The 57,671-nt window shown below is 40.2% G+C and carries 51 protein-coding genes (2 of these 51 cut by a window edge); 22 read left to right on the forward strand and 29 right to left on the reverse strand.

The window, feature by feature from the left end; all coding sequences use genetic code 11:
* On the reverse strand, positions 1-185 hold the 5' portion of the coding sequence (locus tag LV85_RS07015) for a DcaP family trimeric outer membrane transporter (protein WP_211318389.1). Its footprint begins 1,027 nt before the window's first position; 185 of the gene's 1,212 nt are visible here — the first part of the coding sequence; the start codon lies at positions 183-185; its stop codon lies beyond the left edge, outside the window.
* Between the two features lie 79 nt (positions 186-264).
* A complete protein-coding gene (locus LV85_RS07020; RefSeq protein WP_111317570.1) occupies positions 265-3,054 on the reverse strand; it encodes a glycoside hydrolase family 2 TIM barrel-domain containing protein in 2,790 nt (929 codons plus the stop codon).
* A gap of 187 nt (positions 3,055-3,241) precedes the next feature.
* On the opposite strand from LV85_RS07020, the gene LV85_RS07025 reads away from it, so the two are divergent.
* A complete protein-coding gene (locus LV85_RS07025; protein WP_111317572.1) occupies positions 3,242-4,972 on the forward strand; it encodes a phospho-sugar mutase in 1,731 nt (576 codons plus the stop codon).
* Between the two features lie 48 nt (positions 4,973-5,020).
* Here LV85_RS07025 and LV85_RS07030 read toward each other — a convergent pair whose 3' ends face one another.
* The 3 genes from LV85_RS07030 to LV85_RS07040 are packed head-to-tail and all read right to left on the reverse strand — an operon-like array spanning position 5,021 to position 8,122.
* A complete protein-coding gene (locus LV85_RS07030) occupies positions 5,021-5,986 on the reverse strand; it encodes an L-histidine N(alpha)-methyltransferase (RefSeq protein ID WP_111317574.1) in 966 nt (321 codons plus the stop codon).
* Between the two features lie 3 nt (positions 5,987-5,989).
* The gene (gene egtB / locus LV85_RS07035; RefSeq protein ID WP_111317576.1) at positions 5,990-7,135 is read right to left on the reverse strand and encodes an ergothioneine biosynthesis protein EgtB; all 1,146 of its coding nucleotides are present in this window, start codon (positions 7,133-7,135) and stop codon (positions 5,990-5,992) included.
* Between the two features lie 42 nt (positions 7,136-7,177).
* Positions 7,178-8,122, reverse strand: coding sequence for a succinylglutamate desuccinylase/aspartoacylase family protein (locus LV85_RS07040; RefSeq protein ID WP_111317578.1), 945 nt, complete (start codon positions 8,120-8,122; stop codon positions 7,178-7,180).
* Positions 8,123-8,197: 75 nt separating this feature from the next.
* On the opposite strand from LV85_RS07040, the gene murB reads away from it, so the two are divergent.
* On the forward strand, positions 8,198-9,211 hold the full coding sequence (gene murB / locus LV85_RS07045; protein ID WP_111317580.1) for a UDP-N-acetylmuramate dehydrogenase: 1,014 nt from the start codon (positions 8,198-8,200) through the stop codon (positions 9,209-9,211).
* Here murB and LV85_RS07050 read toward each other — a convergent pair.
* A complete protein-coding gene (locus LV85_RS07050) occupies positions 9,208-9,690 on the reverse strand; it encodes a deoxycytidylate deaminase (protein WP_111317582.1) in 483 nt (160 codons plus the stop codon). The two genes, murB and LV85_RS07050, sit on opposite strands and share 4 nt — an antisense overlap.
* A gap of 138 nt (positions 9,691-9,828) precedes the next feature.
* Here LV85_RS07050 and LV85_RS07055 point away from each other — a divergent pair, with 138 nt between their 5' ends.
* The 4 genes from LV85_RS07055 (at position 9,829) to LV85_RS07065 (ending at position 12,133) form a co-directional block, all read left to right on the forward strand.
* Positions 9,829-10,407: a DUF4136 domain-containing protein gene (locus tag LV85_RS07055; protein ID WP_170125605.1), complete on the forward strand. Its 579-nt coding sequence runs from the start codon at positions 9,829-9,831 to the stop codon at positions 10,405-10,407.
* Positions 10,408-10,618: 211 nt separating this feature from the next.
* Positions 10,619-10,975, forward strand: coding sequence for a response regulator (locus tag LV85_RS07060; RefSeq protein ID WP_111317584.1), 357 nt, complete (start codon positions 10,619-10,621; stop codon positions 10,973-10,975).
* Positions 10,976-11,238: 263 nt separating this feature from the next.
* The gene (locus LV85_RS22155) at positions 11,239-11,415 is read left to right on the forward strand and encodes a hypothetical protein (protein WP_170125606.1); all 177 of its coding nucleotides are present in this window, start codon (positions 11,239-11,241) and stop codon (positions 11,413-11,415) included.
* Positions 11,416-11,692: 277 nt separating this feature from the next.
* Positions 11,693-12,133: a DUF6526 family protein gene (locus LV85_RS07065; protein ID WP_111317888.1), complete on the forward strand. Its 441-nt coding sequence runs from the start codon at positions 11,693-11,695 to the stop codon at positions 12,131-12,133.
* Positions 12,134-12,144: 11 nt separating this feature from the next.
* Here LV85_RS07065 and LV85_RS07070 read toward each other — a convergent pair whose 3' ends face one another.
* From LV85_RS07070 to LV85_RS07080, 3 genes are all read right to left on the reverse strand, one after another.
* A complete protein-coding gene (locus tag LV85_RS07070) occupies positions 12,145-13,248 on the reverse strand; it encodes a glycerate kinase family protein (protein ID WP_111317586.1) in 1,104 nt (367 codons plus the stop codon).
* A gap of 1 nt (position 13,249) precedes the next feature.
* Positions 13,250-14,599, reverse strand: a complete 1,350-nt coding sequence (locus tag LV85_RS07075; RefSeq protein ID WP_111317588.1) for an alanine/glycine:cation symporter family protein — start codon at positions 14,597-14,599, stop codon at positions 13,250-13,252.
* 153 nt (positions 14,600-14,752) lie between these two features.
* Positions 14,753-16,351, reverse strand: a complete 1,599-nt coding sequence (locus LV85_RS07080) for a family 20 glycosylhydrolase (RefSeq protein ID WP_111317590.1) — start codon at positions 16,349-16,351, stop codon at positions 14,753-14,755.
* A 246-nt stretch (positions 16,352-16,597) separates the two neighbouring features.
* On the opposite strand from LV85_RS07080, the gene LV85_RS07085 reads away from it, so the two are divergent.
* Positions 16,598-18,055, forward strand: coding sequence for a Gfo/Idh/MocA family protein (locus LV85_RS07085; RefSeq protein WP_111317592.1), 1,458 nt, complete (start codon positions 16,598-16,600; stop codon positions 18,053-18,055).
* A gap of 154 nt (positions 18,056-18,209) precedes the next feature.
* On the opposite strand, the gene LV85_RS07090 is transcribed toward LV85_RS07085, so the two are convergent.
* The 6 genes from LV85_RS07090 to LV85_RS07115 all read right to left on the reverse strand — a co-directional run bounded on the left by LV85_RS07090 (position 18,210) and on the right by LV85_RS07115 (position 23,864).
* Entirely contained in the window at positions 18,210-19,835 is a 1,626-nt protein-coding gene (locus LV85_RS07090) for an OmpA family protein (protein WP_111317594.1), read from the reverse strand.
* 3 nt (positions 19,836-19,838) lie between these two features.
* Complete coding sequence (locus tag LV85_RS07095; RefSeq protein ID WP_111317596.1) at positions 19,839-20,810, reverse strand: deoxyhypusine synthase family protein; 972 nt, start codon at positions 20,808-20,810, stop codon at positions 19,839-19,841.
* A 96-nt stretch (positions 20,811-20,906) separates the two neighbouring features.
* On the reverse strand, positions 20,907-21,506 hold the full coding sequence (locus LV85_RS07100) for an OmpH family outer membrane protein (protein ID WP_170125607.1): 600 nt from the start codon (positions 21,504-21,506) through the stop codon (positions 20,907-20,909).
* Between the two features lie 97 nt (positions 21,507-21,603).
* A complete protein-coding gene (locus LV85_RS07105) occupies positions 21,604-22,506 on the reverse strand; it encodes a histone deacetylase family protein (RefSeq protein ID WP_111317598.1) in 903 nt (300 codons plus the stop codon).
* Positions 22,507-22,560: 54 nt separating this feature from the next.
* Positions 22,561-23,124, reverse strand: a complete 564-nt coding sequence (locus LV85_RS07110) for a hypothetical protein (protein ID WP_111317600.1) — start codon at positions 23,122-23,124, stop codon at positions 22,561-22,563.
* Between the two features lie 371 nt (positions 23,125-23,495).
* Positions 23,496-23,864 (reverse strand): phage holin family protein, encoded by a 369-nt coding sequence (locus tag LV85_RS07115; RefSeq protein WP_245942197.1) that lies wholly within the window; start codon positions 23,862-23,864, stop codon positions 23,496-23,498.
* Positions 23,865-24,005: 141 nt separating this feature from the next.
* Between LV85_RS07115 and LV85_RS07120 the strand changes: the two genes are divergently transcribed.
* Entirely contained in the window at positions 24,006-24,755 is a 750-nt protein-coding gene (locus tag LV85_RS07120; RefSeq protein ID WP_111317602.1) for an acyl-CoA desaturase, read from the forward strand.
* A 164-nt stretch (positions 24,756-24,919) separates the two neighbouring features.
* Positions 24,920-25,249, forward strand: coding sequence for a BlaI/MecI/CopY family transcriptional regulator (locus tag LV85_RS07125; protein WP_111317604.1), 330 nt, complete (start codon positions 24,920-24,922; stop codon positions 25,247-25,249).
* 70 nt (positions 25,250-25,319) lie between these two features.
* Here the strand turns inward: LV85_RS07125 and LV85_RS07130 are convergent, their stop codons facing one another.
* A complete protein-coding gene (locus LV85_RS07130) occupies positions 25,320-28,568 on the reverse strand; it encodes a S41 family peptidase (RefSeq protein WP_111317605.1) in 3,249 nt (1,082 codons plus the stop codon).
* Between the two features lie 173 nt (positions 28,569-28,741).
* On the opposite strand from LV85_RS07130, the gene tyrS reads away from it, so the two are divergent.
* From tyrS to LV85_RS07145, 3 genes are all read left to right on the forward strand, one after another.
* Complete coding sequence (gene tyrS, locus LV85_RS07135) at positions 28,742-30,034, forward strand: tyrosine--tRNA ligase (protein WP_111317606.1); 1,293 nt, start codon at positions 28,742-28,744, stop codon at positions 30,032-30,034.
* Between the two features lie 146 nt (positions 30,035-30,180).
* Entirely contained in the window at positions 30,181-30,876 is a 696-nt protein-coding gene (locus tag LV85_RS07140; protein WP_111317607.1) for a TetR/AcrR family transcriptional regulator, read from the forward strand.
* Positions 30,877-30,879: 3 nt separating this feature from the next.
* Positions 30,880-32,301, forward strand: coding sequence for an amidohydrolase family protein (locus tag LV85_RS07145; protein ID WP_111317609.1), 1,422 nt, complete (start codon positions 30,880-30,882; stop codon positions 32,299-32,301).
* A gap of 212 nt (positions 32,302-32,513) precedes the next feature.
* Here the strand turns inward: LV85_RS07145 and LV85_RS07150 are convergent, their stop codons facing one another.
* A complete protein-coding gene (locus LV85_RS07150) occupies positions 32,514-34,013 on the reverse strand; it encodes a peptide MFS transporter (protein WP_394336113.1) in 1,500 nt (499 codons plus the stop codon).
* A 346-nt stretch (positions 34,014-34,359) separates the two neighbouring features.
* On the opposite strand from LV85_RS07150, the gene pckA reads away from it, so the two are divergent.
* The 3 genes from pckA (at position 34,360) to LV85_RS07165 (ending at position 37,480) form a co-directional block, all read left to right on the forward strand.
* Entirely contained in the window at positions 34,360-35,964 is a 1,605-nt protein-coding gene (gene pckA / locus LV85_RS07155) for a phosphoenolpyruvate carboxykinase (ATP) (protein ID WP_111317611.1), read from the forward strand.
* Positions 35,965-36,210: 246 nt separating this feature from the next.
* Complete coding sequence (locus tag LV85_RS07160; protein ID WP_111317613.1) at positions 36,211-36,648, forward strand: peptidylprolyl isomerase; 438 nt, start codon at positions 36,211-36,213, stop codon at positions 36,646-36,648.
* 226 nt (positions 36,649-36,874) lie between these two features.
* The gene (locus tag LV85_RS07165) at positions 36,875-37,480 is read left to right on the forward strand and encodes a hypothetical protein (protein WP_111317615.1); all 606 of its coding nucleotides are present in this window, start codon (positions 36,875-36,877) and stop codon (positions 37,478-37,480) included.
* Here the strand turns inward: LV85_RS07165 and LV85_RS07170 are convergent.
* From LV85_RS07170 to LV85_RS07195, 6 genes are all read right to left on the reverse strand, one after another.
* The gene (locus LV85_RS07170; protein ID WP_111317618.1) at positions 37,477-38,181 is read right to left on the reverse strand and encodes a TrmH family RNA methyltransferase; all 705 of its coding nucleotides are present in this window, start codon (positions 38,179-38,181) and stop codon (positions 37,477-37,479) included. The two genes, LV85_RS07165 and LV85_RS07170, sit on opposite strands and share 4 nt — an antisense overlap.
* Before the next feature lie 17 nt (positions 38,182-38,198).
* Positions 38,199-40,823, reverse strand: coding sequence for a DNA gyrase/topoisomerase IV subunit A (locus LV85_RS07175; protein WP_111317620.1), 2,625 nt, complete (start codon positions 40,821-40,823; stop codon positions 38,199-38,201).
* Positions 40,824-40,890: 67 nt separating this feature from the next.
* On the reverse strand, positions 40,891-41,148 hold the full coding sequence (locus tag LV85_RS07180; protein WP_111317623.1) for a hypothetical protein: 258 nt from the start codon (positions 41,146-41,148) through the stop codon (positions 40,891-40,893).
* Entirely contained in the window at positions 41,132-41,761 is a 630-nt protein-coding gene (locus tag LV85_RS07185; RefSeq protein ID WP_111317626.1) for a SatD family protein, read from the reverse strand. The genes LV85_RS07180 and LV85_RS07185 overlap by 17 nt, the downstream gene beginning before the upstream one ends.
* A 103-nt stretch (positions 41,762-41,864) precedes the next feature.
* The gene (locus LV85_RS07190) at positions 41,865-43,766 is read right to left on the reverse strand and encodes a DNA topoisomerase IV subunit B (protein ID WP_111317628.1); all 1,902 of its coding nucleotides are present in this window, start codon (positions 43,764-43,766) and stop codon (positions 41,865-41,867) included.
* Positions 43,767-43,789: 23 nt separating this feature from the next.
* On the reverse strand, positions 43,790-44,284 hold the full coding sequence (locus tag LV85_RS07195) for a DNA topoisomerase IV (RefSeq protein WP_111317631.1): 495 nt from the start codon (positions 44,282-44,284) through the stop codon (positions 43,790-43,792).
* 115 nt (positions 44,285-44,399) lie between these two features.
* Between LV85_RS07195 and LV85_RS07200 the strand changes: the two genes are divergently transcribed.
* Positions 44,400-45,632: a sterol desaturase family protein gene (locus LV85_RS07200; RefSeq protein WP_111317634.1), complete on the forward strand. Its 1,233-nt coding sequence runs from the start codon at positions 44,400-44,402 to the stop codon at positions 45,630-45,632.
* Between the two features lie 2 nt (positions 45,633-45,634).
* On the forward strand, positions 45,635-46,021 hold the full coding sequence (locus LV85_RS07205) for a hypothetical protein (RefSeq protein ID WP_111317637.1): 387 nt from the start codon (positions 45,635-45,637) through the stop codon (positions 46,019-46,021).
* Here LV85_RS07205 and LV85_RS07210 read toward each other — a convergent pair.
* Both LV85_RS07210 and LV85_RS07215 read right to left on the reverse strand, forming a co-directional pair.
* The gene (locus LV85_RS07210; RefSeq protein ID WP_111317640.1) at positions 46,002-46,934 is read right to left on the reverse strand and encodes an ROK family protein; all 933 of its coding nucleotides are present in this window, start codon (positions 46,932-46,934) and stop codon (positions 46,002-46,004) included. The two genes, LV85_RS07205 and LV85_RS07210, sit on opposite strands and share 20 nt — an antisense overlap.
* A gap of 46 nt (positions 46,935-46,980) precedes the next feature.
* Complete coding sequence (locus LV85_RS07215) at positions 46,981-47,469, reverse strand: YkgJ family cysteine cluster protein (protein ID WP_111317900.1); 489 nt, start codon at positions 47,467-47,469, stop codon at positions 46,981-46,983.
* Between the two features lie 110 nt (positions 47,470-47,579).
* On the opposite strand from LV85_RS07215, the gene LV85_RS07220 reads away from it, so the two are divergent.
* The gene (locus LV85_RS07220) at positions 47,580-47,954 is read left to right on the forward strand and encodes an arsenate reductase family protein (protein ID WP_111317642.1); all 375 of its coding nucleotides are present in this window, start codon (positions 47,580-47,582) and stop codon (positions 47,952-47,954) included.
* On the opposite strand, the gene LV85_RS07225 is transcribed toward LV85_RS07220, so the two are convergent.
* Entirely contained in the window at positions 47,932-48,768 is an 837-nt protein-coding gene (locus LV85_RS07225) for a CvfB family protein (protein WP_111317903.1), read from the reverse strand. The genes LV85_RS07220 and LV85_RS07225 overlap by 23 nt on opposite strands.
* A 175-nt stretch (positions 48,769-48,943) precedes the next feature.
* Between LV85_RS07225 and LV85_RS07230 the strand changes: the two genes are divergently transcribed.
* Positions 48,944-49,834 (forward strand): 3-hydroxybutyryl-CoA dehydrogenase, encoded by an 891-nt coding sequence (locus LV85_RS07230; protein ID WP_111317645.1) that lies wholly within the window; start codon positions 48,944-48,946, stop codon positions 49,832-49,834.
* Between the two features lie 6 nt (positions 49,835-49,840).
* Positions 49,841-50,458 carry a deoxynucleoside kinase gene (locus LV85_RS07235; protein ID WP_111317648.1) on the forward strand — a complete coding sequence of 206 codons (618 nt, stop codon included), beginning with the start codon at positions 49,841-49,843 and terminating at the stop codon, positions 50,456-50,458.
* A 64-nt stretch (positions 50,459-50,522) separates the two neighbouring features.
* On the opposite strand, the gene LV85_RS07240 is transcribed toward LV85_RS07235, so the two are convergent.
* A complete protein-coding gene (locus tag LV85_RS07240) occupies positions 50,523-51,170 on the reverse strand; it encodes a DUF7255 family protein (RefSeq protein ID WP_111317650.1) in 648 nt (215 codons plus the stop codon).
* A 401-nt stretch (positions 51,171-51,571) separates the two neighbouring features.
* Between LV85_RS07240 and LV85_RS07245 the strand changes: the two genes are divergently transcribed.
* Together LV85_RS07245 and LV85_RS07250 are read left to right on the forward strand one after the other, a co-directional pair.
* On the forward strand, positions 51,572-51,907 hold the full coding sequence (locus LV85_RS07245) for an Hpt domain-containing protein (RefSeq protein WP_111317653.1): 336 nt from the start codon (positions 51,572-51,574) through the stop codon (positions 51,905-51,907).
* Positions 51,908-51,934: 27 nt separating this feature from the next.
* Complete coding sequence (locus tag LV85_RS07250; RefSeq protein ID WP_111317655.1) at positions 51,935-54,301, forward strand: S9 family peptidase; 2,367 nt, start codon at positions 51,935-51,937, stop codon at positions 54,299-54,301.
* Positions 54,302-55,004: 703 nt separating this feature from the next.
* On the opposite strand, the gene LV85_RS07255 is transcribed toward LV85_RS07250, so the two are convergent.
* Positions 55,005-55,235 (reverse strand): acyl carrier protein, encoded by a 231-nt coding sequence (locus LV85_RS07255; protein WP_111317657.1) that lies wholly within the window; start codon positions 55,233-55,235, stop codon positions 55,005-55,007.
* 66 nt (positions 55,236-55,301) lie between these two features.
* A protein-coding gene (locus tag LV85_RS07260) for an efflux RND transporter permease subunit (protein ID WP_111317660.1) crosses the window boundary here: on the reverse strand, positions 55,302-57,671 show its 3' portion. Its footprint extends 789 nt past the window's final position; the window shows 2,370 of its 3,159 coding nt (coding positions 790-3,159); its start codon lies beyond the right edge, outside the window; the stop codon is at positions 55,302-55,304.

The following is a 57,671-nucleotide window of genomic DNA, read 5'->3' on the forward strand; positions in this document are numbered from 1 at the left end:
AATTTTGATGGTCGCATTACATCAAACCATTGAGGATCTAACTGGCCAAAATTGTAGCCAATGTCGGTCATCATATGACCATAAATCTCCAAAGATGGTTTTTCTTCATTCTGTGAAAAAACCAACATCGGTAAACAAAAAAATATCAGTGTAAAAAACTTCTTTTTCATCCTTATTAAAAACATAGAGATTTAAGCTAAGTTAATATTTAATTCCAACCGTATATCTAAAGACTTATAATTCAATAATAACTTGTTTTGCCAATCAATCAAACCTAAACCAGAGTACCATTGGTGATACATGTTCTTCAGCAATAGCATTGCTGGTAGCTGGTGCCATTATTTCCGATCCCTTATGGAATTTGGTACCCATTGGTGGAATTTGATACAGAAAACTCAGATCAGATTGAGGTAAAACCGGTTTAGTCCCTTCAGCAGCATCTTCTGGAAATTCAGGTTTGAACAAGCCTAGACATAAGTTTGGAGTTTCACTTCTGATTTCAATTGATCCTTGCTCTGTTTCCAATAATAAGGCATGGAAATTAGCCAAAAAACCTTTGAACTCAGGATACACCAGATCTTCAAAACTATAACCTGTCATCGTATTATTATAGGATTTTTGCCAAAGCCCAAACTCCACTCCTTTCAGTCTGTTTCCCCAAACTCGATACGGACCTTTCCCGATCCATTTAGCAGTCTTCACTTTTTCCTCAGGATAAGTAAAACCTAAGCCTTGCAACATGGCTACAGAATCTGGCTCAGATGCTATCATTCTTAATTCCCCCGTATCAAAAATGGTCCATGTAAGCGTTTTGGGATAGGAATCATAGCTTGACTGGATTTGAATAGCTCCATCTTTCAATTGCTTCCAAGTCACCTTTTGTGCGGTATAACTTTGGTCTTCAGGCTGTGTTGCTTGATTCAAATTAATAATCCTCCTGCCTACTTTCACGAGTTGGAGATTGCCATATTCCTTACCGAAAACAAAGATTTTATCACCAGCAGAAATATGAATATCTATTGATGATTCCCTTACAGTAATTGGCTTTTTGCCCAAGGATATTCTATCGTAAAAATAATTAGCATTTCCTTCCCGAGGCTTTCGAATTGCTTCTGACCAGGTATAAAGTTCCTCACCATTGATTCCAATAGCAGTTATTTTCAGCACATCTCCTTCAGACCAAGCTGAAGGAAGTTTCAAATCAATCTGAGTGGAATCACCAGGCTTGATTGTGGGCAAGGCAATACTTCCAGAATATAGCTTCCTAGTTTCCTTCCAAGCATCTATTTTCTCTACAGACCATGCTAGTTTACAGCTTCCTAGATCGGAAAAGAGATACTTATTGCTCACCGAAATTTTCCCATCAAAGCTAATACTTGGATCAAAGGCTGCGATTTGAATCGGAGACCAAACTTCCTTAATAGTAAAAAAGCTCCCTTCCTTCTCCCGATAAGGACCAAGTAATCCATCAGGAGCATTGTTTCCATCAGAATCCAACATGCCCTCCAGATCATCGCGCTTTACTGCTTCGTCTGAAAACATCCATAAAAAACCACCAGCAAAAAGAGGATTTGCACTATACTTTTTCCAAAAATCATCCAAGCCAGCACCAAGTCCTCCGTCGTACATACCATGAAGTAATTCTGTGGGCATAAAAACATCTCCGCTCTTATCCAACCTTCCTTCAGGGGAATCATAAGAAGGGTAATGCTTTGTGTCGATACTGTTTCTATTCAGCCAGGGATAGAAAATAGGCCGTTTTTGGATATCAAATTGATGAAAAGCAAACTCATTCTTGAAGTCCCAGCCCCCTTCATTTCCATGATCCCAAGCGATTACTGAAGCGTGGTTAGCATCTTTGAGGACAGTTTCTCGGATCAGTTTTGGCCCCACCACAGTGTCGTATGCATCTTGCCAACCCGTGACTTCATCAAGCACAAAAAGGCCAAGTGAATCAGTTAAGTCTAAAAATCGCTCATCAGGATTGTAATGTGACATGCGAACCGCATTCATATTCATCTCTTTCATCAGCATGATATCCTCCAGATGATTGGCCTCAGTTAGGGCTCTACCTGTAGTTGGATAGAAAGAATGTCGATTCACACCCTTGAGAATGACCTTGACATCGTTGATATATATCCCGTCTTTGGCACGAAGCTCTACGGTTCGGAAGCCAATTTTCTCTGTCTTTTGGTATAAGATTTTGTTGTTTTGAAGAAGAGAAAAGCGAGCATTATATAAAATAGGTTTCTCGGGATTCCATGATTTTATTTTGGGGAAAAGATGAGAGAGCCAGACAGAATCAGATTCCACCTGCTGAGAGAAGTCGCCAAGGACTTCAGCCGTTATTTGATCAAATAATTGAACATGAATCTCTGCCGATCGTGGAGTTTCATTTAGTGTTACTAGGGCTTCGAAATCCCCGTCGCCTTTTGCATTTACAGCTATTCTTGTAAAGTGATTCTCAGGTAATACTTCCAAAAAAACAGGTCTAAAAATCCCACCAAATATCCAAAAGTCAGCTTCACGTTCGGCTTTGTTAATTGACTCATTTGCAGAATGTTTAGAGACTTTTAATTCAAGCAAATTTGTGGAACCATATTCAAGGTAGTTTGAGATATCGTAAGAAAACCTATAAAACCCACCCTGATGGATTGGACCAACAATTTCCCCATTTATCTTTACCTCAGTATCTGTCATCGCCCCATCAAAAACCAGGTTGATAACCTGTTTTTTCCAAGCACGTGGAACTTCAAATTCATGCTTGTAATAGCCTATTTCATCCGATACTTTTCGGTCGGATTTTTTGTAATCTAAACCATAATTAAAACTCCCAAAGCCTTGTAGTTCCCAGTTGGAGGGAACTAGGATTTTTGTCCACTGCTCCTTTTTTCTCCCATCAGAAACCATGAAGTCCCAGTAAACTTGAGAACCAGCATCTTCACCACTTAAATAGACTCTTTTGTATTCATTTTGAGATTGGGCATTGACAGTAGAAAAATAAAATAGAATAAAGCCTAAAAAAGTAATTAGGCGGAAAATATTGGCGGGCATGGATGGTATGTTCTTGAAAATTAAAATTAGGCTAATCCAGTCGATTTTAAAAAGCAGTAAATGATTAATACTAAAGCAGAATTTCACCTCTTAACAATTATTTCGCTTCTACTCAAGATGATTTCAAACTAGGGAATGGCATATTTTGTGATTTTCTATATCTTAGACCTGAAACAATTTTTACCTCATGACAAGCATAGACCCTAACATCCTAGCCAAAGCAGACTCTTGGCTTACTGGCAATATCGACGAAGAATCGAAAGCCCAAATCCGCAGCCTTATTGATCAAAACCCAACTGAATTAACGGACTCATTCTACCAAGATTTAGAATTTGGTACGGGTGGCCTGAGAGGCCTGATGGGTGTAGGAACCAATCGAATGAATGTCTATACCATCGGCATGGCAACTCAGGGACTGGCTAATTATCTACTGCAGTGTTTTCCTGGCGAAACTATCCGCGTAGCGATCACGCACGATTGTAGAATCAACAACACGCTTTTCGCTACGACTACTGCAAATGTTTTGACCGCGAACGGCATTCACGTATTGTACTTCAAAGAAATGCGCCCTACTCCTATGCTTTCCTTTGCTGTGAGGCACTATGAATGCAAAAGTGGCGTAATGATCACGGCTTCCCACAACCCTAAGGAATACAATGGCTATAAGGCTTATTGGGACGATGGTGCGCAGGTTGTCGCTCCACACGATAAAAATATAATCGACGAAGTGAAGAAAATCACTTCATTTGACGACGTGAATTGGGATAAGAATGATGCCCTTTTCCAATATATAGAGGAAGACTTCGACGAGATTTACATGAAGCTTGTCAAAGGTTTGAGCTTAGCCCCTGATGCTATTGCAGCACAGAAGGATATGCCGATTGTTTTTTCTCCGATTCATGGAGCCTCTGGCAAAATGGTTCCTGCTGCCATAAAAGCATTTGGCTTCGACAATGTACATATCGTAAAAGAGCAGGCTGAGCCAGATGGTAATTTTCCAACGGTAATCTATCCTAACCCTGAAGAAGCTGAGGCTTTGACGCTTTCTTTGAAGCTCGGAAAAGAAGTAAATGCAGAATTGGTTTTAGCTTGTGATCCAGATGGAGATCGCTATGCTGCGGCTGTGCCAAATTCTTCCGGAGAATTCGAATTGTTGAATGGTAACCAAACCGGTGCATTGCTTACTTATTACCTGTTGAGTCAATGGAAAAAAGCGGGCAAACTAGATGGCAAGCAATTCATGGTCAACACAATTGTTACGACCGAATTGATTGATAAAATCTGTGAAGGATTTGGGGTAAAATGCTTCTCTGTATTGACTGGATTCAAAAATATCGCTGCTATCATCAAGGATCTCGAAGGCAAGGAAACTTTCATCGGAGGAGGTGAAGAATCTTACGGCTACCTGATAGGAGATTTTGTCCGTGACAAAGACGGAGTAAGTGCCTGCTCTATGGTCGCTGAATTGATAGCCTATTATAAAACACAGGGAAAAACAGTTTTTGATGTGCTGGCTGAGATATACAATCAGTTTGGATTCTATAAGGAGTCTCTTATCTCTGTTACCAAAAAAGGAAAAGACGGTGCGGAGCAAATCCAGGCTTTGATGACTGATTTCCGTCACCATCCACCAGCTGAGATGAATGGAATTGCTGTAGCAAAAATCGTCGATGTGAAAGAAAGCACGGTAAAAGATGTAAAATCCGGCAAGACAGAAAAGCTCGATATGGACAAGTCAAACGTGATGCAGTTCTATCTAGCTGACGGAAGTAAGATCTCTGCTAGACCATCAGGTACTGAACCAAAAATCAAATACTATTTCTCTGTAAATGCGCCGTTGGCTAATGTTTCAGATTACAGAAAAGTGGAAGCTGAATTAGACGAAAGAATAGAAGGATTGAAGCGGTATTTCAGTTAAAAACTTAACTATTAGAAATGAAAAAGCACTGAGAAATCAGTGCTTTTTTTATTTCTTTTCCCACAACACATCTGCAAAATAACCTTCGGAATCAATAAAATTTTCCTTCACTTCAAAACCGCCCAAAGAGGCTAAGTGGCTAATCTCTGATAAGCTATACTTTTTAGAAATTTCAGTGAAAATCGACTCGAAGGCTTCAAACTGAAATGTTTGGTTTAATGCTCCAATAGTCACCTCCTGAGATTTTTGAGAAACTAGATAGCTTCTGCATTCCCCACTCACAGGATTATAGGTAGGCCAATGAACAAATGACTCCCGGTCAAAATCAGCGTCTAGTTCATTATTTATTCTATCTAGCAAATTCATATTAAACTCACGCGTTACACCTTGCTCATCATGATAGGCATCCAAGATAGTCTGAGGGTTCTTTTTTAAGTCAAACCCCAACAAAACCAAATCTCCTTTCTTAGTCCCTACACGCAAATGATCAATGATATTCTTGGCTTCGTCCACTCCGAAATTCCCCAGGTTAGCACCCATAAATAAAATCAGATTTGGTCTGCCATCTTCCCAGACCTGCTTCTTCAGCGAATCTCTATAGGTATCCTGAAGAGGTTTGACTACTAATTCTGGAAGCTCCTTCGCTAGACTTTCCTCCAATTCTTCCAGCACAGAACCTGAGAAATCCACTGGATAATAGGTGAACTCCACTTTCAATTGGGTCAGATATCTCAACAGAATTTTAGTTTTCAAGCCATCTCCTGCACCAAGCTCTACCAAATTAAATGGCTTCCCTTGCGCAAGGATTTCTGCTAAAATTTGTTTGTGTTGACCTTCTAATATTTCATATTCCTTTCGCGTAAGGTAATACTCCGGCAAGGCCATAATCTGCTGAAACAGCTTATCGCCTTTGGCGTCATAGAAATACTTGGATGGTAAAGTTTTCGGGCTTGAATTAAGACCAAGCATAACATCTTGGGTAAAGGTTCCGAAATCCGTATTTTTTGCGTTCATAAATTAAAGGGATTTGGCTAAGCGAATGCCCATAAATTGCCATCTGTATTTTGGATGAAAAAAGTTTCTATAAGTTGGTCTGGAATGTCCTTCAGAAGTTGCTACTGAAGCGCCACGTAACACCATTTGGTTTATCATAAATTTCCCATTGTACTCTCCTATTGCTCCTGGAGCCACCTTAAAGCCCGGATAAGGCAAATAAGCAGAATTTGTCCATTCCCATCGTTTCCCCCATTCAACTTGATTTTGGGCTACTTCCCACTCAAATTCCGTGGGCAGTCTCATGCCTCTCCAAGATGCATAAGCTGAGGCTTCATAGAAATTCACATGAGCGACAGGTGCGTCAAGATCAATTGGTTTTAATCCATTCAATGTGTAATAATACCAAGCTCCATCTTGAAACTCCCAATACAAAGGCGCTTTTACTTGGAGTTCCTTACTCCATCCCCAGCCCTCGTCATGCCAATAAGTGGGATTTTCATATCCACCAGCATTCATAAATTCCAAGTACTCCTGATTTGTAAGCAGCGCTGTAGAAATCGCAAAGTCATTGATGTAAACTTTATGCGGATTCAATTCATTATCGTAGCAAAAACCATTGTCTGTATAGCCAATTTCATAAACTCCAGCATCTACAGACACCCAAGTTGACTTAGGTTCAGGTGAATACTCATTGATATCCATTACACTCGGATTCAAAGGGTTAAACCAAAGACTGTATTTCAAATCCGTTACCAATAATTCCTGATGTTGCTGCTCATGATTCATTCCTAGGATTACCAACTCGTTAATCGCAGGAATGTTTTTTCGAATCAAATTTTGCATCGCCTCATCCACATACGCGCGATAAATCCTCACCTCATCCACAGATGGGCGCGACATGAGACCCCGCTGATTTCTAGCTGTTCTCGCTCCTAGCCTATTATAATAGGAGTTGAAAAGGAAGTTAAATTGGGGATGTTTGACCACATAACTGGGTTCATTTGGTACTAAAATAAATTGCTCAAAGAACCAAGTTGTATGCGCTAAATGCCATTTTGGAGGACTTACTTCTTCTGAAGCCTGTAGGCTAAAATCCTCCGTGATTAGATGGCTACACAGTTTCAAGGAGTGATTTCTTACGCTTAAAAAATCTTCTAATAAATTCATATATCTCTGATAAATAGCATTTAAGATAATTTTCTTGGCCTTTTATTCTTTACCAATATGAATCAAAGCGTCACCAGCATTAATCACCGGATTATTGTTCATTCCGATAATATGGCCATTTGTTGGAGACTTCACAGGGATTTTAATCTGCCCATATGGATCCGAAATTCGTGCCAAGATCTGCCCCTTCCTAACCGATTCTCCTACTTTCACACTGGAATTGAAAATCCCTGAGGCCTTGGCGCGCACCCAATTGCTTTCTTTGAGAAAAATACAATCTTGTGCTGCAGGAGCATCTGCCAACATGCCAAGACTAGCCAACATACGCTTGGTGCCATTGACTCCTTCTTCGATACCATATTCATCGAGACGCATGGATTCGCCTCCCTCAAAGACCATGATATGCTTTCCAGCCTTGAAGGCCTCTTTTCTAAAGGATTTCTCAATGTACTTTGAGTTGACCACATAGTGTGTCCCAAAGGCCCGTGCCAGCTCTACAGCTATCTTATCTTTGTAATCTACCCGTACCTGAGGGAAATTGCCAAGCATGCGACCACCCGTATGGAAATCGATCCCATAATCTATTTGAGGGATAATCTCATTGCTTAGAATATAAGCAATGCTTGCTGCCAAGGATCCTTTTTTACTTCCTGGAAAACTCCGGTTAAGGTCTCTCCCATCTGGAAAAGTTCTGCTATTGGAGAGAAAGCCATAGATATTCACCAATGGGATAAATATCAAAGTGCCTTTGAGCAACTCTAGCCCTTCATCAACCTCCTCCAATAGTCTTTTCGCAGTCACAACTCCATTGATCTCATCTCCATGGACTCCACCAGAAATCAGGACTACTGGACCAGGTTCCTTGGAGGAGCGGATGAAAATAGGAAGGTCAATTAATGTGTGGGTAGGGAGTTTGGCGATGGCAATTTCTATATTCATCGATTGGCCGGGTCTGATCCGTACGCCATTTATGACCAATTCTTTCATGTAATAGGTTCAATTGAAATATTTCATTTTCTATTAGAGCAAAATCTTGCTTATTTCGCAAGGCAGACTTCATATATGAATATACTAGAAAACATCTCCCTCAAGACATACAACACCTTTGGAATTGCTAAAAATGCAAGATTTTTTGTGTCAGTAAATTCTTCCGAGGAACTCAAAGAAGCCTTGTCCTGGGCTAAATCTCAGAATATCAACCCCTTAATATTGGGTGGTGGAAGTAACATCCTTTTGACCCAAGATCAAGAAGCTTTAGTGATCAAAATTGAGATTGAGGGAATTGAAGTTGTGAATGAGGATGAAGATTTCTATTGGATAGAGGTTGGTGCTGGAGTCAATTGGCATAGGTTTGTGCTAAAATCCATCGAAAATAATTGGGCAGGAATTGAAAACCTTTCCCTAATCCCAGGAACGGTGGGTGCCTCTCCAATGCAGAATATTGGTGCTTATGGGGTGGAAATCAAGGACGTATTTTCCAGTCTAAAAGCACTGAACAGAGATACCCTGGAGCTTGAAGAGTTCAATGCTGAACAATGTAATTTTGGCTACAGAGAAAGTGTCTTCAAACATGAATTGAAAGGAAAGTATGTGATTTGTTCTGTGGTTTTTCGACTGAGAAAAGAACCGGAATTTCACACAGAATATGGTGCAATAAAAGAAACGCTGGAAGCTTCTGGAATAAGCAAATTAAGTTTAAAGGCGATTTCTGACGCGGTAATTCAAATCCGTCAATCTAAACTTCCAGATCCTAAGGAAATCGGAAATTCGGGTTCATTTTTCAAAAACCCGACGATACCAACAGAGAAATTTGAGGAATTGAAAAATCAACACCCGACAATCCCAGGCTATCCAAACGAAGAAGGAGTAAAAGTACCTGCGGCTTGGTTGATAGAGCAATGCGGCTGGAAAGGAAAGCGATTCGGGGAAATCGGTGTTCACGCCAAGCAACCACTTGTTCTCGTAAACTATGGTGACGGAGATGGTAATGAGATCAAAAACTTAGCTACCAAAATACAGCAATCCGTACTAGAGAAGTTCGGTATTAGCATTCATCCTGAAGTCAATTTCCTTTAGACCAACTGATCGTTTACTTCTAAGGTTTTTTCGTATTTATCTACCTGCACGCCAAATTTCCTTAAGAACTCCACTCCTTCGTCAGATCCTATCCCCTTGTATTCTGCATAGGAGAATAAGAAAATCACTCTTGAAATACCCATAGAGAAAATTATTCTAGCACAGGCCAAACAGGGAGATAGAGTCACAAAGAGTGTGGAGCCTTCCACTGCTGTATTGTTTTTCACAGCATAAAGAATGGCATTTTGCTCCGCATGAAGCGCAAGCGAACAACTACCCTTGCTATCACGAGCACAACCATTCACTGGAAATTCTACGTCACAATTGTGGGTGCCGGCCGGAGGGCCATTATATCCTATGGAAATAATTCGAGTGTCTTTGGTGAGAACAGCTCCCACATGCTTCTTGATACAATGCGATCGCTTGGCTAAATTAACAGCCAACTCCATGAAAATATCATCAAAATCAGGTCTATTCATAGTTTATACTTTGGGCAAAAGTAGCATTTGATAAGGAAGACAAACAAAATTTCTCGAATAATAGCGGGAAGTTTTTCGTTAAATAGTAAATTCTAACCTTCAAGTACATGCCACGTTTAGGATTGAAAAGCTAAAATAATGAATCGTATACAGCCAAGTCAACTCATCACTACCCTTGTGATTTTGATCACAATGAGCTCATGCAGTGCCATTGAGATTTTTGAGGAGAATAATGAAATGCCCCTTAAAAAACCTTACAAATCATTTGTGATTATTAATCAGGAAGTTGGTATGAGGGGTTTTTCTTCTCAATTCATAGATACCCAAGTGCAAATTCATTTGAAGGAAGCCCTAGAATCTCAAGGATTGATTTATGATAAAACTACGCCTGAGCTTGTCATTCGATATACATCAAACGAAGATCCTAGAAAAAGAGATAGTTACCAAAACAATAATCCATACCCATACTGGGGATATAGAGTTTGGGATCCCTGGATGTACAATCCTTACTTTAACAACCAAAGTAATGTCAAGACAAGTACCTACGAATTGGTACAAGTAATTGTAGATTTCATAGACCAAAAAGAAGATAAGTTATTAATGACCTTAACAGGAGTCACTGAAGTCAGCAATCAAAAAACTAAGAGTAAGAAAGTTTTGAAAACCACCGACAAAATCATAGAATACTTCCTCTATAAAGTCAAGGACAGCCAATAATCCTATACAGCATTTTTTCAGTTGTGCACTGCACATTCCCGGCAGAAATACAAAACTTAGAAATATGAAGTAATTCCGGAGGATTCTACCGATTCCAATATGATTTTATAATAGTTTGTTGTCTTATTTGGCAAAATATTTGTAAAATATTAATTACCTAGTACTTTTGTATTAGTAATACTGCATTTCAACCACTTATTTTTGCATTTCGATGTTAACCATTGTCTTAATTGATGACGACCCTATCAGTACTTTTGTTACTGAAAAACTCATTTCTAGAAATGTGAAAGAACCGTGTCAATTTTATAAGTACCAGAGCGCCAAGGTCGCCTTACAGGAAATAAAGGCTATTAGGCCTAATTACTTGTTTTTAGATCTCAATATGCCGGGAATGACAGGTTGGGATTTTCTTGACAGCCTGAGCTCAGATCAAAACGAAGCGAAAATCTACATTTTGAGTAGTTCTGTGGATGAAAGAGACATCGTCAAAGCAAGTAGATACAGCATGGTAAAGGACTACCTTTCGAAACCCCTGATAAAAAAATACATTCAATCTATTTTTAATTGACCCATTTCAGGGTCTTTTTTTGCCTGAAAAAGCTAATTGAACTTAATAGGATTGTTATCAATCAATCCTCATTAGGATCCATAATTCTTCTTCAAACCAATTTCTCCTTAGTATCGAAATCACAGTTTACTCCCCTGGTAAACAGAGAAATTAACTAGGGACTAATCCCTTTGAAAAAAATAAATCTACAGTATTGTAGGAATTACTTTTTTTACTTTAATTCGTATCGTTCAACAATTAAAAACACCCCTATCTAAACTACTATGGAGGATTTTGACGACGATTATGAAAATGACGATGATTTAAATGATGATGATTTCGATAATGATTTTGAAGACGAGTATGATCTCGACGAAGAAAATGAATTTATCGATGACAACATCGTAGATTTCGATGATGATGACGAAGAAGAGGAATTTGATGACGATATGTTTGATTAACTAGAATCCTTTGGTTAATTGACATTAAGAAATTATCTTCGAGCTATATTTAGAAAATCAACAAACTGATGATGACACTACTTAATGTTTTCACTTCGCCAATTGCTGGAGGAGCCCAAACTTTTCTTGTAATTGTATGTATATTAATCGGTCTTGGAGCCGGTATTACTGCAATAGACACCCGAAGCACTTTCTCAAAAAAGAAAAAAGCTGATCATTAATATCTTATATTTTACAAAGAAGGAGGTTAACGCCTCCTTTTTTTATGCCCAATAAAATGACAAAACCACAGAATTTCGAAAACCACGCTAAGCTATATCCGCTTCATCATTTTGTCATAATGCCTATGACCCTGATATTCTTAGGATGGACAGTCGCAAGAATGGATTTCAGCACCTCAGACACAGTATCAGATAGCTTTTACTTCCTGTTACTAGCATTGATCGTCCTATTGGTTTCTTATCTTCCTAGGATCTATGCGCTCAAAAACCAGAACAGAATCATACGCCTAGAGATGAGACAACGCTATTTCTATCTCACCGGAACGCCTTTTTTCGAAAAAGAAAGTCTTCTGACTTCACCTCAAATCATTGCTTTAAGATTTGCTGGGGATGAGGAATTTTTGGCCTTAATGGATAAGTCCATCAAAGAAACTACCGCTCCAAAAGAAATCAAAAAAAGCATAAAAAACTGGAAGGCGGATCATCACAGAGTATAATTAGCAGCACTTCAAAAGTCCAGAGAAAATTCACTTGCCAGTAAAGCTTGGAGATTTTGTCTGGACTTATTTTTATAATCTTGTGCTGAAAAATCTAAATCGGGCAAGGTCAAAACTTGATCAAACAAGTCTTTTCCAGACTCAGACCCTGAGCTGATTAATGCTATTTTTTTTGATTGATTATGAGCTAATTGCATTAGTTCATAGCAAGCTTTACCTTCAGTGGATTGGTTATCATACTTTCCTTCTCCAGTGATAATGTATTCTGCCCAATTCACCGCAGACTCTAGCTTTACTTTCTCGAAAAAATATGCTGAACCAAATTTGATTTCAGTATCAAAAAATGCCGATAAACCCAAGGCAATTCCTCCCGCTGCCCCAAACCCAGGCTGATCTATAAAAACTTTATTTTGCTTTTCGAAAAGCCTATTGATTACTGATCCACAAAGTGACTCGAATTCTTCAATTTCATTTGGCAAGACACCTTTTTGAGGACCAAAAACAGGAATTGCTCCTTTAGCTCCAAAAAAAGTATTCTTGACATCACAAAGGCAGGAGAATTTAACTTTCGGAATCCTAGGAGATTTCTGTATATGCCGAATCTTAGCAAGATATTTAGGAGCAAACAGTGTTAACTCTCTACCATTTTCATCCAAGAAACTAATCCCTAGCGCAGCCAATATCCCAATCCCCAAATCTACGGTGGCAGTTCCACCAAGTCCGAGTACTATTTCCTCTGCACCATGATCGATTGCCTCCCTCAATAGCAAGCCTGTTCCATAGCTAGAAGCGACATCAGGATTCAATGCTTCATTTCCTAACGAAGCAATTCCTGAAGCTGTAGAGACGTCAATATAGGCTTTACGGGAATACGGGTCCCAGCCAAAGTAACTTGGAACTGGTCTTCCAAAGGGATCAAGTGACCACACTAGCTTTTTCTCTAAGCCCAATATCTCAGTCAAAAGCTCGCAGGTCCCATCTCCTCCATCTGCAATGGGAAGTAGCTTCGTAGTGAATTTTGGAAACTTCTCTTTGACAAAGCCTTGAATGATTTCTCCTGCTTCACGAGCAGTCATAGTGCCTTTGAATGCATTAGGAGAAACCAGGATATTCATGTTATGCTTTTTTCATTCTCTGGAAATAATCTTTCATCGCTACCTTTACCTTCGGCGCTAAGTAGAAAGTCGAAATCATCGTTGGCACAGCCATAATCGCATACATGCCATCTACCAGACTTATCACCACATCAAGAGATGCTACAGCCCCTGCTACAATCGTGATCAAATAGAAATAATTGTAGTAATCTGCTCTTTTGGCACCAAAGAGATAACCAAAACACTTATGACCATAATAGGAGTAGGTAAACATCGTGGACAGTGCAAAAACCAGCACGGCCAACATCAATAGGTATCTCCCAACGTATGGAAGTGCCATATCGAAGGCAGCTAGCGTCAATCGAACACCATCTTTCTCGGTGGATTCCCAAACGCCAGTTAGCATGATTACAAGGGCAGTAAGCGTACAAACTACTACCGTATCAATAAATGGCCCTAGCATCGCAATCAAACCTTCACGAATAGGCTCATTATTTTTGGAAGCACCATGAACCATAGGAGCTGTTCCGATACCTGCTTCATTGGAAAATGCCGCTCTTCTCGCTCCTACTATTATCACCGCTCCTACTGCTCCACCAGCCATGGCTTCACCTGTAAATGCATCAGTAACAATTTTCAAAAGCATATCAGGTACATCTCCTAAATATTTGAATACAATAATCAGTACCGTGACAAAATAAAGGCCTACCATGAAAGGGACCATTTTTGCAGCTACGGCCGCTATTCTTTTGATTCCTCCGAGAATAACGATAGCAACAAGTACCATCATCGTAATCCCTATTATCCATCTTGTTTTATCTCCTTCATCCAAACCAGCTGGTTCGAGGATAACGGTTCTGAGTACAGCAGTCAATTGATTGGCTTGGAAAATTGCCAGCAATCCTAAAATACCTGCTCCACAAAAAATCACTGATAGAAATTTCCATTTTTTGCCCATGCCTTCCTCGATGACATACATGGGACCTCCTTGAACATGACCTTCTGAATCTTTCCCACGATACATAATGGCAAGGCTACAGGTATAAAACTTGGTAGCCATCCCGACAAAAGCCGAAACCCACATCCAGAAAATCGCTCCTGGACCTCCCATATTGATTGCTATGGCGACTCCACTAATATTCCCAAGACCAACTGTCGCTGCTATAGCCGCAGACAAAGCTTGAAATGAAGTGATATCTCCGGGTGCCAAACCAGTATCATATTTGCCTCTTAGGAGCCCTATTGCATGGCCTATTTTGCGAAAGGGAACAAAGCCTGAGTGTACCAACAACAGCAATCCACCTCCCATTAAGATGATAAGCATAGGAGTTCCCCAAATCCAGTTAGCAAAGGATATAATGTATTCGCCCATTAAAGTTTTCTAGTTATAGCAATCAAGTCACTTGATCAGATGTTTCTAAATTAATATCCATATTAGGTTCATTTTAATGAAATTCAAAGAATATGAATTTCTAAACAGCAAAAAACCCGATCGTAACCGGGCTTTTCATTTGTTTGTATAGGATTACCAATTGACTTTTGGAGATCTATAAAAACCTATTCCATTGATATCCCAGCGTTTACCCTGCTGAGCAATTCTCTTTTGGAAATCTTCCCAATTTCTACGCTCACTGGATGACCAAGCGACTTCAGCAAGTGCTGCCAATCTAGGAAAAGCCATGTATTCTATATCTGCACGGTTGGTTATGGTTTCAGTCCAAAGCGGTGCCTCAACGCCCAAAATATCAGATTTATTAATGCCATCTGCATAGGTAGCTGGATCCCAGTTGTACGAATCATCAAGCTCAATATAGGCTGCCCAATGAAGACCAAGCCTCGAGGTAGAGTCATATTGCATATCTAAGTACGCACGTTTAGCAGGCGACATTAGAATTTGATTCCCCTGCTCTTTAGCCATTATTGCATTTTCTTCCTTTGCCCAAAATTGAGCAACAGATCCAGGAGCTAGTTTAGCCGTTGCGATCTCATCCCAGCCCATGCTCTTTTTACCATGCTTAGTTACAATTCCCTGTACTCTTTCCACAAAATAGATGTAATCATCCTTTTCCGTCACATGTGATTCATCTCCGCCGATATGGATATATGGGCCAGGAGTAAGCGCAACCAACTCTTTGATCACATCTTCTACAAAGGTATAGGTGATCTCCTTGTTGGTAGCAAATGTACTAAAGCCAACTTCTATCCCTGTGTATAGCTCAGCAGGCTCTGGGCTCTTGTCTAGGATATCAAAATCAATTTTACCCTCGGTCATAGTAGCAAAATCTCCATCTGGCAAATTCACCCCAGGATTCAATTCTGCATAGGATGCCAAAGCAGCATTGGTATGGCCTGGCATATCGATTTCTGGGACTACAGTGATAAATCTATCAGCCGCATAATTTACGATTTCAGTATAATCTGCTTGTGTGAAAAATCCTCCTTCACCACCTCCTACTTCTGTTTTTCCACCAATCTCAGTCAGTTTTGGCCATGATTTGATTTCTATTCTCCAGCCTTGATCATCTGACAAGTGCAGGTGCAGGTAGTTGAATTTCAATGTCCCCATCTGATCTATAAAGTGCTTCACATCTACAACACTTATAAAATGTCTAGCTACATCCAGCATCGCTCCTCTGTAGCCAAATTCAGGCTCATCTACAATTTTACCATTCCCAATGGTCCATTCTCCTGCTACTTTAGAAGTATTTTCAATCTCAACTGGCAATGCCTTGATCAAGGTCTGCATCCCATAATAAAGCCCTGCTGCGGATGTAGAGGAGATTTTCACAGCATCTGCATTAACTTCAATAGTATATTTTTCTGAGGGATCTCCACTTGTTAATTCCAGCTTCATATCTCCATCTTCAGAAGATACTGGGATAGCATAGCCCGTTGCTGGGCGTAGTTTTTCAGCTAAATAATTCCCAACTCTCGTCAAATCATCGCCAGTTCCAATCAACTGAACAGATGATCCTGAGCTTAATTCAAAGGCACCAGACTGAGAAGAAATTGAACTTGGAATTGGAATGATGCCAGTCTCGTCGAGCTTAATTGCATTTGGGGCTTGGCAGGAACTAATAGATATAGCTGCGAGGGCAGCTAAGGTCCAAAGGGTACGTTTCATAAAATAAAGATTTGAGTAAACTTAATTTATTTTTTTAACAATCTTTCCCTGACTAAGTCATTTTATAATAAAACCAATACAGTTGCAAACGACTAATCCAACTAGGAATTCTAGTAGTATTTTACAAAAGGACAGTAGATTGTAACATGTTTTTGATAATTTCAAATTTCAGAAAGTCAGACCTACGTCTGATTCCAAAAACATATCAAAAAATCAATATCCCTCTTTAACATAACTATTAATCTAATGAAAAGTGATGGTTCAAATTCTGGGAATTCCCGGAGAAAATTTCTTAAAGGTTCGGCATTAGCAGCTGCTGGATTTTACATTGTTCCAAGAAATGTACTAGGAGGCCCAGGTTTCATCGCTCCAAGTGATAAACTTCGCGTAGCAAGTATTGGTGTTGGTGGAATGGGTGGAGGCGATGTCCGCGGAATTACAAACACTCAGAAAGCGGATTTTATAGCACTATGTGATGTGGATGGCACTAGAGCCAAAGGAAGTAGAGAATTACATCCTAAAGCAAAATATTACAAGGACTTCCGCGAAATGCTGGAAAAGGAGGAAAATAATATTGATGCAGTCACTGTATCTACTCCCGATCACATGCATGCTGTAGCAGCAATGGCAGCCATGAAAATGGGCAAACATGTCTATGTTCAAAAACCACTTGCTCACGACATCTATGAGGCAAGAATGGTGACAGAGGCTGCAAAAAAATATAAAGTAGTAACCCAAATGGGTAATCAAGGTTCCTCAGGAGATGGCGTTCGCCAAATGGTGGAATGGTACGACGCAGGATTGATAGGTGATGCTACCAAAGTTTATTCTTGGACAGATAGACCAGTGTGGCCTCAAGGTATACAATGGCCAACAGATCCGGTGAGCCCACCTGCTGATTTGGATTGGGACCTATGGTTAGGAACTGCACCTTATAAAGATTATGTAGGAAACCTTGTACCATTCAACTGGAGAGGTTGGTGGGATTATGGAACAGGTGCACTTGGCGATATGGCTTGTCATATTATGGAGCCTCCATTCCGAGTATTAGGATTGGGTTATCCAAAATCTGCAGAATGTTCCGTAGGATCAGTTTATGTTGGTGAGTTCCAGAGAGGTTATTTCCCTGAGAGCTGTCCTCCTTCTTCGCATATCACTTTGCGATTTGATAGACCAGGCAAGGAGGATCTTGAATTCCACTGGATGGATGGCGGTATTCAGCCAAATAGACCAGAGGAATTGGCTCCAAATGAGCAAATGGGAGATGGTGGAAATGGAGTAATCATCGAAGGTACCAAAGGTAAAATGATGTGCTCTACCTATGGTAAGAATCCTCAACTCCTTCCTACTTCGAAAACAAAAGATGCTAATGTTCCTCAAACATTACATAGAGTTCCTGGAGGTGACGGAGGCCACTACAATAACTGGGTAGAAGCAGCTATAGCAGGACATGGTTCTGAGGAATACAAGAACTTGAGTTCTCCATTCTCCATCGCTGGTCCTCTTACTGAATCTGTTTTGATGGGAAATCTTGCGATCAGAAGTTATGATTACAGAACTCCAAAAGCTGACAATCCAAATCAGTTCGATTATCCTGGAAGAGGAATTAAGTTATTATGGAATGGTAAGAAAATGAAGATTACTAATTTCGAACCTGCTAATCAATTTGTACAGCGGGACTACAGAGGAGATTATTCTCTATAATCGAAAAACGGCTTTGAAAGATGATTTCAAAGCCGTTTTTTTTTCGAATTAGTATGTTTCTCAATTGAAAGAACCTTCGACTCAATCGGCATACTGAGACTGATTCCTGAACTGAAAACTTGTTTTTTCAGTAACTGTAAGTCACCAATGGTCCTTAACGTTCTACCTCAAGTTCTACACGTCTATTTTTTGCTCTGCCAGCTTCAGTGGCATTGGAGGCAAAAGGTCTAGTTCCACCCCAGCCAGAAACCCTGATACTTTCAAAGGGAACTCCCTGTTCAATTAAGAAATCTCTTACACTTCCAGCTCTTTCCATAGAAAGCGCCTTATTCAAGCTTGGATCACCCGCATTATCAGTATGTCCGTGTATTCTAAGTTTCAAAGAAGGATTTTCCAATAGGAACGCTGCCAATTCTACCAAGGAGGCTTTTGTCTCCTCGCCTTCCAATTCGGCTGTTCCTCGTTTGAAACTCACATTCTCCAATAATACAATGCTACCAGATTCTGCTTTGGTCATCAGCACTACAGTTGGCTCGGTAGTTTTAATATCAGATAGTAAAATCGTCTTTGGGAAATAGCCTTCAGCATTTATTTTTAGCTCTTTCACTTGTGAGTTTTGCAAATCTGAGAGTTTTAGAGAATCTGTAGCCGTATTAGAAACCATAGTATCTCCTACTTTCCAGCTGATTCTAAAAGGAACCAAAGTCTTGTTTTTGGCATCTACCACAAACCATGAAATAGGATTCTCTTCCAGCTCAGTGACTTGCTCCGTCATTTTCACTTCAGGAAAGCCCACTGTAGAAGCTGGGTAAATAGGTTCAACTGCTACAGTTTTTGTTTGTGCTGTTATTGCTACTGAGGTTGGTAATTCAGGCGCCGCAGCTTTAAATTCCTCAGGAATAACAAGTGGAACTATAGTTTCAAAAGTCAACAAATCTGCAAATCCATCACTATTCTGAGTACTTGTCCATACTACTTCATCTGCACTTATAAAGGTAACAGAGACTTCCGATCCCGGAGAACTTACCTGATCCCATTTTACCGGAGCAGACCAATTATTCCAACTATCTCCCATATGCTTGGCTATGAAAATATCCTTTCCCTCAGCTCCTTGATGCATATTAGAAGAAAAATACAATTCCCCAGACTTCGTGTCGTAGAAAGGACTCATCTCCTGCCCTTTTGTATTGATTGCGCCACCAAGATTAACTGGGGAAGACCATTCAGTTGGGCCTAATTTCTCCGAAATGTAGATATCCTCATTTCCTCGGGAATCTTTCCCTATTCCAGATAAGAAAATCACTTTTCCACCAGAACCTACTCGACCAGTGACCTGACCAGAGAGTCCCTCCAATCCAGAGATAGTGACTTGACGAAGAAAATTCCAATCCTTCCCAAATTTAGAATATTGGTAAATCCCGAATCTTTCTCCCCCAGTGTGGTACACTAGTAGAGTTAGAAAATCCTCCAATCCAAGAGAAAAATCATAGCCATCAGTACTCAAATCTGCTCGATGGACTGCTTCCTGCCATTCTCCGGTCTCAGACTTTTTGGTCATCCAGATATCTCCGGGGTCAGTAATACCTCCGATATTATCAGGGTGAAAAGCTCGGGTAAAAATTAGTGTATTGTCTCCAATCCAAACAGGATTCATATCATCTTGCGGACTGTTGGCTCCAGATAGTGAAACCACCTTTTGAGCCTGGAGATTGAATGAAAAGCAAAAAGCAAGGAGCACTACGCTACTTGCCTTTTGGAACACGTTATTGAAGTTTCTCATAGTTTATTGATCCAGCACAATGGCAAATACCAAAGGTGCTACGATCGTTGCATCAGACTCGATAATAAATTTCGGAGTATTGATTCCTAATTTGCCCCAAGTGATTTTCTCATTTGGCACAGCTCCAGAATACGAACCGTAAGAAGTGGTCGAATCAGAGATTTGGCAGAAATAGCCCCATAGCGGCACATTAGTCCTTTGCAAATCCTGATGCAACATCGGCACCACACATATAGGGAAGTCTCCTGCAATTCCCCCGCCAATCTGGAAAAATCCTACAGTACTTTCTTCTGTAGCGTTATTTGTATACCAATCAGCTAGGTAAATCATGTACTCAATGCCAGTTCTCACTGTATGTACATTCTTCACATCTCCTGTGATCACGTGACCTGCAAACATATTTCCCAATGTAGAATCTTCCCATCCTGGTACGATAATCGGGATATTCTTTTTGGCAGCTTCAAGCAACCAGCTATTCTTTGGATCTATTTGATAAGATTCTTCTAGTTTACCAGAAAGTAAGATTTTATAGAAAAATTCATGAGGAAAGTAAGATTCTCCAGCCTGATCAGCCTTTACCCACTCTTCCAAAATCACGTTTTCAATTCTTCGCATCGCTTCCATTTCCGGGATACAGGTATCCGTGACGCGGTTCATATGGCGCTCTACCAAATCCTGCTCTTGCGCTGGTGTGAGTTCGCGATAATTTGGGATTCGCTCGTAATAATCATGCGCTACCAAATTGAACACATCCTCTTCCAGGTTTGCTCCAGTACAGGTAATAATTTGGATTTTGTCCTGACGGATCATCTCAGCTAGAGAGATACCTAGCTCAGCAGTTGACATAGCGCCAGCTAAGGTGACCATCATTTTTCCTCCATTATCCAAATGGCTTTTATACCCTTCAGCGGCATCTATCAAGGCAGCAGCGTTGAAGTGACGGTAATTATGCTTTAAAAATTCAGTGATTTTCATGCTATAAATTTTCGTTTGAGCCCCAAAAATACCCAAATTTTCTCACAAAAAAACCCAGCCTCTAGCTGGGTTTTTAATATGAAATTGTATTTCAACTTATTTTGCTGTGTCTGCTGGTGCAGCAGTGTATGCTTTGTTCAATCCTTCGATTACTGACTCAGTTAAGTCTAGTGCATCATTGCCATACCAAACAGCTCCACCTCTAGTGTAACTCAAAATCATCGTAAGATCATTGCTCTCAGCATAGGTCTTCAAGTAGTTCTGTACGCGGTCGTAAACCTCGCTGTACAAAGCAGCTTCGTCAGCGGATAATTCTTGCATCAAATTATCACGGTAAGTCATCAAGTTTTGCTCCTTCTTAGCCAATTCCTCTTGCTTAGCTCTCTGCTGATTTACAGTCATATTGCCGCCAGTTTGCTGGAAGTTTTGAACTTCTTGCTGAAAGCCGCTAGCTCTACCCTGCAAGTCTCCTTCAAATTTTTTTCCTTTTTCTGTAAGCTCTTCTGACTTCGACTTGAAGTAATCATACTTGTTGATTACGCTATCCGTGTAAACAAAAGCAATGTTCAAATCACCTTGTTTAACCTCTTTGACAGTAGCTTCGCCAGTCGCAGTAGAAGTTCCAGCATTATCGCAGCCGTATAATAGCATTGTAGCAAGGCTCAATGCACCGATTAGTTTTAATCCTCTTTTCACTTTGTTGATGTTATTGATTACAAGGGCGCAAATATAAAGAAAGTATTGATTTTACAAGAATTGACGTAAAATCTATGGGAGAAAACATGAAGCCCTTTCAAAAATAAAGCTCCTGAGCCAAGCAATAAACCTGGGAATGAGCTTCTACGATTTTCGCTATACTCGAAGAATATCCTCCGCCCATACAGCACATGATTGGCACATTTAGCGACTTAGCCAGATTCAAGACTATTCTATCACGATTTTTCACACCAGTCAGGGTCATAGCCAATCTTCCTAATTTGTCTGTTTCTAACACATCAACACCAGATTGATAAATAATAAAATCTGGGGAAAAAATTTTCAATATTATTTCTAACTGAGATTCAAGGATACTAAGGTATTGCTCATCAGCTATTCCGTCTGAGACGGCGCAATCCAAATCTGACTGTTCCTTACGCATAGGATAGTTCTTTTCACCATGCATACTAAAAGTGAATACATCCGGATTTCCAGCGAATATACTAGCCGTTCCATTGCCTTGATGTACATCTAAATCAATTACCAATATTTTCTTAGCTAATTGATTTTCAATCAAATAATTGGCTGTAACTGCAATATCATTTAATAAGCAAAAACCCTCACCTCTATTTGCGTATGCATGATGAGTGCCACCTGCTATATTCATTGCTATGCCGTATTCCATGGCAAATGCCGCGGCTTGCACAGAGCCATTCAGTATGGTGATTTCCCGGTCCACAAGTTCTCGAGACAAAGGAAATCCAGTTGCGCGGACTTCAGACTTAGTAAGTTTCAAATCTCTTAGCTTTTCCCAGTATTCCAGACTGTGGGTATTCAGAATCCACTTTTCATCTATTGGCACTGGCTCAAAGAAATTCTCATCTTTTACAATTCCCTCGTACAATAACTGACCAGGGAGCAGCTCATATTTCTCCATTGGAAATCTATGATTTTCTGGCAATGGATGTTTATAAATGGGCGAATAAGCAATTTTTAGCATAAAAAAACGCTTGGGATTAGCAAGCGTCGTTTTTCAATTCTAACTCAATTTAGATTAATCTTCGATGTCCTCCTCTTCAGATTGAAATGCAAACATGGTATCATCAAGTTCCAAGGTATCGTCATTAAACTCCTTAATAAAGTTTGAAATAACGATTTCATCTATGTGATCCACGTTCAAGCCAGCATCTACACCGATACCAAAATCATGATGTGTATCCACATCTACAAACTCTTGGACTTTCACACTTTCCTCTTCCTCTATCTCCATAATAATCTCGGTGATAAACCAGCCGATTTCTTCTTCTTCAGAGGTCAATGGTTTCAAGTTTCCATTTTCATCCTCTTCATAGGAGATTCCATTGAAGTTTGGAAACTTCTGCGCAGCCTTGTGCTCAGCGAGTTCATACACTTCACTGGAATGATGGAGTCTCAGGGTGTAGAGTGCTGCATCATAAATGACTTCTCTGCCTTGATACATTCCTATAAAATAGAAATTCACAAACTCGTCAGAGTTTTCTTCATCGGGGATAATTTTGAAGGTTTTCTTGAGCTTCCCTAACTCTTCCTTTAGCTCATTAATGCGCTGAGGATCAAAACCTGGATTTGAGATTGACATAGGTCAAATGTTTAAAGAATATACTTTTTAAGTGATTAGCAAACCAATACTACTAAATACCATAGTAATATAGTATCAAAATCTAATGGAATTTAATTAAATCAACAAAGTATAATAAAGAAATTGTTAAAAAATTGAGTAATTCCAAGGTTTCTAATAATCTGAAATTCAAGGAGAAGCTATAATTTCCAGTCTATTTGAATTCTAGCAGCTCTAATTTCAGACTCTTTCATCTTTAATGATTTTTTAACAGTTAAAGAATTTATCACCTCTCATTCTACTCAATCTCGCTACTTATTCCTTGGGCTACTTATTGACTGTGATGTCTCTTCTGAGATAGCCAAAGCTTAGGTTCGAATACGAGGATTATTTTAGCTATCCGAAGGATTCAGACTATTACCGAATAGTGAGTTGATGATACTTACTACGATTGCAAATAAAACTGCCCACCAAAAGCCATCTACTTCAAAGCCCGGGATAATCCGATCCGCCAACATAAACATCAGCGCATTTATTACCAACAAAAACAGTCCTAAGGTCAGAAAGGTAATAGGCAAGGTTAAAATGATCAAAATTGGCTTCAGCGTAATATTGATGAGGATGATAACAGCAGCAAGGATAAATCCCGTCATGGCAGTGTCAATGTGAATACCCGGAATAAGGTATTCTGCAATGATCACGGATATTCCCCCCAAAAGGATTTTCACTAGAAAGTTCATCGGTCTATTGGTTTTTTCCATGGAATTAAAAGTAAGAATTTACCATAATTATTCTAAAACCTGATAAATATCATTTCAATTAAGTGGAATGCATCTTCCATTAAATTCGTTACTTGACTTAGTTGCCTTATATTTGTACCTCAACCATAAATCCTACGCCGAGTGATAATCATCATTTTCTTCTTGTTGCATTGGTATTTCTCCTTGTTTTGCCAAAGCTTCTTTCTACACAGATATGCTGCCCATCAGATGTTCTATATGAACAAATACTGGGAAAAATTTTTCTACTTCTTCACCTGGATGTGGCAAGGAAGTTCCTACCTATCTCCGAGGGCATATGCTATTCTTCACCGCATGCATCACGCCTATAGTGATACTCCAAAAGACCCTCACAGCCCACATCATACCGAGAATTTGTTTACCATGATGTGGAAGACAAAAAACATTTATAATGAATATTTTTCCTTTCGCTTAAAACCTGAGGAGCGATTCTCCAAAGACATTCCTGATTGGAACAAGTTTGACAAATTTGCCGATACCATGCTGGTAAGAGTTGCTTGGGGATTATTATACGTCGCCATCTACGTACTATGTATTTCAGTCTTTGATATGCCAGGCACGCATTGGTGGATGTATTTCTTACTTCCAATCCATTTCCTAATGGGACCAGTACATGGTGCGATAGTAAACTGGAGTGGTCACAAATATGGATACGCCAACTTTGACAATAACGATCATTCTAAAAACAGTCTGCTACTTGATGTGCTGATGCTGGGTGAGTTGTTCCAAAACAATCACCACAAACTGCCAAACCGACCAAACTTTGCTGTCAAATGGTATGAGTTTGATCCAACCTACCCAATTGTCAAATTACTTCACATGACACGGATAATTAAACTAAGACCCGCATAAACACTAATGGCCTCAATAGAGGCCATTTTTTATTGAACTTGGTAAAATACCATGCGGTCACGGAATCGCTCAAGAAAAAAAATAGTAAAAGAAAAGGTAGTTTTTGTTGCTTTTGTGAAACTAAACGAATAATTTTCTCATAATTAAAACTTAACGCCTTATTTATGAAACCATTAACAAGAGCCGAAGAGGACATCATGCAGCACCTCTGGACTTTGGAAAGAGGATTTGTCAAAGATATCCTTGCTCCGATGTCTGAGCCAAAACCAGCGTATAACACTGTTTCCACTATTGTTAGAATTTTGGAGCGTAAAGGATTTGTAAGTCACAAATCTTATGGTAAAAGTCACGAGTACTTTCCGATAGTATCCAAAGACGAATACCGTTCTTTCATTATTAAGAAAATGCTAGACGGTTATTTCGACAGTTCATTCGGAAAACTTACTGATTTTTTCAAAAGTGATGAGACACTGAATACGAAAACGTATCAGTAGTCATTTTCGAGAATAAGCGTAAAAAAACCTGGTATCACAACCAGGTTTTTTTATGCCCTATTTACAGTGTTTAGTCTACTTCCAGGAGTAATTCTTCTACCGCTTTTTCCAGTTGCTGATCTATCCCTTGATCAATTTTCCCTGGCATATTTTTCACTACAAACTGAGGCTTAGCCTCTCGGTTTTCCAACCATTCCCCTGCCTTATTTTTAGCCGAGATTGGTACCGCTCCCCAGCGAGATCCATCCGGTAACCCTTCCCATCCTGCAAAGGAACAGGTTCCAGGAGTAGGCATGCCGACAGTCTTACCGATTTTCAAATCCGTATATCCAGAGGCGAAGCAATGTCCATCAGAATAATTGGCTTCATTGAACATCGCAAGCGTTGGCTTGGTCCATCTAGCTGTGGGCTCATATCCTACTTCCCTAGCTTCTGTAGCATAGGTTAGAAACTTTTCGCCTGTAAAAAACATCGCCAAATCCGCCACCAAATCTCCACCTCCATTGAATCTGGTGTCAACTATAACAGCCTCTTTATCATGATACTTACCCATCATCTCCTCATAAACATTCCGGTAAGGACCATCACTCATGCCTGGAATATGTACATAACCAAGCTTTCCATTACTGAGACTATCTACCTCCGCCTGGTTCATTTTTACAAATCGCTTATAAAGCAATTGACTTTCGGCCCTAAGAGAAATTGGTTTAACTGTCAATTGCTTGGTTTCTTTCGATATTGGATTTACAACTTCTAGCAAGGTGTAGGTATCAGCTTTTCTATTGAGGAACTTAGCCAAGTCTGTGTCAGGACTAAGAGTCTGGCCATCTATTTTCTCGATCACCAATCCTGCTTTAATATCAAGGCCCGATTTATCCAGAGGTCCTCCTGCTATAACTTCTGTGATTTTGATTCCATTTCCTTCGTAATCATAGTCCCAAAATATCCCCAAAGAAGCTGTGGCATCAGCCATATCTATAGATCGGGAGTATCGAGAACCAGCATGAGAGACATTCAGCTCACCAATCATCTCAGAGATCATCTCCGAAAACTCATAGCTGTTACCAATAGAAGGCAGGTACTTTTCATAATCCAACTTGGCTGCATCCCAATCTACGCCATGCATATCAGGTGTATAGAAAATGCCTTTGGTACGGAGCCAAACATGCTCAAACATATAGGCCATTTCCGCTTCCTTGTCATAGGTCATTTCTCCTGAGATTTTGATCACTTCCTTTTTCATACCCTCAGGATTTATCTTAGATATGGTTCCATTACTCAGTAGAAATAGATTTTTCTGATCCTTATCCCAAGCCAAATTTGCAGAGTTAGCATCAAGGCTGATTTCCTGTTTGGTCTCCTTCGTTCTAAGATTTGTACTCCATAGATTCATCCCTTTTTCGAAGGATGCCAAATAGTACAATTTCTCTCCGTCTTTGGACAATACCGCGTCGCCTAAATCTGAAGAATGAATGGTCAATTTAGCTTTGCGATCTTCTATTCCCTCCCAGTCAAATTCCAAGTCTTCAACTTTCTTGTCTTTATCCTTTTCTTCCTTTGATTTTCCATCCTTCGAGTTCCCATCCTTCTCCTCCTCTTTATTCATTTTTTCGATCTCCTTCATCAGATCAAAATCTTCTTTGGACATGCTGAATTTGTCCCATGCCGTTTTATCAAAAAAGAGTGTGTAAACATCACTCTGACTTTGCCCACTTGTAGCATAGCTACGCAGGCCATCTCTATTGGAAAACCAAAGCATTTGCTTGCCATCATTCACCCAGATGGCTTTATCATCTCCATAGCCAGAGTTGGTCAAATTTTTCATCTTTTTCTTACCCGAAGCATCCAGAAGCACCACTTCAGAATTTGACATCGTAGGTCTATAAGTCGCCAAAAGCCACTTACTATCTGGTGCCCAGGTGAAATACTGATCCCCATCCCGCATGTGAAAAAGTTGGTCTGGAGTCATCAGCGTAACTGTTTCCTTCGAGTCCAAGTCCAAAACTTTTAGGCTTCTTCTACCTTCCACATAGGCTAACTTTTTCCCATCTGGAGAAATTTTAGGGAGATAAGCTTCAGCTTCCAAACTCACCAAAAGTTTCTCTTCAAGTAGCGTAGAAGCAAAGAAAAATGGCTCTTCCGATCTTTGCTTGGTGCTTTGATAAATCTGCCATTTCCCATCTCTTTCACTTGCATAGACTAGTGATTTTCCGTCAGGAGCAAATTCCACAAATCGCTCCTGCTCTGGTGTATTCGTAATTCTCTTGGTCAGCGAACCATCCACAGAAGTTACAAAAACCTCTCCTCTAGCTACAAAGGCGATTTCTTTGCCGTCAGGGGAAATCGACATTTCTCTGACTCCCCCATTGATAGCGATATAGTTATCGGCATTAGCTATGGCTTGAGTTTGTAGACCGACAGCAAGCTTCTTTGGAGTTTCACCTTTGCGTAGCGTATAGAGTTCTCCATCATAGCCAAAGCTCATCAGACCATCATTAGATATAGATAGAAAACGAACTGGAAAATTCTCTAGTGCGGTAAGTGCCTCCGGTTGAGCTGGATTAGTCACATCCATAGCAAAGACATTGAAGCTTCCATTCGCTTCACTCAGGTAATAGATTTCTGATTCATCAGGAGAAAAGACTGGATTTCTATCTTCACCATAAAAGGTTGTAAGCATGCTGTGCTTATTGGTATTGGCATCAAAAATCCAAATATCTCTAGCCACACCTGACTGATGATGCTTACGCCATTCATTTTCACCACCCTTTTTATCATGATAGAGCATTTTACTCCCATCCTTACTGACCGTCACATACTCAGCTGGTATGGTAAAAATCTGATCTACTCTACCTCCATTTCGTGGAACTGAATAAAGCTCAGGTTGAGAAGCTGTCGGGTATTGTCTGTGCTCAGCGATATCCATCCTTTGCGTCCCAAAGATCACCGACTGATCATCTGACGAGAACTCAAATGGCTGTTCGTCATTGGAATGAAATGTAAGTCTAGATGCTGACCCACCTTGAGGACTCATAGAAAATATGTCAAAATTGCCATAGCGATCTGAGGCAAAAGCGATAGTCTTCCCATCTCTACTCCATACAGCTTGGTAATCATGAGCTTCATGAAAAGTAATCTGTCGAGCCTCCCCGCCCACACTTGGCACCAAATACAAATCCCCTTTATAGGTAAAAACGATCTGCGAACCATCTGGTGAAATTGCCGGGTAACGCATCCAATTGGGTGAATCTTGCGCAAAAGTCAGAGTTCCACTAAGGCAGCACAGTAGAATTGTAAAAATTTTAAGTCTTGTTTTCATGGGCTTGGATTTAGTACCTTAAAGTAAACACATTTGTACTTTTAATTTGCAATCACTTTTTGACAGGTACTGTACTTTGCAAATAAGTTTAAAATCGCACAATGGATTAAAGGATTCCTTTATTCCTTCATCAGACAAGGCTATATTTGCTGCTCGAAAAATCAACTCATTAGATGAATTCATTTATAGAAGAATTACGCTGGAGAGGCATGGTTCAGGATATGACCCCCGAAATCGAAGAGCACCTTACAAAAGGGATGGCTTCGGCTTATTTAGGTTTCGACCCTACCGCGGATTCCTTACATATTGGTCATATGGTTGGCGTGATGACCTTATTACACTTTCAACGTGCTGGACATAAACCATTTGCTCTGGTAGGTGGTGCCACGGGTATGATAGGAGATCCCTCTTTCAAATCAGATGAGAGAAATCTACTCGATAAAAGTACCCTAGATCACAATGTAGCTGCCATCCAAGGACAGCTAGCTAAGTTCTTGGACTTTTCTGGTGCTACTACGAATAAAGCAGAACTTGTAAACAACTACGATTGGATGTCCAAATTTAACTTTTTGGATTTCATTCGCGATGTTGGCAAGCACATCACTGTGAATTACATGATGTCCAAGGATTCTGTAAAAAGACGTCTCGAGGATGGAAATGGACTTTCTTTCACAGAATTCTCTTACCAGTTGATCCAGGGTTACGATTTCTATCATCTTTGGAAAAATGAGAATTGCTCTATACAGCTGGGTGGATCTGACCAATGGGGAAATATCGTAACGGGTACCGAATTGATCAGGAGAATGGGCGGAGGCTCAGCTTATGCCTTAACAGTACCATTGATTACAAAGGCCGACGGAACCAAGTTTGGGAAGACCGAAGGAGGATCAGTATGGCTGGATCCAGAGAAAACTTCTCCTTATGCCTTCTACCAGTTTTGGCTGAATGTATCTGACGAAGATGCTTCCAAATACATTCGTATTTTCACCATCCTAGATCAAGCAACTATCGAAAGTCTAGAGAAAGAACATGCTGAAGCTCCTCACCTTCGTGTATTGCAAAAGGAAATCGCCAAGCAAATCACCATAATGGTTCACGGAGAATCTGATTTTGAGATGGCAGTGAAAGCTTCAGGGATCTTATTTGGTAAGTCTTCTACCGAAGATTTGGCTGAACTTGACGAGCGTACATTCTTGCAGGTTTTCGATGGAGTTCCTCAGGTTCAAATCGATAAGAGTGAATATGATTCCTTAAGCTCAATTTTGGATCTTTTCGGAGAAATCACTCAGGCTGTGGTGTTTGCTTCTAAAGGGGAAGCTAGGAAAATGATCCAAGGCGGAGGCGTTAGTATTAACAAGGAGAAGCTTGCAGATCCAAACGCTGCATTAAATTTGACTCTGCTTCAAAACAAATATCTTTTGGTACAAAAAGGAAAGAAAAATTACTACATCGTAGAAGTAAAGTAAGTCCTTGACACTCACACAAAAAAGGCTTTAGGAATTCCCTAAAGCCTTTTTTTATGCCTTATACCTAAATTTAATTTATAAGAAAGCCATTTTTTGACCCAAGTTTAATATCTTTGTTTTCCATTTTTAGACAACCTTAAAAACTCATGGCAGGAGAGAAAAATAAAGAAAAACTCATTTTAGATTCAGCTGTTTCACTTTTCACTTCCAAAGGCTATTTAGCTACCAGAATGGAAGATGTGGCTAAGACAGCAGGAATCAGTAAAGGCCTCACCTATTTTTATTACAAAAATAAAGAAGACCTTTTTATGGCTTTGACCAAGAAAGCCTTCGATCAATTCAAAGATGAATTCCGGGATGTTTACAGATCCAAAGGTAAATCTGGACTGGAAATGATTACAGAATTGGTTGTGAAAATTGTAGCCTTTGCGAAAGCTAATCAAGTCTATTACGATTCGATTCTTAACTTTCTTGACCTTCTTAAAAAGTATAACAATCCAGAAACACACCAGTTAATCGATCCGAAAACACTGGAATCAGCACATTTTCAGAAACTTTTGGAAATTCACCATGAGCCAGCCAAAATTGGAATTATGATGATTAGCCAAGGACTCAAAGACGGAAGTATTCGAGCAGAACTGCAGCCAGAAATCACTTTTTACACAGTTTGGAGCATGATTATTGGCTATGAGAAAATGTTGGGACCTATCGAATATGAGGGTAAAGAGCTAAAAATTTATGCTGAAAACTGGGAACCAGGTTTCATACGTTTGATGCAGGAAATGCTAAAAGGAACCATCCAAGCGAGCAAGAAAACTACAGTTCAAGGAAGCTTATTTTAAATTATGAAATTAAAGCAACTTCTCTTACTGGCACTGATCATCTCAGGCTGCCAAACAAAAACCGCAGTAGATCTTGTCATCAAGAACGCAACCTTACTAAATATCGAAGAAGGTTCTCAGGCTGAAAACCGCTTTGTTTTTATAGCTGCAGATAGCATCCTAGAAGTTGGTGATGCATCGCTTCTGGAGAAATACCAGGCAAAGCAGGAGCTTGATGCTGCAGGAAAGTTCCTTATGCCTGGTTTATGGGACAACCACGTTCACTTTGGAGGAGCGGAATACATAGACGAAAATGAGCAATTACTTCCTTTATACTTAGCCTTTGGGGTAACAACAGTTCGAGATGCTGCTGGAGATATAAGTTTGGAGGTTCTGAAATGGCGTGATGAGATCAATAGCGGAAAGCGAATTGGCCCAAAAATTCTTACTTCAGGACCGAAGATCGAAGGAATAGCATCTATTTGGCCAGGAGATTTAGAAGTTGGAACCGAGGAGGAATTGAATCAGGCACTTGATTCTTTGGATAAACTCAATATTGATTTTGTCAAAATCACTGACAATACGCTTAAACCAGAGCTTTTCCTAAAAGCAGTGGAATTAGCAACTGCCAGAGGATACAGCGTGTCTGGGCATATTCCTGCAGCTTTGACACTCGATCAGGTTTCTAAGGCTGGACAAAAGACCGTAGAGCACTTATCCTATATGATGCGGGCGACTACTCCTTTAGAGGCAGAAATTTCAGAAGGAAGAGCTTCTGGAAAACTTTCTGGATCAGAAGCAGCAACTCTTCAAGCAGAGACTTATAGCGACTCGCTAGCTTTTGCCAATTTTCAGCAACTAGCTAAGCAAGGAACAGGAATAGTCCCTACCCTTTTGATCAGCTACAACATCGCCTATCTCGATGAAAATGACTTTGCCAATGATACCATTCTCAATTACTTGGGGCCAAAACTGAAAGAAAGCTACCAGTGGAGAATAGAGCGAATGGCTGGAGAATCGCCTGAGCTTACCCAAGCAAGAAAGGACAACTTCAAGCGAGTTTCCTCCCTACTACCCATGATCCAGAAGTCAGGAATGAAAATCATGGCTGGGACAGATGCTGGGTATTTGAATACATATGATTTTCCAGGATTGGCTATTCATTTGGAGCTTCAGAAGTTTGTGGAGTTTGGCTTGACTCCTCAGCAAGCACTGACTGCTTCAGTTATCAACGGTCCAGATTACTTTGGAATCACGGAATTTTCAGCCGTAAAAGCGGGCAAGAAGGCGAACTTAATTGTTTTGGATCGTAATCCTTTGGAAGACATTTCGGCTACGCTAAGCATACAGGATGTAATAAAAGACGGAAAAGTCTACACTCGAACTGACTTAGATAAGATGCTAGCTGAGATCAAAACCTGGGTAGCAAACAAGGAAGAGAAGTAGGAGTTTGAATTGAAGAAGTACTAAAATCAAAAGAGGCAATCGATAATCGATTGCCTCTTTTGATTGCTTGCAGTAGTAAAACTGCTTATAAATACGCTATAGCGAATTAGGTAGAAGATAGGAAAGCGCTTCTTCAGTCTTCTAGCTAAACAATCCCTTATTACAAAGATTAAATCCCACCTATGGAGGATTTGTGCTAGCGACATCAAGCATCAATGCACATCTCCCATCATCTTCCTAATCACAGGTTTCAGTAGGAATAGCAATGCTGCTGAGCCAAATACTGTGTAAACGATCAGCATGTATTGATCTGGCATCTGAGCCAAGGCCTCTTCTGTACCACCACTAGCTTCACCAGCGATTAAGCCTGCGATCAAATTACCTAGAGCTACTGACAAGAACCAGATACCCATCATTTGCCCGCCATAGCCCTTTGGTGCCAATTTGGTCACCAAGCTCAAGCCTACAGGAGAAAGACTCAATTCACCAAAAGTGTGAAGCATGTAGGTTACCAGCAACCAAGTAGGTGCAGCCAAATCACCTGAAGCAGCGATCTTGGTAGCGAAATACATCACGAAAAAACCAAGTGCCAATAGTAGAAGTCCAAAAGTGAACTTCATCGGAGAACTCGGTTCTAGTTGTCTTCTGCCCAACCATACCCAAAGGGCTCCAAAAACTGGTGCGAAAATAATAATGAAAAGAGAGTTGACCGACTGGAAATAACTAGTAGGAATCTCCCAGCCCAAAATGGTACGATCTGTAAAACGCTCAGCGAATAGATTCAAAGTAGAACCTGCCTGCTCGAATCCTGACCAAAACATAGAAGAGAAAAGGAATAAAATAGCAATCACTCCTACTTTGTTTTTATCGGCCTTATTGAGTCTTCCAAACACAATCACATATCCTAAGTATCCAAACGCCACCAGAGCAATTACTGTCCCGGAGGCGCTCGCTATAGCAGAAACATTGATTGGTATCACTCCCATGAATAGAACACCTACAATAGCTAGCAATCCTAATCCAATATAGGTCACCAGTGACTTCAACTTCTTTTGACTAGAGACCTCTTCTTGAGTCACGACCACCGGAGGCTCACCATGACCCTCTAATAATCCTCCTGAGAGTTTGTATTGTATCAGTCCAAAGACCATCCCTAAGCCTGCCAATCCAAAACCAAGGTGCATATCATAAGTAGCCAAGGTCCCACAGGCAATCGGCGCGATGAAACCACCGATATTGATTCCCATGTAGAAAATAGAAAAACCAGCATCTCGTTTAGTGCTTCCTTTAGGATAAAGTTGTCCTACAATCGAACTAATATTTGGTTTCAATAGGCCTGTACCCAATACAATTAGAATTAAGCCAAGAAAGAAAGAGCTGGTGTCTAGGGTACTTAACTCAGGTTTGATCGAATGATCTCCCGAAATCAAAGCCATTACTCCAGGCAAAGCCATAGTAAAGTGACCAATAGCGATGATAATTCCTCCGTACCATACGGACTTTTTCAAACCAAAAAGTCGATCAGCTAACCAACCACCAGGCAATGCCAACAAATAAACACCCATAGTATAGAGGCCATAAATAGCTCCGGAAGTCTTGTCATCAAAACCCAAGCCCCCTTCCGCAACTGCCATGGTCATGAAAAGAATAAGCAGGGCTCGCATGCCATAGTAACTGAATCGTTCCCACATTTCTGTGAAAAATAGTGTCATCAGTCCTCTTGGATGGCCGAAAATAGTAGGCCCATCAAATTCAGGAGTAAGTTGTTTTTCCAAGGATAGTTTTATTTGGGTGAAATCAATTTTACAATGATAAACCTTTTTAACCCTTGTTTCCAAAGTTAAAGCCGCTGAATTATAGCCCAGTGCCCAAATATTACACCATTGGAAGAGGAGCAGTACCGAAGCTTTTGTATTTCATAAAAGTGTCACCAAATAAACATCTGTTTTTGTTATGCAACCGATTGTAATTAAAAATAAAGCGCTTTTTGTTGGTTATTGTAGAAGGTATTTTAGTAGTTTTGTGCAGACAATTTTCAGATTGTAAACCCAAATATGTATGCAGGAACTAGATCTGGCAACCCAGACTTCTCCCCTGGCTTTTCTTCAATCGAGTACAGATAGAAAAGTTCATCTCAATCTTCCACCGGCAGAGCTGGTGGAAATTGCTTTAGCGCGAAATGAAGGAAAACTCACTTCCACAGGCGCACTTATGGCCGACACCGGGAAATTCACCGGTAGATCCCCAAAAGATAGATACATCGTCCTGGATGATAAAACTAAGGACTCTGTATGGTGGGGAGATATAAACATCCCTTTTGAACCCGAAAAATTTAAGTTGCTTCTTCAAAAAATGAAAGCTTTTCTGGCTGACAAAGAGCTTTTCGTCAGAGATGCTTATGCAGGAGCGGATGCCAATCACAGACTCAAGCTCAAGGTGATCAATACCAAAGCATGGCATAACCTATTTTGCCATAACATGTTCCTCAGACCATCTGAAGATGAGCTGAAGGATTTTGAGCATGATTTCACCATTATCTGTGCGCCAGAATTTGAAGCAAATCCAGCTACTGACGGCACCAAAAACTCCAACTTCGCTATCATCAATCTGACTGAGCGAATCATTTTGATCGGTGGAACTGGCTATGCAGGTGAAATAAAGAAAGGCATATTCTCAGTGCTCAATTTCATTCTTCCCCATGAAAAGAAAGTGCTTTCCATGCACTGCTCAGCCAATGTGGGAGAAGATGGAGATACAGCCATATTCTTCGGATTATCCGGCACTGGCAAAACCACCCTTTCGGCAGATCCTAATAGAAAACTTGTTGGTGATGATGAGCATGGCTGGACAGATAATGGGGTCTTCAACTTCGAGGGAGGCTGCTATGCAAAGGTCATAGACTTAAGCAAGGAGAAAGAACCTGAAATTTGGAATGCCATTAGATTCGGTTCTATCGTAGAGAATACCAGGTTCAAAGGAAAGTCCAGAGAGGTGGATTTCGCCAACAAATCTCAAACAGAAAATACCAGAACTGCCTACCCGATTAACTTTATCCCAAATGCACTGGAACCATCCATAGCTGGTATCCCTAAAAACATATTCTTTCTGACTGCCGATGCTTTTGGGGTGATCCCTCCTATTTCTAAGTTGAACAAAAGTCAAGCTATGTATCATTTCATTTCTGGTTATACAGCCAAAGTTGCGGGTACAGAAATGGGGATTACAGAGCCAAAATTGACTTTCTCAGCTTGTTTTGGAGCAGCATTCCTTCCACTTCATCCTACGGAATATGCTAGCTTATTTGGTGAAAAAATTGAAAAATATGATACTAATGTTTGGCTAATCAACACCGGCTGGACAGGTGGCTCCTATGGGGTAGGTTCTAGAATGAAACTAGTGTATACGAGAGCTATGATAACAGCTGCGTTGGATGGAGGACTAGATAGAGTAGAATATGCCACACATCCAATTTTTGGGTTGGAAGTTCCTCAGGTATGTCCAAAAGTACCTTCGGAGATTCTTAATCCTAAAGCGACTTGGAAAGATAAAAGTGCCTATGATCAGCAGGCCCATAAACTCACACTGGCTTTTAAATCCAATTTCGAAAAATTTAAGGAATATGCATCTGAGGATATTATGAGCGGTGCACTTGGTTCTGTGTAACCAAAAGCCTCCATTTCACCTTAACCTGCTAAGGATCACAATTCCTTCTGGTTTTTAGAGAGTTATAAAAAATCAACTAACTATAAGGGAATTTCATTGTCTTAAAATTGTTGATAACAGAACAAAAAAGTGTTCTTAAAATCACCAATCGTATAATTAATGTGCCAAATTTTGGCTTAATTATTATATTTTTGTGAACCTAAATAATAAAAACTCCTGATAGGAACACAACGAAAACCTGATAAAATGAAGACAGCAGAATTGATTACAGAGAAAGGCACCATGAAAGTGGAGTTCTACGAAAAGGATGCTCCTATTGCAGTACAAAATTTCATTGACCTAGCAAATAAAGGATTTTACGATGGTTTGACATTCCATAGAGTCATTCCAAATTTTGTGATTCAAGGAGGTTGCCCGAAAGGAAATGGTACAGGAGGACCAGGTTACCAAATAGCTTGTGAGTTGGATGGAGACAACCAATACCATGACCGTGGAGTACTTTCTATGGCTCATGCAGGTAGAAACACAGGAGGTTCGCAGTTTTTCATTTGCCACAGCAGAGACAATACTGCTCATTTGGATAGAAATCATACTTGCTTCGGTAAGGTAGTAGAAGGCTTAGATATTATCGATGAGATCAAAGCAGGAGACAAAATCAAAAAAATCGTAGTTTCAGAATCTTAAAAGAAATCTGAAATCATATAAATGCCCTCAGAATTGATTTCTGTGGGCATTTTTTTTGTCGGAAAGTTATCAGAACTTGAATAAGACAGCCTAAGCATAAACTCCCTCATCTTCGTGCTTTTCAGGTCTTACTTTAGACCTACCACTCACTTTTTCATCGATATAGATCAAAATCATAAGCTTGGAATAGTTATTGAATAAGGGTCATTCCTTTTGAAAATAGACTATGAAATCACGCCTTACCCTCATTACCCTCATTTTCTTCTCTTCACTTACTTTCACGCAGGCTCAACGCTATGGCACTGCTGTGGGTCTTAGATTCGGAAATAATAATCTGTATAGAACCGTGGGTCTGACTGCTCAGCAGCGCATTACCAAGCGAATTTCGATTGAAGGAATTCTTCAATCGGATTTTAAACTGAACACCACTTTTTCAGCTTTGATGGAAAAACATCACCCCATTATCTCCAAGCGTTTTAATTATTACTATGGATTCGGTGGCTCATTTGGTGTAGAAGAAAGTTTTATAAAAGATGAAGAAACTAAGCAGATCTTACATACCTATGGCAATACTACAGTTGGAGTAGATTTGATAGGAGGTCTGGAATTAACCCTACTAAATGCCGTGATTTCATTGGACTACAAACCCAACATCAATCTAGTTGGCAGGGAGGAATTCTATAGAGGTCAAGTGGGAATCTCAGCCCGGATGGTGGTAGTGAAAAGCAAGGAGCAGAAGAAAAAGCAAAGACAGCGTAAAAAAGCTAAGAACAAATCTCAAAAAGTACCCTTAAACGAGCAGATCAACTCAATTTTCCAAAAGAAGAATTAGGCATTCTTTGTCTTCAAATAAGCCTTTTCGTGCAAATCAGCCCTGTTTACCACTGATCTAAACCATTTCATTCTCAGGAGCTGCTTTTCCTCTTCAGTCAAATAGAAATCCACATTATCGTAATTATTTACTTTTTTCACCAACTCATACAAGGCAATTGAGGCTGCAACAGAAATATTGAAACTCTCCGTGAAGCCCAGCATAGGAATATGAACTAAGCCATCCACATTTTCCTGAACTTCGGTACTTATCCCCTCGTGCTCATTTCCGAATACCAGTGCGATCTTTTCATTAGGTTCCAGATCATGAATGGAAATAGATCCTGGTAATGGACTAGTTCCGTAGATTTTGTATCCCTGTGCCTTCAGCCCAGAAAAACAATCCTGAACAGCAGTACCATTTTTGTTGTGGTACTTGTGCAAATCAATCCATTGCGAAGCCCCTCTAGTGACAAAAGGGTTAATCTTATACATATTTATCTTTTCGATAACATGCACATCCTGAATCCCAAAACAATCACAAGTACGTAAAACAGCACTAGCATTATGAGGTTTGAAAATATCCTCTAGCACAACAGTAATGAACCTGGTCCGTTGCTTGAGAACCTTTTCCATGACCGATTGCTTATGCTCAGTGATGTATTGGCTCAGATAATCTAGCCAGCCTTGATCTATATTTTCGAGTTGATTATTCTCCTCCATCCAAAAAATGAGGCTATCTAAAATAGCCCCAATTGTTCATCGTCATCCTTTTTCACGGACAAATCTATCGTAGTTCCAATTTCAATGTCATCATCAGATTCTGAATCAGTATCATTCTCATCTTTCGCCGACTCCTTCTTTACTTCTGGTTTTATGGACTCGATCAAACTCAAATCCTTAACCTCATAAGTGCTTAGCTTATTGCCCAATGCCTTCCAGCCTTTGATATCTATTAGCATATCCAAGTCATACTCCATCACTTCTTCCTCCTTGCCTTTGATCAAGGTGACACGAGCTTGAGGTTGTTTTTCAGTGGAAACGAGTTTCAAATACGAATTTTTATGATCGGAAATAAAATTGAAATTCTTATTTAATGTAGTGGTTTCAATCTGGAAACGCTTTATATAATAAGTTTTACTACCACCATCAAAGTATATGGCTGACAGCACTTTATCAGGGTCAAATTTCTCAATTAAAAGCACATTAGCTACTTCATACCTATTGGTCAATTCAAAGCTAGTCAGCTCGTAATCACCGGTTTTGTAACAAACCAAAATCCTATCATCACCCAAGAAATTACCTATCAATTTCCCACGTTCATCCGTATTCAATCTACCTACAATTGGATCATAGTAAATATCAATACCTCCTAAAGTGGAGACTCCCTCCATCTTCAACTGGATTTTTCGAATTGGATGACGAGTAAGAATATTCCCTCCAGCTCCTCTTCCTTTGATATCTATCGTCGAGAAATCGAAGTCAAAAACCTTCACTCTAGCTTTCGCTCCTTGAGTCAAATAGACAGTGATAATCTCAGCCTCTCCATTTGGATTGGCAGTGAGATAAAGTGTTTTACTGCCTTTTGTTCCTTTATTAAGCACATATTCCTTATCTCTTGTGACTGCTAGCACTTGGAAACGTTTCACCATAGCGCGTCCAGTTCCTCCATCTAGATAGATGAAATTATAGACCATCCGCTCATCTCCCTTGCGAAACACAGCGATATGTAAGATATCCTTACCCATGAAGTTCTTCTCCTGGATCTTGGAAACCATGCAAACCCCATCTTTTCTAATCACAATGATATCGTCCAAATCAGAGCAATCACATACAAATTCATCCTTTTTGAGCGAATAGCCTACAAAACCATCCTTACGGTTCACATATAATTTAGCGTTACTTGCCGCTACAGTATTGGCCTGGATTGCATCAAAAGTCCTGATTTCAGTCTTTCGCTCTCGCCCTTTGCCATACTTGGTAAGTAGGTTTTGATAGTATGCGATAGCATAATCAGTGAGGTGTCTCAAGTGATGATTTACTTCCTTCAGTTCATCCTGAAGGCGTTTCATAAGCTCATCTGCCTTGAAGGTGTCGAATTTGGAAATACGCTTGATCTTAATCTCAGTCAGTCGAACCAAATCATCTGTAGTGATTTCACGGTAAAAATCAGGCTTGTAAGGATCCAAGCCCTCATCGATGGCTTTCAATACATCATCCCAAGTAGTACATTCCTCGATGTCTCGATAAATTCTATTTTCTATAAATATTTTTTCCAATGAAGAGAAAAGTAATTTCTCCATCAATTCCCCTTTGCGAATTTCTAATTCCCGCTTGAGGAGGGCTCTTGTCTGTTTGGTATTGTATTCGAGAATGTCATTAACGGTAAGGAACACTGGAGTATCCTTGATAATCACACAAGCATTTGGTGAGACAGACACTTCGCAATCAGTAAAAGCATACAGGGCATCAATCGTGACATCTGGAGAAACTCCAGGTGCCAATTGAATAGCGATCTCTACATCCTTAGCTGTATTATCTACAACTTTCTTGATTTTAATCTTCCCTTTATCATTTGCTTTCAGGATAGAATCTATCAAAGAATCCGTAGTGGTGCCAAATGGTATCTCCTTAATTAAAAGTGTTTTACTATCCTCCTCTTCAATTCTTGCTCTAACTTTCACTTTACCTCCGCGGAGGCCCTCATTGTACTCAGAGAAATCAGCAAAACCGCCCGTGATGAAATCAGGAAGAACGTTAGTTTTATTTCCCTTGAGAATCTCTATGGAAGCTAAAATCAGCTCGCAAAAATTATGAGGTAGGATCTTGGTAGATAGTCCTACAGCGATACCCTCTACCCCTTGCGCCAGCAAAAGCGGGAATTTGACAGGAAGGGTGACCGGTTCTCTTTTTCTACCGTCATAAGAAAGCTGCCATTCGGTAGTTTGGGCATTGAATAGTACTTCCAGCGCAAACTTGGAAAGTCTAGCTTCTATATATCGAGCAGCTGCTGCACGATCACCTGTGCGTACATCTCCCCAGTTACCTTGAGTTTCAATGAGAAGTTCCTTCTGGCCGATATTTACGATAGCATCCCCGATAGAGGCATCTCCGTGCGGGTGAAACTGCATGGATTGACCGATGATGTTAGCAACTTTATTAAATCGACCATCATCCATCTCCTTCATTGCGTGCATAATTCTACGTTGCACGGGTTTCAATCCATCCTCGATAGCCGGAACAGCTCGCTCTAGGATTACATAAGAAGCATAATCGAGAAACCATTCTTTATACATTCCTGTCACTGGGACAGAAGTGTGCATAGATTGGTCTCCGTTCTTAGGTAAGTTGTTTTCGTCACTCATAGTGTATTCCAGTAGTTAAAAAGTTGGAAGGTCAATAAAACCAAACCAACTGAAATCATACTTCCAATTAGAAATAATCATTTGAAATTTTGTTTTCATCCACTTTGATTCGAGTACCGATTTTCAAAGCGCCAAATAGTGTCAAGCCATGATAAACACCAGTGATCAGACAGAGATATATAAATACACGTTCTATAATCCCATTCCACATAGGTCGTTTGGAACCATAATTATTCAGGTACTTTTTACGAACTAGCTTAAAAATAAAATAAGCCAGAACTTCTGAAACCAAATAAAATCCTATGAACCTAATCCCTGTTTCCATATATCAGATTTACAAGCTTCTTCCTTTTTTGATAAGAAGTGAAATCTAAAGATTTAAAGCGCCTCCACATTAATGAGACATCTTTATCTAAGTGCTTAGCTACTTTTTTGTAATCTTTAAACTTAAAATACCCTGCTATAATGTCTCTATCCCTCCATTTCCATTGTTCCTGAAGCTCCAAAAGAAGGTTGAGAGATAATGACATCTCCCTTTTTCTTGGAAAATCGCCGTTTATCACTAATCTATCTTCGGCTGACTTCATGTCGACTAGGGCTTCCCTTGCTTCCGCCAATCCAGCACCCAACATTCCATAAGCGATTTTTGGATTGATCTCAGTATCAATCTCACCTAAAGTCACACTGTACCTGATCAAAACAGGGATATCTAGCTGCCACCTGTATTCCTCCAATGCGACTAGAACGAAGGCAACATCCTCTGGGCTTTTCACTATACCCTGAAATTCATCTCCTAATGTGATGGTCAAAGGGGAAGCTAATTCCTCCCTAAATGACTCATTAACCATTTTTATTAGCTCAGCGAAATTCTTCTGTAAGGTTACTTGATCTGCATCGCTACTTTTGATCACATCACCCATTACGATCCACTCTCTCATAAAGCTTTATTTTAACTCAATACTCATTGTAAATATAAAGCATTATTTGTATTAATTGCACAATAAATGCAATTAATAGTATAATTGCATTATTTATGCAATTTTAAGCAGCCTCAGAATCTTCTTCCTTCTCCTCTACTTTTGAAGGATCCTCCAGAGCCAGATCCTTTTCTATCTTCAGATTTTTTATGATAAACTGCTGTCTTGTCGGTGTATTCTTTCCCATATAGAAAGTAAGCAGGTCAACGATCTTAGTTTCCTTATTGAGAATGATAGGTTCTAAGCGAATATCTTCTCCAATAAATCCACCAAATTCCTCTGGAGAAATCTCTCCTAACCCCTTAAATCGTGTTATTTCAGGTTTAGATCCGAGTTTATGAATAGCCCGTTGCCTCTCCTCGTCTGAATAGCAATAGATCGTTTCTTTCTTATTTCGCACTCGGAAAAGCGGCGTTTCAAGGATAAACAAGTGGCCATTCTTCACCAAGTCAGGGAAAAACTGCAAGAAGTAAGTCATGATTAGCAAGCGAATATGCATACCATCTACATCGGCATCCGTAGCAATTACGATTTTCCGATAGCGAAGACTTTCTATTCCATCTTCTATATTCAAAGCATGCTGCAGCAAATTGAATTCCTCGTTTTCATACACCACTTTCTTGGTCATCCCGAAGCAGTTCAATGGCTTTCCTCGAAGAGAAAATACTGCCTGAGTCTGAACATCACGTGATTTGGTGATGGAACCTGAAGCCGAATCCCCTTCTGTCAAAAACAACATGGTGTTATTCTTCACCTCTTCATCAGCCTTTGGATCGTCGTAATGCACACGACAATCTCTCAGCTTCTTATTATGAAGGTTTGCCTTTTTTGCTCTGTCGTTCGCAAGTTTCTTAATACCAGAAATCTCTTTCCGCTCACGCTCAGATTGTAGAATTCTCTTCAATAAAGCCTCTGCCGCCGCTGGATTTTTATGCAAATAGTTATCCAGTTCAGTTTTCAAGAAATCATTGATAAAGGTCCGCACAGTAGGCCCATCTGGTCCTACAGACTGTGATCCGAGTTTGGTCTTGGTTTGTGATTCGAAAACAGGTTCCTGAACTCGTATAGAAATCGCAGCCACTACACTTTGACGGATATCAGAAGCATCGTAATCCTTCTTGAAAAAATCTCTTACAGTTTTAACTAATGCTTCTCGGAAGGCCGCTAGATGGGTTCCACCCTGCGTGGTATATTGACCGTTGACGAAAGAATAATATTCTTCTCCATACTGATTGGAGTGCGTAAGGGCCATTTCGATATCATCTCCTTTAAGGTGAATAATCGGGTATCGCTGGGTTTCCTCTTCTATTTTATTGGAAAGAAGATCAAAAAGACCTCTATCTGAGAAGTATTTCTTCCCATTGAAATTGATCGTGAGACCAGCATTCAGATAGGCATAATTCCAAATCTGATTTTCTAAGTATTCTGGGATGAAGTGGTAATTTTTAAATACGCTGGCATCTGGGGAAAAGACAATCTTGGTACCATTACGATCCGAAGATTTGATAATAGGAGCATCATTGACAAGGATTCCTTTCTCGAATTCTGCCACTTTCGTTTCTCCTTCACGATAGGCCTGTACTTTGAAGAAATCAGAAAGTGCATTTACTGCTTTGGTACCCACTCCGTTCAATCCAACAGATTTTTGAAATGCTCCCGAGTCATACTTGCCCCCCGTATTGATTTTGGATACACAGTCGATCACCTTCCCTAGTGGAATACCACGACCATAATCCCGAACTTCTACTTTGTGCTCAGAAATCTTCACTTCGATGGTACGACCATATCCCATCATGTGCTCATCAATGGAGTTATCTAGCACCTCTTTTACAAGAACATAGATACCATCATCCTGGGCACTACCATCTCCTAATTTACCGATGTACATACCAGGTCTTAACCTAATATGCTCTCTCCAATCGAGAGATTTGATACTGTCTTCTGTGTACTTAACTGCTTCAGCCATATTCTATTTGACGCTAATTATGCTCAAGACTTATTTTTTACCTGATTGAATTTTCCCACTAGGATCGCAAACAATCCTATTACCCAGACTACAAAAAGCCCCGGAATGAAATAGAAGAAGAAACTGAACTGGCTGGCAGCAATTACTTCTTGATTGTTGATCGCATGGGTATAAAATACCAACATGCCCAAACTCATATTTAGTATGCCTCCAAAGGAATAAAACCAGCCTAGATAGTAATCTCGAAACCGATCTCCCATGGGGAATAACCGGATCAAGCCTTGGTGATTTTTAGTTTCAAGCAACTTTGGGGGTAGTAAAACAATCACATTCATGATAATAAAAATGGCGATCATTCCATAGAAAAACGTGCCTTTAGTCAGTTTTTCGGGTGATAAACCATTCTCATCTAAATTGTAACTGACTTTCTCCGGCAAAGCGGAATAGAAATACAAGAGGAAGAAAATGAAGAGGGTAACACTGAGGAAATAAAAGGCTTTTCCGAATCGGTAATACATAATACAGGGGAATTGAATGTGCTAATATAAAGGATTTGGGCAAACAGAATCGGACTTATTGCTGTTCCTTTTATCTTTATCTTTGACAAGTAGCTTCGCAAAAACACCCAAAATAATGAACCTCAGTCCAGTAGTGATCGCGATCCCGATGTATTTCATCTTGATGGCTATAGAAATGATTGCCCTTAGATTTCAAAAACATCCCGGATATAGACTCAACGATGCAATAACTAACATCAATTGTGGCGTAATATCCCAAGTCACCGGAGTCTTCATCAAAGTCCTCTCCATAGGAATTTATGTATTGATCTACGAGCATCTTGCGCTCTTTCATATTCCCAACAATTTCTGGACATTCTTGCTTTTATTCTTTCTTTACGACTTTTGCTACTATTGGGCACATCGGATGAGTCATGAGATCAACCTGTTTTGGGGAGGGCATGTCGTGCATCATTCCAGTGAAGAATACAATCTCTCTGTAGCACTGCGTCAAAGTAGCACCCAAACCATCTGGACATTTTTCTTTTACTTTCCGCTTGCCATTTTAGGCTTCGATCCTGTTATGCTGGTGCTGGCATCAGGAATCAATTTATTATATCAGTTCTGGATTCATACTGAAGCAATAGGTAGAATGGGATTTTTGGAGAAATTCATGAATACTCCTTCTCATCACCGCGTTCATCATGGTCGCAACCCAAAATACATCGACAAAAATCACGCGGGCACTTTCATCATTTTTGACAAATGGTTCGGTACTTTTCAGGAAGAAGAGGAAACGCCCACCTATGGCATAACGAGTCCGGTGAAAAGCTGGAATCCTGTTTGGGTGAATTTGGCGCATTATGCGAGCATGAAAAAGGAACTCAAGATGATCCCAAACTGGTCAGATCGGCTGAAATACCTGTTTTACAAACCAGGATGGCTACCGGAATATCTTGGGGGCTACAGGGCTCCTCAAGAAATAGAATCAGATTATAAAAAATTTGACACCGTCGTTCCTCCATCGATGAATTGGTATGTATTTACCCAATATATTTTCATCCTACTGCTCACTGGTTTCTTTCTTTTCAAGGTCGATAGTTTCACCTGGCTGCCCAAAGTGCTGGTCAGTACCATCATCATTTGGACCACCGTGAGTTTCTCTGGCGTATTTGAGAAGAGATCTTGGTATCTACCTCAGGAAGTCGCAAGAATCTTGGCTTTTCTGGCTCTTGTCTTTTTCTTAATCCAATCTCTCCTACCTTTGCCGATTCTAGTCGGATTGCTAAGCCTGTATGGTTTAGTCTCCTTCTTTTGGCTGTGGAAAAACCAGCAGCTCAAGTCACAAATTCATTCTATTTCCCTCTAATCATGAATAGAAACCTTTTGCTTTTCACAGCACTATTTCTTGCTGTCAGTTTTTCATGCAGCTTCAAAAGAGATACAGGAAGCATCAATATCGAAAACTGGAAAGCTGACCGATACGGCTGCAAAGGTTTAAGATTACAGGATTTGGAAGAGCTTGAGCGATTGAAGCATTCCTACTTGGGCGTCAACAATCAAGCCTTAATCAAAACATTCGGTCGTCCCGATCGAGTGGAGTTGGTAGACAAAAGCCAAACATTTTTCTTCTATTTCCTGGAGCCAAGTGGCAATTGTGATCAGGTAGAAATAGAAAAAGAACCCCTAAGAGTTCTTTTTCGACTAAATGCTGTAAGTAAGGTTTCTGAGGTAACTATTACAAACCAGAACCCATAAAACACAAGGCAGCTGCTCCCAACGTACCTGCGTTATTTTCTAATGTTGCTTTTTTCAACACCAAGTCTTTGCCGTAATACTGCGTCAAATATTGCTTGATGGTACGATCTAGCGTAGGCATCATAAATTCTAAACCGGCAGAAATCCCACCACCGAAATACACTTCAGTCACATCTAAAATTCGAATTGCCGAAACGATAGCTTCTCCAAGTATCCTCGCCACTTCTTCGAAAACCATCAAAGAAACCGGATTGCCAGCCTTAGCTGTATCCACGAGAAGATGTGTTCCTAGCTCTGCTCCTACTAAGACTCCCGCTTTCTCTGGGTATGCCTCTATCAAACGCGACATAATATTCAATATACCTTGCCTGCCTACGAGAGTCTCTAACCGTGCTGCTCCTTTAGAAAGCATATGTCCCATTTCCATGGCATTTCCACGAGATCCTTTGAATACTTCTCCATCTAGCACCAAGGCACTTCCAATACCAGTACCCATTGTGATGAAAAGGAAATTCTGAGCAGGATCCTCTTTGCCAAAATAGAACTCTCCGATTGCTGCGGCTGCGGCATCATTCTCTAAGTAAAATGCGTAGCCAGGAAATTTCTTTTCAAGCCCACCTTTCAAATCAAAGCCATTTAAAGCCGGTATAGCTGGGATTTCCAATGCAGTAGTCCGATCCTTAGAAATCATGCCCGGTAGGCCTATTCCAACTTCTTTTACCTGTGGATATTTGTTCAGATATTTCTCCAAACCAGCAATAAATGCTGGCCCAAAGCCTTCAGGATGATCACGATATGGAGTGGTATTCTCTTTTTCAAAGTCCAAAATATTGCCTTCCTTATCGACAAGACCGATTTTCAAATGGGTTCCCCCCACATCCACTCCTAGGAAATGTGATTCCTGATTTTGCATAGTATTATTAATAGGTTTACGATTTCAAAAAAGCAAAAGAATTGCATTACTTCCTATAATCCTTCCCAATCTGCTGGAAAATTTTGAAAACTGCAGGACAAACGAGTGTATTTTTAAGTGAAAGCTCCAAAATACCATGCATTTTTTTACGATTGGTATGTGGATACTCTCTGCAGGCTTTGGGACGATCCTCATACACGAGGCACTTGTTGTCCGCACCAAGAAAAGTACAAGGTGAAGAATTTAGTACAAAATCCCCTTCTTCATCTCTATGCAAATAAGTATCAATGAACGCAGAACTCTTCATTCTAAAGACTTTTGCCAAGCGATCTATATCTGTATTCAAAAAGATGGGGCTGGTAGTCTTACAGCAATTTGCACAGTCCAAGCAGTCTATTTCACTAAAAGCATCCTCATGCAATTCTTCAAAACGTTCATCCAAAACCTTAGGCTTCACTTTTCTTAGCCTAGCCTTCAATTTTTGATTAGAAGAATATTCTGATCTACTCTCTTTACCGAAATTTATAAGGTCTATTTCCAATTTATTTGGAAGTTATATTATGTAAAAAAGCTATTTGAGAAAATTAATTCTTTTATAACCAATAGATTTTCAGTATCTTAATAAGCATTTAAACCCTAGTAAACATGAAAACTCACCCTTCAGAATTGTATTTCTACCATTCTCCAAGCCAGTTGGTGGATAAACAAACGCTCGCTTATGCAAAGTCAATCTCTCAATTTATCAAAACAATTGACCTTAGTAAAGAAAGGTTGACTCCCACGCAATGGCATAGCTTATTGCGCAAACTTAATCTCAGAGCTAAGGATCTTCTCAACAGAGCGCATCCAGATTATCAACAATTCATAGCAGGCAAAAACTGGGATGATGAAAGCTGGCTTAATATCTTGATCAAATCACCTAACCTGATCAAAGCTCCTATTGCCAGTATTCGTAGCAATGCCATTCTCTGCATTACTCCTACTGATATTCTGAAGCTTAATTCGTTGCGTTTAGTCTAATCCCATCAGCTTCGATCAGAATCATTCTCGCTTTGTATAGCTGACCTATGCATTGCTTGAAATGCTTCTTACTCATGCTCAATTGCTCCTGAATTGCCTCAGGAGCAGATTTATCATTCAAAGGCAAAAAGCCTTTTGATTCTAGTATCGCCAATATTTTTTCGGAACCCTCATCGTATTTTACGCGACCAGGAGCCAATAATTGTAAATCCAATTTGCCGTCCTCACGGTTTTTTTTGATATATACTTTCCGGACCTCTCCAAGCTCCAATGGCTGGAAAACTTCATTTTTGAAAAGCAGCCCCTCGTATTCACTGTCTATTAATACTTTGAAGCCAAGTTCGGTTTCTTCGAAAATCATCCCTTCAAGCTCCTTGCCTTCTTCCCAATCATAGGGAGCCAAACGCATAAAATCCTTATACTTATTTACTCCTATTAGGCGATTGGTCTTAAAATCAACACAGATTTTTATCAAGTATTTCTGTCCTACTTCCATGTTTTTACCCATCTCAGAATTTGGAACAAAAAGATCCTTAGGCAATCCCCAATCTACAAAAGCACCAAAAGAAGTGACCTCTTTGGCTTCCAAAACAGCAAATTCATCGAGCAGCGCCAATGGCTTTTGGGTCACAGCCACAGGCCGATCCTCGCTATCGGTGTACACAAATACTTCGATCTCGTCGCCTTCCTTCTCTTCACCTGTTAGGTATCCTTTAGGAAGTAAGAGCTCTTCGCCAGAACTGAGGGCTAGGTAAGCTCCAAAGTCTGTAAATCTATTGATGGGTAATTTTGAGATTAAACCAAGTTCATTCATAGCCCAAAGGTAGGCATTAATCGGAGTTTGAAACTGCACTTTTGACACAAACAAGCCCAGAATCGGAAGTTAAAAAATTGGATTTGGGCAGAGTCGGAATTAGCTTTGAACTCTTCGTATGAGGAAATCCGTTGAAATAAACCCAAATACTATCTTTAATTTTAATCACCGCATTATGAAAAATATCTCAGTTATTGGTTCTGGCACCATGGGAAATGGTATTGCCCATGTATTTGCGCAGCATGGCTATGCCGTCAGCCTGATCGATATCAAGCAGGAATTCTTGGACAAAGCCCTAGCTACAATCACAAAAAACCTAACCAGACAGGTGAGCAAAGAGTTGATTTCTGAAGAGGAAAAAAATGCCGCATTAGGAAGAATCCACACCTTCACTAATCTGGAAGCTGGTGTGAAATCAGCTGATCTAGTGGTAGAAGCAGCTACGGAGAACATGGATCTGAAGCTAGATATTTTTAGAAAAATAGATGAATTCAGCCCAGAATCAGCTATTCTGGCGAGTAATACTTCATCAATTTCCATCACCAAAATAGCAGCTGTAACTAAGAGACCTGAGCAAGTCATTGGCATGCATTTCATGAATCCTGTTCCGGTGATGAAGCTTGTAGAAGTGATTCGCGGATATGCAACTTCAGACGAGGTGACTGCTAAGATCATGAGTCTTTCAGCAGATCTATCCAAAGATCCCGTAGAAGTGAATGATTACCCGGGTTTTGTAGCCAATAGAATTCTGATGCCAATGATCAACGAAGCTATTTACAGCCTATTTGAGGGAGTAGCAGGAGTGCATGAAATAGATACAGTAATGAAGCTTGGAATGGCACATCCTATGGGCCCTTTGCAGTTGGCTGATTTTATCGGCTTAGATGTATGCCTATCCATTCTTAGAGTACTTCACGAAGGCTTTGGAAACCCAAAATATGCTCCTTGCCCACTCCTAGTCAATATGGTAGAAGCTGGTTTCAAAGGAGTAAAATCGGGTGAAGGCTTTTACAAGTACACAGCTGGAAGCAAAGATGCGATAGTTTCTCCTCGCTTCAGTAAGTAAGGCACTATGCATCTCGCTGTAGCAGGAAATATAGGAAGTGGAAAAACCACTCTTACCGAAAAACTAGCCAAACACTATGGCTGGAAAGCTGAATTTGAAGCTGTAGATGGAAACCCATATCTAGCTGACTTCTATGAAGACATGAAGCGTTGGTCTTTTCATCTTCAAGTGTATTTTCTCAATTCCAAATTCAATCAAATCAAAGTGATTCAGGAGAGTAAAGTGCCTACGATTCAGGATAGAACCATCTATGAGGATGCTTACATTTTCGCCGCCAATCTCTACAAAAGCAAGTTATTGACAGAGCGGGATTACGAAAATTACCAGAGTCTATTCAAAAGCATGATTGCGCATGTCAAGGCTCCCGATCTATTGATTTATCTCAAAGCTGATATCCCAAAGCTGGTAGGTCAGATAGAAAAGCGTGGCAGAAGCTATGAGACGACCATGCGAATAGATTATCTCAAAAACCTCAATACCCATTACGAAGAATGGATAGCTGGCTATACCGAAGGCAAACTATTGATTATAGATGTCAACAACCTTGATTTTGTGGAAAATCCAGATGATTTCTCTTTTGTGGTAGAAAAGGTGGAACGGGAGATTTTCGGCTTGTTTTCTTAAGCTCAGAAAGAGGTTATTTACCACAAAGAATCAAAGAACGTAAAAATACTATACGGTAAGATTTTCAGCCTTGGTATTTCCGTTTAAACCAATTCAAAAGCATCTGACGCTGCTCTTCTTTGGGGTTGATCAGCAGCTGATCTAGGCGCTTCAAGGATCCGCCTGTCATGAGCGTTTCGAATGGCGTTATGCGGAATAACTTATAGCCATGAATCCTTGTTTGCAGGTCAAACTGAGCATCATTATACGCACTAAGTTTCCAGCCTACAGCACCATTTCCTGAGAAATCTCCTGCTTCACTTGGTTCTCCAAAACAATGCTTTGCAATAGGAGCTCCATTCCAGATTCTATGTTGCATACCTGCTTTCAAACAGTCTTTCTCATAGCTCCTACACAGCCGTTTTTGAGTTTCTACAAAGGGAAAACTCATCTCCGAATAAAAATCTGATCTAAAGGTAATTAGCCTATATCTATTAAAGTGTAGTTCTTCATCATAGACAAACAAATTCCGATTGATTTTAAAATCAAATTTCAATTTTTCTAGCAAAGGGAATCTACCAACTCCACCCAAATCCTCATAGATCTCAGCGAGCCAGTTTCGTCCTTTTTCATCCAAGAATTTCGGTTCTAATTCTAATTCAAAATCCCGCTCAAAATCCACCTCTCCCTCACGTAAGATAAGGTCTAGCTGTCGGGTCATTAAGTTATCCATTGACTTGGTTTTAGCTCAGTAAGGTTACCGAGAATGTATGTGTAATAAGAGTCTAGTGCAGAATTTCACTTCCTACTCCAACTCATTTCCTGAGGATTGCTCTACTTTCCCTTTGGAACCTGGAAAGGTTGTTCGCTGGGAAATATCATACCCGATCCAGCACAGGATCAGCATAAATATCACAAACAGGATCAAAAATATTTTCTTATTTCTCTGCATTCCGTAATTAATAGCTGTCTTGAATACCCGCAAAATTAACCAATCATAAGAGATCTAAGACCATTGCTCATGAATTATTGAAAGTGACTAGCAGAAAAATCATACTTTTTAAGAAATGTGGTTAATTTTAGGAATATAGACCAAACCCACTTTTTACATAGAACAACCCGTTTTATCCACTCATGTATCAATTAATAAGCGAACAATCCATTTATCAGTACTTTGGCGAAGATGAACCAGAGATGATTAAAGAAATGGTTCAGATAATTTTAGACACAAATATCAAAAATTTGAAGGAGATGAATAAAGCTCCAAGTCAAGAGGATTTCAAATCCATAAAACAATGCTGTCACAAAGCTAGGCCCTCTATGATCTATATTGGAGCGCATAACACACATAGAACCTTGGAAGAAATTGAAAATAATCCTGACAAATACCAAACTTTAAACGAAAGCCTTCAAGCCCAACTACTGGCAATAGAAACAGAACTGCATCAGTTTCTAGAAGCACTTAATTAATATCAGAATAAACCAACCCATACAATTATGAAGCAAAAACTGCTGTTTCTGCCTTTGCTCTGCATTATCCTTATACAAGCTCAGGCACAGTCAACCTTAAGTGTAGAATACATTATGAGAGATCCTGCATGGATGGGCACATTCCCTTCCAATGCGTCTTGGTCTGATGATTCTCAAACTATTTACTTCCGATACAATCAAGATAAGGATCCTGCAGATTCCCTTTATAAGCTAGGATTGGCCGAAAAGAGTAAGATCTCTAAAGTGACTTGGAAAGAGTTAAAATCCAACGAGCGTGACGATCAAGACTTCAATGCGGATAGATCCTTGAGAGTATACCTCTGGGATAAAAAGCTCATGCTGGAAGATATGGGGACAAACACTTCTGAAATGCTCATAGAATGGCCTGAAAACCTTGGCAACCCAAAGTTTCTGGCAAACGAGCAAGAAATTGCATTCAGTTCGAAAAGCAATATTTACATCTGGAATAGAGCTACCAAGTCTGTAAGACAAGCGACCAATATCTCTACTGGCCCAAAACCTAAGGATAAGTCCAAAGACGAGGATAAGGAAGATTGGCTAGAATCAGAAAACTTAGAGCTTCTCAGTGTGGTGAATGAGCGCAAGGAAAAAGCAAAGATGCGTAAAGATTACCGTGATGCTTTCAATGAATCTGAGGATGAGGAATTTGTTTACTACACTGACGGAAAATCTCCGGGAAACCTGCAATTGTCTCCTGACGGCAAGTTTGCAACATTTTCGATCTACAGCCCTTCGCAAAACAAAAACACGAAAGTGCCGGATTATGTAGATGCATCTGGATATACAGTCGATCTCAATGCACGTTCGAAAGTAGGTAATGAACCTACTAAAGTGGAAATTGGAATTTATGATTTGCATCGCGACTCCGTTTATTTCCTAAGCGCCGCAGATCTTCCTGGTATCACAGATTTGCCAGATTACGTGAAAGATTATCCTGACAAAACTTGGGAAGAAAAGGAAAGAGATGTGATGTTCTCTAGTCTGAATTTCTCTCCAGATGGCAAAAATGCTATCGTAAATATCGGCTCCGCGGACAATAAAGACCGATGGATCGCTGCTGTAGATTTGCAGACTGGAAAATTAACGACCCTAGATCGTCAAAGAGACGAAGCATGGATCTCAGGCCCAGGGATTGGTAGATCATTTTACGGAGGAACCTTAGGCTGGCTTCCTGACAATAAGCATATCTACTTCCAATCTGAGGAAACAGGCTATTCGCATCTTTACCTGTTAGACATTACTACAGGCAAGAAGAAAGCACTCACTTCAGGAAAGTATGAGGTGTTTTCACCTTTCCTTTCTAAGGATAAAAAATCATGGTATCTGACTACTTCCGAAGTAGACCCAGGCGAGCGTCACTTCTACAAGATGCCTGTCATGGGTGGAAAAATGGAGAAGCTTACCTCAATGACTGGTAACAATGATGTTTCTCTTTCTCCAGATGAGAAAAAGCTGGCCATCATTTACTCCTATAGTAACGTACCAGCAGAGCTATACATCCAAGACAATAAAGTTGGAGCGAAAGCTGAGAAATTAACTTCTGGTCAAAGTGAAGAATTCAAAGCCTACAACTGGAGAGATCCACAGTTGGTGAAGTTCACAGCAGAAGATGGAGCTCAAGTTCCTGCAAGATTATATAAGCCAGATCCAGCCAAAAGCAATGGTGCAGCAGTGGTATTCGTACATGGTGCTGGTTACCTACAAAACGTCCACAAATGGTGGTCAAGTTACTTTAGAGAATACATGTTCCACAATCTCTTAACAGATTTGGGATATACAGTACTGGATATTGACTACCGTGGATCTGCGGGTTACGGTCGTGATTGGAGAACAGGTATATATCGTCACATGGGGGGAAAAGACCTTTCCGATCAAGTGGATGGGGTAAAATACCTTGTCGCTTCTCATGGTGTAGATCCCGAGCGAGTTGGGCTGTATGGTGGAAGTTACGGTGGATTCATCACGCTGATGGCGCTGTTTAACGCTCCAGACACTTTCAAATCCGGTGCTGCACTGCGCTCCGTAACTGATTGGGCACATTACAATCATGGTTACACAGCCAACATCCTGAACACACCTGAGGAAGATCCTATCGCATTTCGTCGTTCCTCTCCTATTTACTTTGCCGAAGGCCTAAAAGGAAACTTACTGATGGCGCATGGTATGGTCGATGTGAATGTTCACTTCCAAGATGTAGTGAGACTTTCTCAGCGTTTTATTGAGTTAGGCAAAGACAACTGGGAAATGGCGATCTATCCTGTGGAAGATCACGGATTCGTAGAACCAAGTAGCTGGACGGACGAGTACAAGAGAATTTTGAAGCTGTTCAATAACACACTGCTCGAGGAATAACATTCAATCTCAAGAATGCACAATGGCTGGTCATACGATCAGCCATTTTTTTTGGAGGAGCGGAATTTTTGGTATCTAATGTCTTTTAGAGTTGTTAGTCAAACCGAGGTTAGACTAAAGATAGAAATAACCAAATACCATTTCCTGCTGTGTCTTTAGATTGGAGAAATAAAAAAAGCGCCCAGGGTACGCTCCATATATGCCCAGAATGAGCGTAGCGAAAGGCTGGGTGATGGAAAGAGTATAAAGTTTTCAGTCGCAGTCCCAGTCGCCGGCAAACCTAACCTGCCCCCTGTTTTAGCTGGAGGAAAAGGGATACCAAGGTTGTTTTTGATGTTAACCAAATTATTGGTTTCGGAGTTGGTGAGGAAAAACAAGCGCCAAGAACGCGCTCGGCATTTACCCAGTAAGGATGATTCAAGCCAGCTATATTTATTTTCACCCTAAAATCACAAATTCAAAGATTCACCGAACCTTTCAGGCCTAAATACTGTAAACCATAAGCAATGACAGGATTTAGGTCTTGCTGCTCACACGGAGAGTAAGGCTTTTCTCTTTTAGTTTAGTTGACTACGTCATTGTTGGGGAAGGTTTCTTTGGAAGCCTTCCCTTTCTTTTTACAATTAAGGCACAAAAAAGAGTCCCAGACATCTAGGACTTTTTTCGGAAAGTACGAGCGAAATTTCTTTCGCCCCTACTATTTCTAACTCATCAACAATTCAATAATCTGGGCGGGTGCTTTCACACCTTCAACTTTGTCGTCTGCTATCTGCTTTCTCAATTCGTACTCTAGTTCGAAGATCAAACCAGAGACAAATACCTTGTCCATTCGTAGATCACTATCGAATGAAGCATATTTTCTTTTTCCTGTCAGGTCTATTCCATATTGATGGAAGACCTTAGAGATTTTGCGTAAATCAGTATAATTTTTCATTGGGTATGTAGTTAAAAACCCTTGCTAATCTTGCTGATCAGCAAGGCTCATATATTCAATTTTAGCCTAAACGTAAGCCGCTGCTTCAGATTCAAATTCCTCCACATTGGTATCTTCTAGTTCTATGTGCTTCTTCTCGCCTTTACCTATTTTCACCATAAATCTGTCAAACAGGTAATAGATCACAGGCACCACGATCAAGGTCAGAAACATGGAAGAAAGCAAACCACCGATGATCACCCATGCCAAGCTATTTTTCCACTCAGCACCAGCACCAGTAGCCAAGGCAATCGGCATCATACCAATCACCATCGCAATGGTCGTCATCAAAATCGGACGGAATCTAATCTTAACAGCTTTCTGAAGGGCAGCCTTTACCTCTACTCCTTCTTCTTTCAATTGATTAGTGAAATCGACTAAAAGAATCGCATTTTTTGCAACTAATCCCATCAACATAATCAAACCCATAATAGAGAATATGCTGAGCGTTCCTTTAGTAAGCGCCAAGGCAAGCAATGCTCCAATCAGTGCCATAGGAAGTGAGAACATCACTACTAATGGATAGACATAGGAATCATAAAGCGCAACCATGATCAAATAAATCAAGATAATCGAAGCCAATAAGGCTATGCCTAAAGAGCCAAAACCTTCCGCTTGGTTTTTCATATCACCATCATAGTTGATTTGAACCTGCTGAGGAAGTGTCATCGCGTCTATAGCGGCTGTCAATTCTGCACCGACTGTACCTGAAGGAACACCGGCTACCTGCGAGGTGATTTTCACAGAAGAAACCCTGTCTCTACGCTCTAGCTTAGTTGGACCTTCCGATTGACGAACCTGAGCAAACTGCTCTAGTTTCACCAATTGTCCATTTTTATTGAGGAAAGTTAGATTCTGAACATCTGCCATCGACTGACGGTCAAATTCATTCAATCTCACCAGGATGTCATATTCGTAGTCACCATCGGTGTATTTGGAATCATCGTTGCCGTTGAATGCTACCTGAAGAGCACCACCCACCATATCCATGGAAAGGCCAAGTTCATTCATTTTGTAGCGATCTACTTCCACTCGGATTTCTGGGTTACCATCTTCGAGTGAGCTTTCGATCTTACGAGTACCAGTCAAACCAGCTAGAATTCCTTCGATCTTCTCAGAAACTAAACGAATGGAATCTTTATCAGGACCTGAAACAATCACCTGAATAGGCGCATCATTCGCAGTACCCATAATCGAGATCGGAACTCCAGTATATTCAGCGCCAGTGATATTCTCTTCCAGGTAATTTTCTAGGTTTCTAGCATAATCAGGTCCAGACATAGATCTGAATTCAGGTTCTACCAGTTTCACCAAAATCTCAGAAGTAAAAGGAGAAGATTGGGAACCTGTGAACTGCCCACTAGCTACACCAACTGTTGTAAATACTTCAGTGACTTCCGGTAGCGTTCTCAAGTAATCTTCTACCTCACGAGTTTTGAAGTTAGTCTGCTCTAGCGTAGCATCTTTTGGAAGCTCTAGTCTAAGCAAAAATTCACCTCTATCTCCTTCAGAAACGAATTCTGAACCTATAAAACCTTTGATCACAAGGAAGAAGGAGGAAATAAATAGAACTACAGTAATTCCTAACAAAGCTGCCTTATGTGCAAAACCCCACTTCAGTATATCTATCATCCAATCAACAAAAGCATCTAAACCTGCTTCAAATCCATAGACGATTTTCCCAAAGAATGAATTTTTATCCAAATGCTCCAGCTTCGAAAACCTGGATGTGAGCAGCGGAATGAGTGTAAATGCGACCAATAAAGAGATCAGTGTAGCCGTAGCCACGGTGATACTAAACTGTGCTAAAATACCTCCAATCAATCCTCCGGTCATAGCCAGTGGTACGAATACTACGATAATTACTAAGGTGATGGAAACTACAGTGGCACCGATTTCTCGAACACCATCATAGGATGCCTGGGCAATGGTTTTACCCATTTCCAAGTGACGGTAAATGTTTTCAATAACCACAATTGCATCATCGACAAGGATACCTACCACAAGGGAAAGGGCCAACAATGACATCAAGTTCAGGGTAAAACCAGCCAAGAACATTACAGTGAATGTTGCCACAATAGAGGCTGGAACTGCTACCATTACGATGATAGCATTTCGAATACTATGCAAGAACAATAGCATGATCATAGCCACCAATACAATCGCAATTATCAAATCTGTAATCACATGATTTGCTGCCTCCAAAGTAAATTCAGAGGTGTTTTGAGAAATCTGGAATGATACTCCTTCTTTAGTATAGGTTTGCTCTAAAATACTAAGTTCATTGACCAACACATCAGAAACCTCAACTGCGTTAGCGTCAGACTGCTTTTGAACGGTAAGGCCAATGGCCGATTTACCGTTTAATCTTGTCAAAATATCTTCGTCCTTATAGGA

The organism is Algoriphagus chordae (genome assembly GCF_003254055.1).
Lineage (GTDB): Bacteria > Bacteroidota > Bacteroidia > Cytophagales > Cyclobacteriaceae > Algoriphagus > Algoriphagus chordae.

Coding starts and splice junctions, on each gene's coding strand:
- LV85_RS07220 (WP_111317642.1), top strand. CDS start 47,580: ATGAAAACTCACCCTTCAGAATTGTATTTCTACCATTCTCCAAGCCAG.
- LV85_RS07255 (WP_111317657.1), bottom strand. CDS start 55,235: ATGAAAAATTATACTGATTTACGCAAAATCTCTAAGGTCTTCCATCAA.
- LV85_RS07080 (WP_111317590.1), bottom strand. CDS start 16,351: ATGAAACGTACCCTTTGGACCTTAGCTGCCCTCGCAGCTATATCTATT.
- LV85_RS07085 (WP_111317592.1), top strand. CDS start 16,598: ATGAAAAGTGATGGTTCAAATTCTGGGAATTCCCGGAGAAAATTTCTT.
- LV85_RS07240 (WP_111317650.1), bottom strand. CDS start 51,170: ATGGATAACTTAATGACCCGACAGCTAGACCTTATCTTACGTGAGGGA.
- LV85_RS07160 (WP_111317613.1), top strand. CDS start 36,211: ATGAAGACAGCAGAATTGATTACAGAGAAAGGCACCATGAAAGTGGAG.
- LV85_RS07105 (WP_111317598.1), bottom strand. CDS start 22,506: ATGCTAAAAATTGCTTATTCGCCCATTTATAAACATCCATTGCCAGAA.
- LV85_RS07200 (WP_111317634.1), top strand. CDS start 44,400: ATGAACCTCAGTCCAGTAGTGATCGCGATCCCGATGTATTTCATCTTG.
- LV85_RS07250 (WP_111317655.1), top strand. CDS start 51,935: ATGAAGCAAAAACTGCTGTTTCTGCCTTTGCTCTGCATTATCCTTATA.
- LV85_RS07230 (WP_111317645.1), top strand. CDS start 48,944: ATGAAAAATATCTCAGTTATTGGTTCTGGCACCATGGGAAATGGTATT.
- LV85_RS07020 (WP_111317570.1), bottom strand. CDS start 3,054: ATGCCCGCCAATATTTTCCGCCTAATTACTTTTTTAGGCTTTATTCTA.
- LV85_RS07190 (WP_111317628.1), bottom strand. CDS start 43,766: ATGGCTGAAGCAGTTAAGTACACAGAAGACAGTATCAAATCTCTCGAT.
- LV85_RS07205 (WP_111317637.1), top strand. CDS start 45,635: ATGAATAGAAACCTTTTGCTTTTCACAGCACTATTTCTTGCTGTCAGT.
- LV85_RS07115 (WP_245942197.1), bottom strand. CDS start 23,864: ATGGAAAAAACCAATAGACCGATGAACTTTCTAGTGAAAATCCTTTTG.
- LV85_RS07150 (WP_394336113.1), bottom strand. CDS start 34,013: ATGACACTATTTTTCACAGAAATGTGGGAACGATTCAGTTACTATGGC.
- LV85_RS07070 (WP_111317586.1), bottom strand. CDS start 13,248: ATGAATATCCTGGTTTCTCCTAATGCATTCAAAGGCACTATGACTGCT.
- LV85_RS07030 (WP_111317574.1), bottom strand. CDS start 5,986: ATGAACGCAAAAAATACGGATTTCGGAACCTTTACCCAAGATGTTATG.
- tyrS (WP_111317606.1), top strand. CDS start 28,742: ATGAATTCATTTATAGAAGAATTACGCTGGAGAGGCATGGTTCAGGAT.
- LV85_RS07055 (WP_170125605.1), top strand. CDS start 9,829: ATGAATCGTATACAGCCAAGTCAACTCATCACTACCCTTGTGATTTTG.
- LV85_RS07180 (WP_111317623.1), bottom strand. CDS start 41,148: ATGGAAACAGGGATTAGGTTCATAGGATTTTATTTGGTTTCAGAAGTT.
- LV85_RS07095 (WP_111317596.1), bottom strand. CDS start 20,810: ATGAAAATCACTGAATTTTTAAAGCATAATTACCGTCACTTCAACGCT.
- LV85_RS07125 (WP_111317604.1), top strand. CDS start 24,920: ATGAAACCATTAACAAGAGCCGAAGAGGACATCATGCAGCACCTCTGG.
- LV85_RS22155 (WP_170125606.1), top strand. CDS start 11,239: ATGGAGGATTTTGACGACGATTATGAAAATGACGATGATTTAAATGAT.
- LV85_RS07185 (WP_111317626.1), bottom strand. CDS start 41,761: ATGAGAGAGTGGATCGTAATGGGTGATGTGATCAAAAGTAGCGATGCA.
- pckA (WP_111317611.1), top strand. CDS start 34,360: ATGCAGGAACTAGATCTGGCAACCCAGACTTCTCCCCTGGCTTTTCTT.
- LV85_RS07175 (WP_111317620.1), bottom strand. CDS start 40,823: ATGAGTGACGAAAACAACTTACCTAAGAACGGAGACCAATCTATGCAC.
- LV85_RS07195 (WP_111317631.1), bottom strand. CDS start 44,284: ATGTATTACCGATTCGGAAAAGCCTTTTATTTCCTCAGTGTTACCCTC.
- LV85_RS07165 (WP_111317615.1), top strand. CDS start 36,875: ATGAAATCACGCCTTACCCTCATTACCCTCATTTTCTTCTCTTCACTT.
- LV85_RS07060 (WP_111317584.1), top strand. CDS start 10,619: ATGTTAACCATTGTCTTAATTGATGACGACCCTATCAGTACTTTTGTT.
- LV85_RS07075 (WP_111317588.1), bottom strand. CDS start 14,599: ATGGGCGAATACATTATATCCTTTGCTAACTGGATTTGGGGAACTCCT.
- LV85_RS07090 (WP_111317594.1), bottom strand. CDS start 19,835: ATGAGAAACTTCAATAACGTGTTCCAAAAGGCAAGTAGCGTAGTGCTC.
- murB (WP_111317580.1), top strand. CDS start 8,198: ATGAATATACTAGAAAACATCTCCCTCAAGACATACAACACCTTTGGA.
- LV85_RS07050 (WP_111317582.1), bottom strand. CDS start 9,690: ATGAATAGACCTGATTTTGATGATATTTTCATGGAGTTGGCTGTTAAT.
- LV85_RS07225 (WP_111317903.1), bottom strand. CDS start 48,768: ATGAATGAACTTGGTTTAATCTCAAAATTACCCATCAATAGATTTACA.
- LV85_RS07025 (WP_111317572.1), top strand. CDS start 3,242: ATGACAAGCATAGACCCTAACATCCTAGCCAAAGCAGACTCTTGGCTT.
- egtB (WP_111317576.1), bottom strand. CDS start 7,135: ATGAATTTATTAGAAGATTTTTTAAGCGTAAGAAATCACTCCTTGAAA.
- LV85_RS07065 (WP_111317888.1), top strand. CDS start 11,693: ATGACAAAACCACAGAATTTCGAAAACCACGCTAAGCTATATCCGCTT.
- LV85_RS07040 (WP_111317578.1), bottom strand. CDS start 8,122: ATGAAAGAATTGGTCATAAATGGCGTACGGATCAGACCCGGCCAATCG.
- LV85_RS07140 (WP_111317607.1), top strand. CDS start 30,181: ATGGCAGGAGAGAAAAATAAAGAAAAACTCATTTTAGATTCAGCTGTT.
- LV85_RS07145 (WP_111317609.1), top strand. CDS start 30,880: ATGAAATTAAAGCAACTTCTCTTACTGGCACTGATCATCTCAGGCTGC.
- LV85_RS07210 (WP_111317640.1), bottom strand. CDS start 46,934: ATGCAAAATCAGGAATCACATTTCCTAGGAGTGGATGTGGGGGGAACC.
- LV85_RS07170 (WP_111317618.1), bottom strand. CDS start 38,181: ATGGAGGAGAATAATCAACTCGAAAATATAGATCAAGGCTGGCTAGAT.
- LV85_RS07235 (WP_111317648.1), top strand. CDS start 49,841: ATGCATCTCGCTGTAGCAGGAAATATAGGAAGTGGAAAAACCACTCTT.
- LV85_RS07245 (WP_111317653.1), top strand. CDS start 51,572: ATGTATCAATTAATAAGCGAACAATCCATTTATCAGTACTTTGGCGAA.
- LV85_RS07110 (WP_111317600.1), bottom strand. CDS start 23,124: ATGTCAATCTCAAATCCAGGTTTTGATCCTCAGCGCATTAATGAGCTA.
- LV85_RS07130 (WP_111317605.1), bottom strand. CDS start 28,568: ATGAAAACAAGACTTAAAATTTTTACAATTCTACTGTGCTGCCTTAGT.